General features: G+C 51.4%; 48 protein-coding genes, 1 tRNA gene and 2 pseudogenes (2 of these 51 only partly in view). 18 read left to right on the top strand and 33 right to left on the bottom strand.

What is annotated here, in order from left to right; genetic code table 11:
* The 3 genes from QEN31_RS20605 to QEN31_RS20595 form a co-directional block, all read left to right on the top strand.
* Positions 1-124 carry the end of a BglG family transcription antiterminator gene (locus QEN31_RS20605; RefSeq protein ID WP_001212137.1) on the top strand. Its footprint begins 1,790 nt before the window's first position, so 124 of the gene's 1,914 nt are visible here — the last part of the coding sequence; its start codon lies off the left edge, out of view; the stop codon is at positions 122-124.
* 77 nt (positions 125-201) lie between these two features.
* Entirely contained in the window at positions 202-444 is a 243-nt protein-coding gene (locus QEN31_RS20600) for a type II toxin-antitoxin system RelB/DinJ family antitoxin (RefSeq protein WP_000212724.1), read from the top strand.
* Positions 434-718, top strand: a complete 285-nt coding sequence (locus QEN31_RS20595) for a type II toxin-antitoxin system RelE family toxin (RefSeq protein ID WP_000220578.1) — start codon at positions 434-436, stop codon at positions 716-718. Before QEN31_RS20600 ends, QEN31_RS20595 begins: the two co-directional genes overlap by 11 nt.
* Positions 719-721: 3 nt before the next feature.
* Here QEN31_RS20595 and nrdG read toward each other — a convergent pair whose 3' ends face one another.
* The 5 genes and pseudogenes from nrdG to treR all read right to left on the bottom strand — a co-directional run bounded on the left by nrdG (position 722) and on the right by treR (position 8,058).
* On the bottom strand, positions 722-1,186 hold the full coding sequence (nrdG, locus tag QEN31_RS20590) for an anaerobic ribonucleoside-triphosphate reductase-activating protein (protein ID WP_001268859.1): 465 nt from the start codon (positions 1,184-1,186) through the stop codon (positions 722-724).
* 120 nt (positions 1,187-1,306) lie between these two features.
* The gene (nrdD, locus tag QEN31_RS20585) at positions 1,307-3,445 is read right to left on the bottom strand and encodes an anaerobic ribonucleoside-triphosphate reductase (RefSeq protein WP_000187818.1); all 2,139 of its coding nucleotides are present in this window, start codon (positions 3,443-3,445) and stop codon (positions 1,307-1,309) included.
* 408 nt (positions 3,446-3,853) lie between these two features.
* Positions 3,854-5,506, bottom strand: a complete 1,653-nt coding sequence (gene treC / locus QEN31_RS20580; protein WP_000155057.1) for an alpha,alpha-phosphotrehalase — start codon at positions 5,504-5,506, stop codon at positions 3,854-3,856.
* Positions 5,507-5,555: 49 nt separating this feature from the next.
* Positions 5,556-6,973: pseudogene (gene treB / locus QEN31_RS20575) on the bottom strand (PTS trehalose transporter subunit IIBC).
* A gap of 137 nt (positions 6,974-7,110) precedes the next feature.
* A complete protein-coding gene (gene treR / locus QEN31_RS20570) occupies positions 7,111-8,058 on the bottom strand; it encodes a trehalose operon repressor TreR (RefSeq protein WP_001181297.1) in 948 nt (315 codons plus the stop codon).
* Positions 8,059-8,202: 144 nt separating this feature from the next.
* On the opposite strand from treR, the gene mgtL reads away from it, so the two are divergent.
* Together mgtL and mgtA are read left to right on the top strand one after the other, a co-directional pair.
* Positions 8,203-8,301, top strand: a complete 99-nt coding sequence (gene mgtL / locus QEN31_RS25485) for a mgtA regulatory leader peptide MgtL (protein ID WP_105789234.1) — start codon at positions 8,203-8,205, stop codon at positions 8,299-8,301.
* Positions 8,302-8,441: 140 nt separating this feature from the next.
* Positions 8,442-11,150: a magnesium-translocating P-type ATPase gene (gene mgtA / locus QEN31_RS20565; RefSeq protein ID WP_001738655.1), complete on the top strand. Its 2,709-nt coding sequence runs from the start codon at positions 8,442-8,444 to the stop codon at positions 11,148-11,150.
* A 115-nt stretch (positions 11,151-11,265) separates the two neighbouring features.
* Here the strand turns inward: mgtA and QEN31_RS20560 are convergent, their stop codons facing one another.
* The 5 genes from QEN31_RS20560 to pyrL form a co-directional block, all read right to left on the bottom strand.
* Positions 11,266-11,712, bottom strand: a complete 447-nt coding sequence (locus QEN31_RS20560; RefSeq protein WP_000252550.1) for a transposase — start codon at positions 11,710-11,712, stop codon at positions 11,266-11,268.
* Between the two features lie 74 nt (positions 11,713-11,786).
* Positions 11,787-12,173 carry a 2-iminobutanoate/2-iminopropanoate deaminase gene (gene ridA / locus QEN31_RS20555; RefSeq protein ID WP_000047544.1) on the bottom strand — a complete coding sequence of 129 codons (387 nt, stop codon included), beginning with the start codon at positions 12,171-12,173 and terminating at the stop codon, positions 11,787-11,789.
* A gap of 76 nt (positions 12,174-12,249) precedes the next feature.
* The gene (gene pyrI / locus QEN31_RS20550) at positions 12,250-12,711 is read right to left on the bottom strand and encodes an aspartate carbamoyltransferase regulatory subunit (RefSeq protein WP_000148570.1); all 462 of its coding nucleotides are present in this window, start codon (positions 12,709-12,711) and stop codon (positions 12,250-12,252) included.
* A gap of 12 nt (positions 12,712-12,723) precedes the next feature.
* Entirely contained in the window at positions 12,724-13,659 is a 936-nt protein-coding gene (gene pyrB, locus QEN31_RS20545) for an aspartate carbamoyltransferase (RefSeq protein ID WP_000013055.1), read from the bottom strand.
* A 35-nt stretch (positions 13,660-13,694) separates the two neighbouring features.
* Positions 13,695-13,796 carry a pyr operon leader peptide gene (pyrL, locus tag QEN31_RS20540; RefSeq protein ID WP_000249504.1) on the bottom strand — a complete coding sequence of 34 codons (102 nt, stop codon included), beginning with the start codon at positions 13,794-13,796 and terminating at the stop codon, positions 13,695-13,697.
* Here pyrL and QEN31_RS20535 point away from each other — a divergent pair.
* Complete coding sequence (locus QEN31_RS20535; protein ID WP_001541415.1) at positions 13,776-13,916, top strand: hypothetical protein; 141 nt, start codon at positions 13,776-13,778, stop codon at positions 13,914-13,916. The two genes, pyrL and QEN31_RS20535, sit on opposite strands and share 21 nt — an antisense overlap.
* Here the strand turns inward: QEN31_RS20535 and QEN31_RS20530 are convergent.
* The 5 genes and pseudogenes from QEN31_RS20530 to arcA form a co-directional block, all read right to left on the bottom strand.
* The gene (locus QEN31_RS20530; protein WP_000666051.1) at positions 13,886-14,374 is read right to left on the bottom strand and encodes an arginine repressor; all 489 of its coding nucleotides are present in this window, start codon (positions 14,372-14,374) and stop codon (positions 13,886-13,888) included. The genes QEN31_RS20535 and QEN31_RS20530 overlap by 31 nt on opposite strands.
* 186 nt (positions 14,375-14,560) lie before the next feature.
* Positions 14,561-15,964 carry a YfcC family protein gene (locus tag QEN31_RS20525; RefSeq protein ID WP_000514425.1) on the bottom strand — a complete coding sequence of 468 codons (1,404 nt, stop codon included), beginning with the start codon at positions 15,962-15,964 and terminating at the stop codon, positions 14,561-14,563.
* A gap of 55 nt (positions 15,965-16,019) precedes the next feature.
* Positions 16,020-17,024: an ornithine carbamoyltransferase gene (gene argF / locus QEN31_RS20520; RefSeq protein WP_000237031.1), complete on the bottom strand. Its 1,005-nt coding sequence runs from the start codon at positions 17,022-17,024 to the stop codon at positions 16,020-16,022.
* A 111-nt stretch (positions 17,025-17,135) separates the two neighbouring features.
* Positions 17,136-18,068 carry a carbamate kinase gene (gene arcC / locus QEN31_RS20515; RefSeq protein WP_000428751.1) on the bottom strand — a complete coding sequence of 311 codons (933 nt, stop codon included), beginning with the start codon at positions 18,066-18,068 and terminating at the stop codon, positions 17,136-17,138.
* Between the two features lie 10 nt (positions 18,069-18,078).
* Positions 18,079-19,299, bottom strand: a pseudogene (gene arcA / locus QEN31_RS20510) (arginine deiminase).
* A gap of 675 nt (positions 19,300-19,974) precedes the next feature.
* Here arcA and QEN31_RS20505 point away from each other — a divergent pair.
* Positions 19,975-20,427, top strand: a complete 453-nt coding sequence (locus tag QEN31_RS20505; protein ID WP_000583461.1) for a YhcH/YjgK/YiaL family protein — start codon at positions 19,975-19,977, stop codon at positions 20,425-20,427.
* A 73-nt stretch (positions 20,428-20,500) separates the two neighbouring features.
* Here the strand turns inward: QEN31_RS20505 and argF (QEN31_RS20500) are convergent, their stop codons facing one another.
* On the bottom strand, positions 20,501-21,505 hold the full coding sequence (gene argF / locus QEN31_RS20500; protein WP_000103041.1) for an ornithine carbamoyltransferase: 1,005 nt from the start codon (positions 21,503-21,505) through the stop codon (positions 20,501-20,503).
* A complete protein-coding gene (argL, locus tag QEN31_RS25480) occupies positions 21,475-21,570 on the bottom strand; it encodes a putative translational regulatory protein ArgL (RefSeq protein ID WP_223148976.1) in 96 nt (31 codons plus the stop codon). Before argL ends, argF (QEN31_RS20500) begins: the two co-directional genes overlap by 31 nt.
* A 100-nt stretch (positions 21,571-21,670) precedes the next feature.
* On the opposite strand from argL, the gene rraB reads away from it, so the two are divergent.
* The gene (gene rraB / locus QEN31_RS20495) at positions 21,671-22,087 is read left to right on the top strand and encodes a ribonuclease E inhibitor RraB (protein ID WP_000002940.1); all 417 of its coding nucleotides are present in this window, start codon (positions 21,671-21,673) and stop codon (positions 22,085-22,087) included.
* An 11-nt stretch (positions 22,088-22,098) separates the two neighbouring features.
* Complete coding sequence (gene miaE, locus QEN31_RS20490; RefSeq protein WP_000218459.1) at positions 22,099-22,911, top strand: tRNA isopentenyl-2-thiomethyl-A-37 hydroxylase MiaE; 813 nt, start codon at positions 22,099-22,101, stop codon at positions 22,909-22,911.
* Positions 22,912-23,144: 233 nt separating this feature from the next.
* On the opposite strand, the gene QEN31_RS20485 is transcribed toward miaE, so the two are convergent.
* Together QEN31_RS20485 and QEN31_RS20480 are read right to left on the bottom strand one after the other, a co-directional pair.
* Complete coding sequence (locus tag QEN31_RS20485; protein WP_000826193.1) at positions 23,145-23,633, bottom strand: DUF3617 domain-containing protein; 489 nt, start codon at positions 23,631-23,633, stop codon at positions 23,145-23,147.
* Positions 23,634-23,739: 106 nt separating this feature from the next.
* A complete protein-coding gene (locus tag QEN31_RS20480) occupies positions 23,740-24,243 on the bottom strand; it encodes a GNAT family N-acetyltransferase (RefSeq protein WP_001519079.1) in 504 nt (167 codons plus the stop codon).
* A gap of 194 nt (positions 24,244-24,437) precedes the next feature.
* On the opposite strand from QEN31_RS20480, the gene QEN31_RS20475 reads away from it, so the two are divergent.
* Entirely contained in the window at positions 24,438-25,625 is a 1,188-nt protein-coding gene (locus QEN31_RS20475; protein ID WP_001066984.1) for a YjgN family protein, read from the top strand.
* 141 nt (positions 25,626-25,766) lie between these two features.
* On the opposite strand, the gene QEN31_RS20470 is transcribed toward QEN31_RS20475, so the two are convergent.
* From QEN31_RS20470 to pepA, 3 genes are all read right to left on the bottom strand, one after another.
* Entirely contained in the window at positions 25,767-28,622 is a 2,856-nt protein-coding gene (locus tag QEN31_RS20470; protein ID WP_000416329.1) for a valine--tRNA ligase, read from the bottom strand.
* On the bottom strand, positions 28,622-29,065 hold the full coding sequence (gene holC, locus QEN31_RS20465) for a DNA polymerase III subunit chi (protein WP_001523689.1): 444 nt from the start codon (positions 29,063-29,065) through the stop codon (positions 28,622-28,624). Before holC ends, QEN31_RS20470 begins: the two co-directional genes overlap by 1 nt.
* Before the next feature lie 136 nt (positions 29,066-29,201).
* A complete protein-coding gene (gene pepA / locus QEN31_RS20460; protein WP_000397158.1) occupies positions 29,202-30,713 on the bottom strand; it encodes a leucyl aminopeptidase in 1,512 nt (503 codons plus the stop codon).
* A 280-nt stretch (positions 30,714-30,993) separates the two neighbouring features.
* Between pepA and QEN31_RS20455 the strand changes: the two genes are divergently transcribed.
* The 3 genes from QEN31_RS20455 (at position 30,994) to lptG (ending at position 33,290) form a co-directional block, all read left to right on the top strand.
* Complete coding sequence (locus QEN31_RS20455; RefSeq protein WP_212724070.1) at positions 30,994-31,044, top strand: hypothetical protein; 51 nt, start codon at positions 30,994-30,996, stop codon at positions 31,042-31,044.
* A 63-nt stretch (positions 31,045-31,107) separates the two neighbouring features.
* A complete protein-coding gene (gene lptF, locus QEN31_RS20450) occupies positions 31,108-32,208 on the top strand; it encodes an LPS export ABC transporter permease LptF (RefSeq protein WP_000584130.1) in 1,101 nt (366 codons plus the stop codon).
* The gene (lptG, locus tag QEN31_RS20445) at positions 32,208-33,290 is read left to right on the top strand and encodes an LPS export ABC transporter permease LptG (RefSeq protein ID WP_001182242.1); all 1,083 of its coding nucleotides are present in this window, start codon (positions 32,208-32,210) and stop codon (positions 33,288-33,290) included. Before lptF ends, lptG begins: the two co-directional genes overlap by 1 nt.
* A gap of 194 nt (positions 33,291-33,484) precedes the next feature.
* Here the strand turns inward: lptG and idnR are convergent, their stop codons facing one another.
* The 4 genes from idnR to idnD all read right to left on the bottom strand — a co-directional run bounded on the left by idnR (position 33,485) and on the right by idnD (position 37,748).
* Positions 33,485-34,483, bottom strand: a complete 999-nt coding sequence (gene idnR, locus QEN31_RS20440) for a DNA-binding transcriptional regulator IdnR (protein WP_001244065.1) — start codon at positions 34,481-34,483, stop codon at positions 33,485-33,487.
* A gap of 63 nt (positions 34,484-34,546) precedes the next feature.
* Entirely contained in the window at positions 34,547-35,866 is a 1,320-nt protein-coding gene (gene idnT, locus QEN31_RS20435) for a gnt-II system L-idonate transporter (RefSeq protein WP_001128356.1), read from the bottom strand.
* Positions 35,867-35,927: 61 nt separating this feature from the next.
* A complete protein-coding gene (gene idnO, locus QEN31_RS20430) occupies positions 35,928-36,692 on the bottom strand; it encodes a gluconate 5-dehydrogenase (RefSeq protein ID WP_000998688.1) in 765 nt (254 codons plus the stop codon).
* Positions 36,693-36,716: 24 nt separating this feature from the next.
* Positions 36,717-37,748: an L-idonate 5-dehydrogenase gene (gene idnD, locus QEN31_RS20425; RefSeq protein ID WP_000453340.1), complete on the bottom strand. Its 1,032-nt coding sequence runs from the start codon at positions 37,746-37,748 to the stop codon at positions 36,717-36,719.
* A 216-nt stretch (positions 37,749-37,964) separates the two neighbouring features.
* Here idnD and idnK point away from each other — a divergent pair, with 216 nt between their 5' ends.
* A complete protein-coding gene (gene idnK / locus QEN31_RS20420; RefSeq protein WP_000896756.1) occupies positions 37,965-38,495 on the top strand; it encodes a gluconokinase in 531 nt (176 codons plus the stop codon).
* 27 nt (positions 38,496-38,522) lie between these two features.
* On the opposite strand, the gene ahr is transcribed toward idnK, so the two are convergent.
* Entirely contained in the window at positions 38,523-39,542 is a 1,020-nt protein-coding gene (gene ahr / locus QEN31_RS20415; RefSeq protein ID WP_000152563.1) for an NADPH-dependent aldehyde reductase Ahr, read from the bottom strand.
* Between the two features lie 222 nt (positions 39,543-39,764).
* Between ahr and QEN31_RS20410 the strand changes: the two genes are divergently transcribed.
* The 4 genes from QEN31_RS20410 to QEN31_RS20395 all read left to right on the top strand — a co-directional run bounded on the left by QEN31_RS20410 (position 39,765) and on the right by QEN31_RS20395 (position 45,318).
* Positions 39,765-39,849: transfer RNA gene (locus tag QEN31_RS20410), tRNA-Leu, on the top strand.
* 218 nt (positions 39,850-40,067) lie between these two features.
* On the top strand, positions 40,068-40,355 hold the full coding sequence (locus QEN31_RS20405) for an Arm DNA-binding domain-containing protein (RefSeq protein ID WP_001687450.1): 288 nt from the start codon (positions 40,068-40,070) through the stop codon (positions 40,353-40,355).
* 361 nt (positions 40,356-40,716) lie between these two features.
* Positions 40,717-44,232 (top strand): AAA domain-containing protein, encoded by a 3,516-nt coding sequence (locus QEN31_RS20400; protein ID WP_000342544.1) that lies wholly within the window; start codon positions 40,717-40,719, stop codon positions 44,230-44,232.
* 96 nt (positions 44,233-44,328) lie between these two features.
* Entirely contained in the window at positions 44,329-45,318 is a 990-nt protein-coding gene (locus QEN31_RS20395; RefSeq protein WP_010989099.1) for a restriction endonuclease, read from the top strand.
* 112 nt (positions 45,319-45,430) lie between these two features.
* Here the strand turns inward: QEN31_RS20395 and brxL are convergent, their stop codons facing one another.
* The 6 genes in view from brxL to brxC are tightly spaced (at most 45 nt apart) and all read right to left on the bottom strand, a layout consistent with a single transcriptional unit that may run on beyond the window.
* A complete protein-coding gene (brxL, locus tag QEN31_RS20390) occupies positions 45,431-47,515 on the bottom strand; it encodes a protease Lon-related BREX system protein BrxL (RefSeq protein ID WP_001193068.1) in 2,085 nt (694 codons plus the stop codon).
* 10 nt (positions 47,516-47,525) lie between these two features.
* Positions 47,526-50,123, bottom strand: a complete 2,598-nt coding sequence (pglZ, locus tag QEN31_RS20385; protein WP_001738657.1) for a BREX-1 system phosphatase PglZ type A — start codon at positions 50,121-50,123, stop codon at positions 47,526-47,528.
* 2 nt (positions 50,124-50,125) lie between these two features.
* Positions 50,126-50,947 carry a DUF4435 domain-containing protein gene (locus QEN31_RS20380; RefSeq protein WP_010989100.1) on the bottom strand — a complete coding sequence of 274 codons (822 nt, stop codon included), beginning with the start codon at positions 50,945-50,947 and terminating at the stop codon, positions 50,126-50,128.
* Positions 50,925-52,016 (bottom strand): ATP-binding protein, encoded by a 1,092-nt coding sequence (locus QEN31_RS20375; RefSeq protein ID WP_001526178.1) that lies wholly within the window; start codon positions 52,014-52,016, stop codon positions 50,925-50,927. Before QEN31_RS20375 ends, QEN31_RS20380 begins: the two co-directional genes overlap by 23 nt.
* Positions 52,016-55,693, bottom strand: a complete 3,678-nt coding sequence (gene pglX, locus QEN31_RS20370; protein ID WP_001095591.1) for a BREX-1 system adenine-specific DNA-methyltransferase PglX — start codon at positions 55,691-55,693, stop codon at positions 52,016-52,018. Before pglX ends, QEN31_RS20375 begins: the two co-directional genes overlap by 1 nt.
* A 45-nt stretch (positions 55,694-55,738) precedes the next feature.
* Positions 55,739-57,671 carry the 3' portion of a BREX system P-loop protein BrxC gene (brxC, locus tag QEN31_RS20365; RefSeq protein ID WP_001019652.1) on the bottom strand. It continues 1,709 nt past the right edge of the window, so only the last 1,933 of its 3,642 coding nucleotides appear in the window; the start codon falls outside the window, past its right edge; it ends in the stop codon at positions 55,739-55,741.

The raw sequence follows: 57,671 nt of genomic DNA, 5'->3' as shown, positions 1-57,671 counted from the left end.
GGCGATGGCCATCTACGATATTTTCGTCACTTTCCTGCGCGAACGCGCCATGACGCGCCTATGCGCATGTCAGAATTTTACGCAATTTAAAACGGTCGCGATGGAGTGCGTGAGTCGTTTTTGAGAGGCGTTATCCAGAATTCGATGTAATGCGAATGTAATGCTAAACTGCATTACACATTCGATTCTACTGGAGGCATAATGGCCACGCTGAACGTCCGTCTGGATGACAAACTCAAAAATGAGGCTTATGCCGTGCTGGAAAAACTGAACATTACTCCAACGGAAGCCGTGCGATTACTGTTCCAGTACGTCGCGGAAACGGGGCGCATGCCAGTGAAAACCGTCACTCTTAGCGACAGTGAAGATGCATTGATTCAGACAGTTCGGGAGAGGCTGTCTAGTCCGCAAAAGGGAATCAAGGTTAGTCTGGATGACTTATGAACTGGAATTCGACCCGAGGGCCTTAAAAGAGTGGCATAAGCTGGGCGATACGGTGAAGGCTCAGCTTAAGAAAAAGTTGGCTGATGTGCTATTGAACCCCAGAATCGACTCTGCCCGTTTAAACGGTCTTCCTGACTGCTATAAAATTAAGCTTAAATCGTCCGGTTATCGTCTGGTGTACCAGGTTCGGGATGACGTTGTGATTGTGTTTGTTGTTGCGGTCGGCAAGCGAGAACATTCAGCCGTCTATCACGATGCAAACAAACGGCTTTAGCGATCAACGCAAATGATGCACTACCTGGTTGCTGCTACCGCGCCAGATAAGCGCCGGGTCTTTCAGATCCTGCACAAATTTGCCATCGACCAGCACGTTGATGAGATCGACTACCTGCATCTGTGCGGCGTTGAGTTCATCGAGCTTGTAGCCGGTCCACACCCAGATATCTTTCCCCGGGCACTCCGCGTGGATGCGTTGTACCAGTGCCAGGATATCCGGTACGTTTTGCGGATGCAGCGGATCGCCGCCCGACAGCGAGATCCCCTGACGGTGAATGCGCGTGTCGTTCAGATCGGCAATGATCTTATCTTCCATCTCTTTGGTAAACGGCTGGCCGGAGTTCAGCCGCCAGGTGCTTTTGTTATAGCAGCCAGGGCATTCATGCACGCACCCTGACACAAACAGGGTGCAGCGGGTGCCGGGGCCGTTAACGATGTCTACGGGGTAGTATTGGTGGTAGCGCATAGCGGGTGTCCAGAAAGCATGTAGGCCGGATAAGGTGCTTGCACCGCATCCGGCAACATTGTGATGCCTGATGACGACGCGATTGCGTCTTATCAGGCCTACGGTCTTTGCAAACGGAAATTAACCTATCTGCCCATTGCCTAAATGCTTCACGCGGCGCTTCACTTCTTCCTGCTTACCGGCGTTAAACGGACGCGCGTCCGGGCTGCCTAAATAACCGCACACGCGGCGGGTGACCGAGACGCGCGCGGCGTCGTGGTTGCCGCATTTCGGGCAGGTGAAACCTTTACTGGTACATTCGAACTCCCCGGTAAAGCCGCACTCGTAGCATTCATCGATCGGCGTGTTGGTGCCGTAATACGGTACATGCTGATAGCTGTAATCCCAGACATCTTCCAGCGCTTTCAGGTTGTGCTGAATGTTCGGGTATTCGCCGTAGCAAATGAAACCCCCGTTCGCCAGCGGCGGATACGGCGCTTCGAAATCGATTTTGTCGTACGGGTTGACCTTCTTCTCCACGTCGAGGTGGAAGCTGTTGGTGTAGTAACCTTTATCGGTTACGCCCGGCACCACGCCGAACTCGGCGGTATCCAGACGGCAGAAGCGGTCACAGAGGTTTTCACTTGGCGTGCTGTACAGGCTAAAGCCGTAGCCGGTCTCGTCTTTCCACTGATCCACGGCCTGGCGCAGACGCTCCACAATCGCGATGCCTTTAGCGCGAAGTTGCTCGCTGTCGTACAGGTGTTCGCCGCCGAACAGCGCGTTAATGGTTTCATGGATACCAATGTAGCCCAGAGAGATGGACGCACGACCATTTTTAAAGATTTCAGACACGTCGTCGTCCGCTTTCAGCCGCACGCCGCAGGCGCCTTCCATATACAGGATAGGCGCGACGCGGGCTTTCACGCCTTCAAGGCGGGCGATACGGGTCATCAGCGCCTTCCGCGCCAGCGCCAGACGTTCATCCAGCAGTTTCCAGAATGCGGTTTCGTCGCCTTTTGCTTCCAGCGCGATGCGCGGCAGGTTAAGGCTAATCACGCCCAGGTTGTTACGCCCGTCGTGGATCTGCTCGCCGTTTTCGTTCTCCCACACGCCGAGGAAGCTGCGGCAGCCCATTGGCGTTTTGAACGAACCGGTGACTTTGACCACCTGATCGTAGTTGAGGATGTCCGGATACATGCGCTTGCTCGCGCACTCCAGCGCCAGTTGTTTAATGTCGTAGTTCGGATCGCCAAACTTGTGGTTCAAACCATCGCGGATAGCGAAGACCAGTTTCGGGAACACGGCGGTTTTGCGATTTTTACCCAGACCGGCGATACGGTTACGCAAAATAGACGCCTGGATCAGACGCGACTCCCAACTGGTGCCGAGGCCAAAACCAAAGGTAACGAAAGGCGTCTGGCCGTTAGCGGTGTGCAGCGTGTTAACTTCGTATTCCAGCGACTGGAAGGCGTCGTAGCACTCTTTTTCGGTGCGAGAACGCGCATACCCTTCGGCATCCGGGATCTGCCACTCATCGGCGGTTTTGCGGTGCTTGTTGTAGCTTTCGGTGACAAACGGCGCCAGCACTTCGTCGATACGGTTAATGGTGGTGCCGCCATAAATATGGCTGGCGACCTGCGCGATAATCTGCGCGGTAACGGCAGTGGCGGTAGAGATTGATTTCGGCGGTTCGATCTCGGCGTTACCCATCTTAAAGCCCTGGGTCAACATGCCTTTCAGGTCGATCAACATACAGTTGAACATCGGGAAGAACGGCGAATAGTCGAGATCGTGATAGTGGATATCGCCGCGCTCATGCGCTTGTACTACGTCACGCGGCAACAGGTGCTGGCGGGCATAGTGTTTGGCGACAATCCCGGCCAGCAAATCGCGCTGGGTGGGAATGACTTTACTGTCTTTGTTGGCGTTTTCATTGAGCAACGCGGAGTTAGTTTGCTCTACCAGGCCGCGAATTTCCTGGTTCAGACGACCACGCTTTTCACGCTGAATGTCGCGATCGTGACGGTATTCGATGTAGGCGCGGGCAAGCTGTTTGTACGGGCCGGACATCAGTTGGTTTTCAACCGCAGTTTGGATCTCGTTAATATCCACCTGACTGCGCGCGTTCATTTGGCTGCTAACGACTTCTGCGACGGTGGCACAGTAATCTGCGTCATCGACTCCCGCTGCTTTAGCTGCACGTAGAATGGCTTCCTTAATGCGCTCTGATTTGAATGGCACTTTACAGCCATCTCGTTTCATCACATGCGGTGTCATGATCACTCCATATTTGTAAGAACAGGTTATCCACAGAGGCCGGGGAAGCCATAACAGGTTTATTCATCTCTTTTCCAACGACTTCCCGCAATCCTGACCCAGGTTATCCACAATTCACCTTGTGTCGAGTGAACAGGTGTTGTAGCAATTGTAGTCAATTAATACAACATATTGGGTCGGTGTGCATTTTAAAGTCTATATGTAGTGATTTGCATCAAGGATGTTTGCAATTTTATTGATGTAGAACAAGGTAAAAATCAGAGCGTACAGATGGCGGGCGCTGTAGCGTTTGTAAAAGATAGCAAGAAAAATCTGATTAATTATTCAACAAAAACAGTCAGTAACCTGGAGCAACGCCACAGCCCGTGTCAATAGGTTTGTGGCGTTTATCCGTATAAGGATGTCGCGTTAGCGTTGTAACCACCAGATGGCTTCAAATGGGCGGAGCGTCATCGCGGCTGGCTGGCTGGCGACCTCGCCATAATTATGCAGTAGCGCCTGCCACTGTCCTTTGATATGCGGCGGATGCCACTCCTGGCACTGGTTACTCAGATTGGCGACAACCAGCAGGATTTGCCCCTGCCACTGGCGGCGATAACACCATACTGATGGGCTATCCGGGAGGAGATCCTGATAATCGCCCCAGATCAGTACAGGCTGGGTTTTACGTAGCGCAATCAGCTTTTGATAGGTGTAAAACACCGAGTTTTCATCGCGTAATGCCGCCTCGACGTTAACCTCCGTATAGTTATCGCACAGGCTTATCCACGGCTCGCCTTGGGTGAAACCGGCGTTTTTACCGTTGTCCCATTGCATCGGCGTGCGGCTGTTGTCGCGGGATTTACTGGCCAGAATAGCCAGCAGTTCGTCGGGGTCGCGCCCGGCGGCGCGTAGCGCGGCAAACATGTTATGGCTTTCCACGTCGCGATAATCGGTGATGCGGGTAAAGTGTGGGTTGGTCATGCCGATTTCTTCGCCCTGATAGATATAAGGCGTCCCTTGCATACCGTGCAGCGCCATCGCCAACATTTTCGCGGCTGGAACCCGGTATTCACCCTCGTCGCCAAAGCGGGAAACGATGCGCGGCTGATCGTGATTACACCAGAATAACGCGTTCCAGGCGACGTTATGCATCCCCTGTTGCCAGTGGCGGAACAACGCTTTCAGCGCCACATAATCAGGTTTTGCCAGCGTCCACTTTTCGCCATTGGGGTAATCCACCTTCAGATGATGAAAATTGAAGGTCATCGAGAGTTCGTCGCCGCTAAGCGCGGCATATTGCTGGCAGTTTTCCAGCGTGGTAGAGGACATTTCGCCTACCGTCATCAGATTACGCGGCGTAAAAACGTCACGGTTCATTTCGCGTAAAAACGTATGCGCGCGCGGCCCGTCGGTATAAAAGCGGCGTCCGTCGCCCGTCGGATCGTCAGGAAAATTCTGATCTTTGGCGATCAGGTTCACCACGTCCAGACGCAGGCCATCCACGCCGCGATCGGCCCAGAATTCGCAGACCTTTTTCAGCTCGGCGCGTACGGCGGGGTTTTCCCAGTTCAGGTCGGCCTGTTCAGGCGCGAAAAGGTGTAAATAATATTGTTCGCTCTGGCTATGCCAGCGCCAGGCGCTGCCGCCAAATTTGGATTGCCAGTTATTCGGGCAGACATCCGGCGTGCCATCGCGCCAGATATAAAACTGACGGTATGGACTCTCTTTGTTCAGCGCTTCGCGAAACCAGGCGTGCTGGGTAGAAGTATGGTTAAACACCATATCCAGGATGATACGAATACCGCGTGCTTTCGCCTGCGCGACCAGCTCGTCAAAATCATCCAGCGTGCCGTAGGTCGGGTCGATAGCCGTATAATTTGCGACGTCATAACCGTTATCCACCTGCGGCGAGATATAAAACGGCGTGAGCCAGATGGCGTCCACGCCGAGTCGCTGTAGATAGTCAAGGCGCTGCGTGACGCCGCGTAAATCGCCGGTGCCGCTGCCGGTCGTGTCCTGAAAACTTTTTGGGTAGATCTGATAAATAACGCCGTTTTGCCACCAGAGGGGAATAGTCATTGTTGTTTCCTGCAAGTGCGTTGGGACGCAACTGCGCCCCGAAGAAATATTAGACAATTTGTAATGTGCCCTGACGATGCTTACGCTGATAGATAAAGGTGGTCAGAATCACCGGGATCACGATCGCGATAACCATCGCCATGCCGTACACCTGCCAGTAGCGCGGCGGTATAGACAGGATGCCCGGCAGGCCGCCCACGCCGATACCGTTGGCGATGACGCCGTTCAGACCGCAGAGCAGTCCCGCCAGACCAGATCCGATCATCGCGCACAGCATCGGAAAACGATACTTCAGGTTGATACCGTACATCGCCGGTTCAGTTACCCCAAGGTAAGCGGAAATGGCGGCAGGAACGGAGATCTCGCGTTCATTGTGTTTACGGCTGGAGATGATGATGCCCACCACGGCGGAGGCCTGCGCGATATTCGACAGCGCAATCAGCGGCCAGACTGGCGTACCGCCCATGCTCTGGATCATCTGCATATCGATAGCGAGCGTTGTCTGGTGGACACCGGTAATGACCAGCGGGGCATACAGGAAGCCGAACAGCGCCGCGCCTATCGGGGCGAAACTGCCGGTCATCAGATAACGTACCGCAAAGGCCACGCCGTCGCCGATCATACGACCAAAGGGGCCGATAAAGGTGTGGGCGAGAAAGACGGCCAGTATTAACGAACACACCGGGACGACGACCAGGTAGAGATAATCCGGCACGATGCGTTTCAACCGCGTTTCAATAAATCCAAGCGCCAGCCCTGCCAGTAGCGCCGGGATAACCTGCGCCTGGTAGCCCACTTTCTCAATGCTAAATAAGCCGAAGTTCCAGACGTCCGGCGTTTGCTGGCCCAGCAGATACGCATTCATCAACTGCGGCGACACCAGCGTCACGCCGAGCACGATACCAAGAATCGGCGTGCCGCCCATTTTTTCACCGCCGACCAGCAGATTCCCACCGGCAGATAGAAAAAGATCGCTTCGCCGATCAACCATAAAAAATCATAAAGCGTTTTTAGCGCCGGATGCATCTGCGCCAGCGTTTGGCCGTTGCTCATCGGCACATCGCCGATCACGTTACGAAAGCCTAAGATCAAACCGCCGCTGATCAACGCCGGTAGTAGCGGAAAGAAGATCTCCGCAAAGTGGGAAATTAACTGCTCATGCCATTTCATGTTCTGGCGAGCGGCTTTTTTGGCCTGCTCTTTATCAGCATACGCTTTGCCGGTGGTCTCCAGCAGCGCGTTATAGTAATCGCCAACGTCGGTGCCAATCACCACCTGAAACTGACCAGCGTTGGTGAAACAACCTTTAACCATCGGTAATTGTTCGATCTCTTTTGGCCTGGCGTTCGCGGGCTGGTGGAGCACAAAGCGCAGGCGAGTAATGCAGTGGCTCACCGTGGCGATGTTGTCGCGCCCGCCGACCAGGTCAATCAGCCGGTCGATATCGGCTTGTTTTACTTTGCTCATCGTAAAGCCTCATGGCAGAGGAGATATGTTATGGGTTGGCGCAAGAGTAGCTCTTCAACGTTGGTTTAAAAATGGGAACGTTCCCGAAACGCAGCGACGATCACAAATTACTCGTGGTATTCCGTTTAATTAGTCACTCAGGCGAGGGTAGAAGGAATGACGATCCGGCGCGGATCGCAGCGGCCATTGATCTGTTCGATCAGCTGCGAAGCCGCCTGTCGTCCGGCTTCAGCATAGCCAGGATCGACAGTGACGATCTCCGGGTGCAGGAATTTTATCAGCGGCGTGTTCCCGACGCTTGCCAGTTGCAGCGTCTCAATACGTTGCTCCTGTAAATACTTACTGGCGCCCAACGCCAGCGTATCGGTGGCGCAGACTAACGCGGTGGTATCCGGCATGATGACGCTTGCCGTATGCTCATAGCCCTGCTTCATGGCAAGACCGGGCAGGGCGGCGACGGGGTGAAGTTTATGTTTTTTGCAAAACGCCAGGTATGCGTCATGCCGACGTTTGCCGGTGGTAATATCGCTATGGGGAACGCCCAGAAAGCTAATGTTGCGGTGTCCCTGCTCATACAGCCGCTGCATAAGGATATGAATCGCGCCCTCGTCGTCGTAACAGACGGAGGCAAAACCTTGCGCATCTCTTGCCAGCAGCACCAGCGAGGCTTTCCAGGGGGCGATCAACTCTTCTGTGATGCCGGTAAAGCCAAACAGCACCACGCCATCAATGTTACGTCGTCTGAGCATGCCCAGATGTTCCATTACCAGCGTCGGCGAGAACTGACTTTCCATCATAATAGGGTCGTAGCCCTGTTCGTAAAACGCAGGCAGCATGGTCTGAACCGCGAGGTTTTCAGACAACGAATCAAGGCGAGTGACGATAATAGCGACCACTTTATCGCTTTGTCCCCGCATCGCGCGGGCGGAGCGGGACGGGGAGAAACCGTGTTGATTCATCACCGCTTCGACACGCTCGCGGGTACGTTCGCTTACGCCGCTTTCATTGTTAAGCACGCGGGAAACGGTTGATTTCCCTACGCCGCTCAGGCGGGCGATGTCTTTGATAGTGAGCCGGTTTTGCATCCTGTTTTCCCGTGGCGTGACGCTGATGGTGATAAAAAGAGTAACTTTACTCAAGCGAAGGGCAATGGGCAAAGTCTGGTTTATCGTTGGTTTAATTACGTAACGGTATGATACCGCCATAATTGCCACAAAACTTATGGATTTATGCGTATAATCCGCGGCGCAAATTATTTACTTACCGGAGGCGACATGGACCCTGAACCCACCCCTCTCCCGCGATGGAGAATTTTCCTTTTCCGGTAAGCCTGCCTCTGCTGTCTTACCGGTGTGTAAGACAGTGACACAATAACGTCCCTGTTTTTATTTAAACATTGCTCATCGGGCAAGGCTTTGCCGTGCCTGAAGAATTTTCTGCGCCTGACTTCGGCGCGGAGGGATTACCTATGCTAAAAATCATTACCCGCCAGCTTTTTGCCCGGCTTAATCGTCATTTGCCTTATCGTCTGGTTCACCGCGATCCGCTGCCCGGCGCGCAGACCGCGGTAAATGCGACTATCCCGCCTTCGCTGAGCGAGCGCTGTCTGAAAGTCGCGGCAATGGAGCAGGAGACTCTCTGGCGCGTTTTTGATACGCACCCGGAGGGATTAAACGCTGCCGAGGTGACGCGCGCGCGTGAAAAGCATGGCGAAAACCGCCTTCCGGCACAGAAACCCTCGCCGTGGTGGGTGCATCTGTGGGTATGTTATCGCAATCCTTTCAACATCTTACTCACGATTCTTGGCGGCATTTCTTATGCCACGGAGGATCTGTTTGCCGCAGGCGTTATCGCCCTGATGGTCGGTATCTCAACGCTGCTGAATTTTGTGCAGGAAGCGCGCTCGACAAAAGCGGCGGACGCGCTAAAAGCGATGGTGAGCAATACCGCTACCGTACTGCGGGTTATTAATGAAAATGGCGAAAATGCCTGGCTGGAATTACCCATCGATCAACTGGTGCCCGGCGATATTATTAAGCTGGCGGCGGGGGATATGATCCCGGCGGATTTACGGATTATCCAGGCGCGCGATCTGTTTGTCGCCCAGGCGTCGCTGACCGGCGAATCTCTGCCAGTCGAGAAAGTCGCCGCGACGCGTGAGCCCCGGCAAAATAACCCGCTTGAGTGCGACACGCTGTGCTTTATGGGGACGAACGTCGTGAGCGGAACGGCGCAGGCCGTGGTGATGGCGACCGGCGCCGGCACCTGGTTTGGTCAATTGGCGGGGCGCGTGTCGGAACAAGATAACGAGCAGAACGCTTTCCAGAAAGGAATTAGCCGCGTCAGTATGTTGCTGATCCGCTTTATGCTGGTCATGGCGCCGGTAGTACTGATTATTAATGGTTACACGAAAGGTGACTGGTGGGAAGCGGCGCTATTTGCGCTCTCGGTCGCGGTAGGGCTCACCCCGGAAATGTTGCCGATGATCGTCACCTCCACCCTCGCGCGCGGGGCGGTGAAGCTCTCGAAACAGAAAGTTATCGTGAAGCACCTTGATGCGATTCAGAACTTCGGCGCGATGGATATTCTGTGCACTGATAAAACCGGCACTCTGACGCAGGATAAAATTGTGCTGGAGAATCACACGGATATTTCTGGTAAGCCCAGCGAGCATGTACTGCATTGCGCCTGGCTGAACAGCCATTATCAGACCGGTCTAAAAAATTTACTGGATACGGCGGTCCTGGAGGGAGTAGACGAAACCGCCGCGCGTCAGCTCTCCGGACGCTGGCAGAAAATCGATGAGATCCCGTTTGATTTTGAGCGTCGCCGGATGTCGGTAGTGGTCGCCGAAGATTCGAACGTGCATCAACTGGTCTGCAAAGGCGCGTTACAGGAGATCCTGAACGTGTGTACTCAGGTGCGCCACAACGGCGATATTGTGCCGCTGGACGACAATATGCTGCGCCGGGTGAAACGCGTTACCGACACGCTGAACCGTCAGGGGCTACGCGTGGTCGCCGTCGCGACCAAATACCTGCCTGCGCGTGAGGGCGATTACCAACGTATCGATGAGTCTGACCTCATTCTGGAAGGGTATATCGCTTTTCTCGATCCGCCGAAAGAGACCACCGCGCCGGCGCTGAAAGCGCTGAAGGCGAGCGGAATTACGGTGAAAATTCTCACCGGCGACAGCGAGCTGGTAGCGGCGAAAGTTTGCCATGAGGTTGGGCTGGATGCGGGCGATGTCATTATTGGCAGTGATATTGAAGGGTTAAGCGACGACGCGCTGGCGGCGCTGGCCGCCCGTACGACGTTGTTTGCGCGTCTGACGCCGATGCATAAAGAGCGCATCGTCACTTTACTCAAACGCGAGGGGCATGTGGTCGGTTTTATGGGCGACGGGATTAACGATGCTCCGGCGTTGCGGGCGGCGGATATTGGTATCTCGGTAGATGGCGCGGTGGACATCGCCCGTGAAGCGGCCGATATTATCCTGCTGGAAAAGAGCCTGATGGTGCTGGAAGAAGGCGTCATTGAAGGTCGTCGTACTTTTTCTAATATGTTGAAATATATCAAGATGACGGCCAGCTCAAATTTCGGTAACGTGTTTAGCGTACTGGTGGCGAGCGCCTTTTTGCCGTTCCTGCCAATGCTGCCGCTGCACTTGCTGATTCAAAACCTACTGTACGATGTATCCCAGGTGGCGATTCCGTTTGATAATGTCGATGAAGAACAAATTCAAAAGCCGCAGCGCTGGAATCCGGCGGATTTGGGGCGCTTTATGGTCTTTTTCGGTCCGATCAGCTCGATTTTCGACATTTTGACCTTTTGTCTGATGTGGTGGGTATTTCATGCGAATACGCCAGAAACGCAAACTTTGTTCCAGTCCGGCTGGTTTGTGGTGGGATTACTGTCGCAAACGCTGATTGTGCATATGATCCGTACCCGCCGTCTGCCGTTTATTCAAAGTCGCGCCGCTTGGCCGCTGATGGCGATGACATTGTTGGTGATGGTGGTGGGAGTCTCGTTGCCGTTTTCGCCGCTGGCGTCTTACCTGCAGTTGCAGGCGCTGCCGTTAAGCTATTTCCCGTGGCTGATTGCCATTCTGGTGGGATATATGACGTTAACCCAGTTGGTGAAAGGGTTTTACAGCAGACGTTATGGCTGGCAGTAAACACTTTCGTCGGGGATTCGCCAGCGTGCTTAATCCCCGATATCGCTAACCAGGCCAGATGCCCGTAAAGCTCGACAAGTTTAACGCGATCGGCTTTATCTTTAAATTTCAGGGCTTATTCAAGCAACTGTAGAATGCTATATGCAGGCATAAAAAAGAGGAATGTCCAGCTAAGTTTGTAAAATACATTCTCTGCCCCCGAGCCAGAACGAGAGGAGGAGATGTCCCACCGCCGGATATGTTTTGCGGATATGCGACGAAAGCGGCGAATATAGCTAATGCAATAAACTAAGTAAGGAGGAATCGCTAAGGCGGCAGTGGGTTTAGGAAACATAAGGGTAAGCAATATGGCTGCGACAATGAAGCATAAAAAGACTATCTTCGCGGTAGATTCTATCTGTTTTAATTCCTGGCGTATGCTTTCAGCATGTTTCTCCTGCCAGCGACGGAGCGTGCTGTTGCTAAATCCATATTCTTCGCACAACGCCTTATTCGGTACGCCGTTTTTCGACTGTTGCAGAAAATCGGCGATTTGTTCCTCGGTAAAACGCGATCTTACCATTGCCGCCTCTCCATGGCTGTTGGTGCCCCGAACCGGGCAAACTTGCGCCGCCCGGCGGGGATGACGTCCGGCGCTTAGCGACGAACAGCGATCGCTTCAATCTCAATTTTCACGTCTTTCGGCAGACGGGCAACTTCCACGCAGGAACGCGCCGGGAAGGTGGCGTTGTGCTCGGTGAAGAAGGCTTCGTAGGTGGCGTTGACGGTCGCGAAATCGTTCAGGTCTTTCACGAATACGGTCGTTTTCACAATGTCGCCTACTTTCAGGCCAGCGGCTTCCACGATAGCTTTAACGTTTTCCAGCGACTGACGTGCCTGAGCGGATACGTCTTCCGCTACGGCACCGGTTTTCGGATCGACCGGGATCTGACCGGAAGTGATTACCATGCTACCCAGGTCAACGCCCTGTACGTATGGGCCGATTGCTGCTGGTGCATTTTCCGTCGCAATAGTTTTGCTCATGATTTCTCCTGAATTACAGCGGTAATAGAATGTCCCCGCTCATTATAGGGAGCCGGGATCTCATAACCAACCCAAATTAGTTGGCCAGCACCACATAATGCGAAAACTCTTTTTCACAGTATTTGCATTTGAGGGCGATATCATTGGCGCGTTTTTTCACTGCAAAGCTGGAGGATACTGGTTCCGCGTGGCTGATGCAGTTGCTGTTCGGGCAAACCAGCACATTATTAATACGCTCTGGCAGGCTGGGGCGTGATTTCCCGACTACGTCGTAGTTGTCGATGCGGTTAACGGTGGCCTGCGGCGCGTACAGAGCAAGTTGGTTAACCTGCTCTTCGGTGAGAAAGGTGTTTTCTATTTTGATTAAGTCTTTACGCCCCATCTCGCCAGACGGGAGATTCAGACCGATAGTGATTCGCTGATCGGTCTCGGTCAATTTAAACAGACTCAGCAGTTTAAAGCCTACCTGCGCAGGGATATGGTCAATCACGGTGCCGCATTTAATGGCTTCAACCTGCAGTTTGTTATCGTGTGTCATCGTTTTTCTCCCTTACAGACTCAGTTCGCTATTCAGTACTAACGCCAGTAACGCCTGGCGAGCGAAAATACCGTTGCCCGCCTGTTGGAAGTACCAGGCGTGTGGCGTTTTATCCACATCCGTGGTGATTTCATCAATCCGCGGCAGCGGGTGCAGCACTTTCATATTTTCACGCGCGCCGTTCAGGTCGCTGGCGCGCAGAACAAACTGCGCCTTCACATTGGCGTACTCCGACGGGTCGAGACGCTCTTTCTGTACGCGAGTCATATAGAGGATGTCGACGTCGGCCATGACCTCTTCAATAGAACCATGCAGGCTCCAGGCCATCCCTTTTTCATCCAGCATATCCAGAATGTACTGCGGCATCGCCAGCGCGTCCGGCGCGATAAAATAAAAACGGTTGCCGCTAAATTTCGCCAGCGCCTGGGTTAGCGAATGCACGGTGCGGCCATATTTCAGATCGCCGACCATCGCGATATGCAAGTTATCCAGACGGCCCTGCGTTTCCTGGATGGTGAACAGATCCAACAGGGTCTGTGTCGGATGCTGGTTCGAACCGTCGCCCGCATTGAGCACCGGCACCTGACCGGAAAACTCCGTCGCCAGACGTGCCGCGCCTTCTTGCGGATGGCGCATCACAATCGCGTCCACGTAAGTGCTAATCACTGAGATCGTGTCGGCTAACGTTTCTCCTTTTTTCCCCAGCGACGTGTTGGCGCTGTCGGAGAAGCCCACTACGCTGGCGCCCAGGCGATGCATTGAAGTTTCAAACGACAGGCGGGTACGCGTGGAGGCTTCGAAAAAGCAGCTGGCGATCACTTTATGTTTCAAAAGCTCCGGCTGCGGGTTGGCTTTTAATTTCGCCGCCGTCGCCAGTACCAGATTAAGATCGTCGCGGCTGAGGTCGTTTATGGAAATGATATGTTTTTGATATAGCGGGTTAGCCATGTTTATCTCCTGACGCCTGGGCAAAAAAAAACCCCTCAATTGAGGGGCTTGGTATTGGTTTTCAACGGAAAGAAAAACGGCAGGCCTGCGTCTTTTTTCAGACGCGGTAAGACAGAATGTCGTACACACTGAACCATGCTTCCTCCCGGCAAATTGTCCGCGATTATACTCAGCTCTGTTTTGGGATCAAGCGATTAATGCATGATTTACTCATCGCAAACGGTTCTTATGAATTTAAATTCATTTTAAGCAAATAATTAATTTGTTTGTGTACCAGCGCCGTGCGCTGAACGACCCGTGGTGCGACCCAGACAATACTGCTACCGGCAACGACGCCGAGAATTTCCGGCAATGCGTGGTAATCCAGAATTCTCGCGACGGCGCGACCATAACCTGCCGCCGTATGGATAAGGATAAATTCGCTATTATGTTCAACGCTAACGACCATTTCGGCTATTGAACGTCCGGCATCCGGCGAAGGTCGCCGCTGGGGATTTACGGAATAAATCTTTTGTCCCTTCGTATTTCTGATTTTTATTGCGCCCAGCAGCTTGAGCAGGCGCGAAACCGTAGACTGGCTGATACCTTCAAATCCCTCATTTTGTAAATCGCGGCGAATCTCCTCCTGGGACAGGTAACTTTTTTCACTAATCAGGCGCTGACAAACCGCCAGTTGCTGTTGTTCTTTGGCGGAGTAATCATCGTATTCCTTCATAAATGCACCTTATCTTTATTATTGATATCAACGGACTGGCGAAATTCATCACATTTGTCACATCGATTGCGGATCAATCGGGCGGTTTTGCAGGAAAATGAGAAGCCGATCAAAAAAGGTGACGGCGTGCCTGATGGCGCTGTGCTTATCAGTCCTGTCAGATAAGACGCGTCGCCATCTGGCTCGTTACATCATCGCTCCGATGCTCAGTACCGCCATATTCAGCAATGTCAGGATCAGCAACAGCGGGGCGACCCATTTCAGATAGCGGACATAGGGAACCCGCGCGATCGCCAGACCGCCCATGACCACGGCGGAGGTGGGCGTAACCAGGTTCACAATCCCGGAGGCCGACTGGTAGGCGGTTACGACCAAATCCCGCTGTACGTGGGCAAAATCCGCTAACGGCGCCATAATGGGCATTGTCAATACGGCAAGACCGGAAGAGGAGGGCACCAGGAAGGAGAGCAATACTTCCAGCCAGTAGGTTACGTTTATGAAAATAGTGGTAGAGAGGCCGGAAACCAGACTTTCCGCGCTGTGCAAAATGGTGTGGGTAATCATACCGTTATCCATGACCACCACAATGCCGCGCGCGATACCAATAATTAGCGCCACGCCGAGTAAATCCCGCGCGCCGTCAATAAAGGTACTGGTGAACGCTTCCTCACCCATCCGCGTTATCACGCCAACGATAATCGCCGCCGCCAGAAAGACGCCGGAGATTTCCGCCATCCACCAGCCGAGAACCGCCACGCCGTAAATCATCACCGCGAAAGAGGCGGCGAAGATCATCAGCACCCATTTCCGGGTAGCCGTAAACTCCAGCAGAGTATTGGCTCGATTGCCGAGGAAATGGGCGCGGTTTTCCTCCATTTTATCTGCCACGATAGAAAGCTCAGGATGGGCGCGGACTTTGCGCGCATAGCGCATTACCCAAAACACGCACAGTACGTAGCCGACAATTAACAGCAGTACTCGCATCAGCATTCCCTGAGTAAAAGGGATGCCGGCGGCGTTGGCGGCAATGACCGTGGCGAAAGGGTTAATGGTCGAACCGAGCGTGCCTATCCCCGCGCCGAGCAGTACGGTTGCCGCGGCCACTAACGGATCGAAGCGGGCCGCCATCATAACCGGCACCAGCAGCGTGTAGAAGGGCAACGACTCCTCCGCCATGCCATAGATAGTGCCGCCTGCGGCGAACAGCGCCATCAGAATGGGGATCATCCACTCATCTTTGCCGTTGAGTTTGATAGTTACCCGTTCAATACCGGCATCAATCGCCCCCGTTTTATTCACCACCCCCAGAAAGCCGCCGATAATCAAGACAAACAGCGCGACGTCAATGGCGCCGGCGGTGTAGGTTTCGTGGTTATAGAGGCCGTCAATCGGCGCCAGTAAAACAGCGGTAATCCCTTGCGGATGCGCGTCCACGGGGGCATACGTTCCCGCCACCGGCACCTCTTTTCCCAGCGTGGCGTTCATCGCCATTTGGTATTTTCCCGCCGGCACAATCCAGGTCATCACTGCGACCAGGGCAATAAGAATAAACAGGATGGTATAAGCGGTGGGAAATTTAAATTTACCCATGATGTTCTCTCCTGATATCACGGATATGCGCCGCGAGGGCGCATATCCTGTGGGATTAGTCGCCGAGCGTCGCCACCATGACTGCTTTGATGGTGTGCATCCGGTTTTCCGCTTCATCGAAGACTATCGAGCCTGCGGACTCGAACACCTCTTCCGTGACCTCCAGTCCTTTCAGGCCGTAAGCCATTTCGATTTCGCGTCCCACTTTGGTGTGCTCGTTATGGAAGGCGGGCAGGCAGTGCATAAACTTCACATCAGGATTACCGGTAGCGTTTACCACCTGCTGGTTGACCTGATATGGCGTCATCAGACTGACGCGCTCCGCCCAGGCTTCTTTGGGTTCTCCCATCGAGACCCAGACGTCGGTATAGAGGAAATCCACACCGTGAACGCCGTCTTCAACGCTCTCCGTTAAGGTGATACGAGCGCCGGTAACGCTGGCGATTTCTCGGCACTGCGCGACCAGCGCGGCATCAGGCCAGAAGGACTTTGGCGCTATCAGACGGATATCCATGCCCATCTTCGCCGCGCCCACCATCAGCGAATTGCCCATGTTGTTGCGCGCGTCGCCCAGGTAGGCGAAGCTCAGTTCCGGCAGCGTTTTGCCCGGCGCATGTTCCAGCATGGTCATCAGATCGGCCAGGATCTGTGTGGGGTGAAATTCATCGGTCAGGCCGTTCCAGACGGGAACGCCCGCGTATTCCCCCAGCTCTTCCACAATGTGTTGACCAAATCCGCGATATTCGATGCCGTCATACATCCGCCCCAGGACGCGAGCAGTATCTTTCATGGACTCTTTATGGCCGATCTGCGAGCCGCTTGGGCCGAGATAAGTCACCTGCGCGCCCTGGTCGAACGCGGCGACTTCAAACGCGCATCGGGTGCGAGTAGAGGTTTTTTCAAAAATCAGCGCGATGTTTTTGCCGATCAGTGTTTGCTTTTCGCATCCGGCTTTTTTTGCGGCTTTCAGCTCAATAGCCAGATCGATGAGGTGTTGGATTTCCGCCGGGGTGTAGTCAAGCAGCTTCAAAAAGTTACGATTTTTCAGTGAAATAACCATTACAATATCCTTGTTAAAATGAATTGCCTGATGGCGCTGCGCTTATCCGGCCCACGGTTATGCGCGCTCTGTAGGCCGAATAAGGCGGAAGCCGCCATCCGGTAAAAAGCCTTATGCGTCAACGTCGGCGGTTTCACACCGAATCAAAGTACCTTTCTCGCCCGCGAGAATGGCTTGCCCATCCGCCAGCGAGCCGATTCCGGCAATGCCGCGGCAATGGCTGACAAACTCAGCGCAGGCGGTCACTTTCGGGCCCATCGAACCGGCGTCGAACTGCATTTCACGAAGCAGCTCCGGCGTAACCTGCGCCAGCGGGCGTTGGGTGGGCTTGCCCCAGTCGAGATACACCGCGTCGGCATCGGTCAGAATGAGCAGCGCGTCGGCGTGAATTTGGCTGGCAAGCAGGGCGGCGGACAGATCTTTGTCGATCACCGCCTCGATACCGTGGTAGCCATCGGCTTTTTCCACGACCGGCACGCCGCCGCCGCCGTTACAGATAACCAGGTGATCGCGGCTAATCAGCGCGCGGATGGCATCGTTTTCCACAATGCGTTTCGGCTGCGGGGAGGGCACAACGCGGCGGAAGGCGTTACCGTCGGCTTTGAATACCCAGCCCTTTTCTGCCTGTAACGCACGGGCCTGCGCTTCGTCGTAAATCGGTCCGATATATTTGGTTGGATTGAGGAATGCCGGGTCGTTGGCATCGACTTCGACCTGGGTGAGCAGGACGCTGATTTCACGCTCCGGCAGATGATTCTTCAGCGCCTGTTGCAGCATGTAGCCAATCATGCCCTGGCTTTCCGCACCGAGAATATCGAGCGGGTAGGGTGTAACGTTAGCGTAGGCGCTATTTTGTAGCGCCAGCAGTCCTACCTGTGGGCCGTTGCCGTGCACTAACACCACGCGCCATTGCCGCGTAAGCTGGGCGATGGTTCTGGCCGCCAGTTCGATATTTTTACGCTGAATATCAGCCTCCAGCGGTTCGCCGCGTTTGAGCAGCGCATTGCCGCCCAGCGCGACGACCAGTGTGCGTTTGTTTTCCATAACGTCTCCTTTAAATACCATCGCGTTCCAGTGGACAGCTCATGCAGCGTGCGCCCCCGCGCCCGCGACCCAGTTCATCGCCGGGAATGGGAAGGACGGTAATGCCGGCTTTGTCGTATTTTTCGTTGGTCCAGATGTTGCGCTCATAGCCCACCACCACGCCTGGACGCAGGGTGAGCACGTTATTGGCGTCATTCCACTGTTCGCGCTCAGCTTCAAATGCGTCGCCGCCAGTGGTGATTAAGCGCACCTGATCGATGCCAAGCGCTGTTTCAAGAGCATGAACCAGCGTGCTCTCCTAGGTTCGTTTCAGACCGCCGCGTCCGTCTGGCGTCAGCGTCCAGCACTGAACGTCCGGGCGAACGACTTCCGGATAGACGGAGAAGGTGTCGATATCAATGTGGGTCATGACGGTGTCAAGGTGCATACAGGAGCGATGTTTTGGCAGTTCAACGGCAATGACGCGTTCCGCCTGACGATGTTTAAACAATGCCTGCGCCAGGAACTCGACGCCCTGCGGCGTAGTACGTTCAGACATACCGATCAACACCGCGCCGCGGCCAATCACCAGCACATCGCCGCCCTCTAAAGTGGCGTGGTCGTAATTAATGTCCTCGTCGCCGAAATATTTAATGAAATCACCGCCTGCGAATTGAGGATGCCAGCGATAAATGGCACGTAAATTATTCGTTTCACGTTGGCGTGCAGGTTTCGCCATGGGGTTAATTGAGACGCCGTTATATATCCAGCAGGACGTGTCACGGGTAAATAGGTGATTCGGTAATGGCTTCATAATAAAGTCATTAATATCGTGAGTATCGACCACCATATTTTTTATGGAGGCGGGAATTTCGCCGTAAGTTAAACCGCCGCTTAAATGGCGAGCCAGTTCACGGTGCGGCATATCCGCCAGCCAGGCGCGAATATCTGCGGCAAAGGTGGGCCCAAGGCGATAATCGGAAATTTGCGTATCCAGTAGCCAGGCTTTAGCGTCAGCCACATCCAGCGTTTGGGTGAGCAGGTCGGTTAACAGCAACACTTCTATCCCTTGCTGGCGCAGCGTGTTGGCAAAAATGTCATGCTCTTCGCCAGCGCGCTCTACGGATAATACATCGTCAAAAAGTAATTCCTGACAATTTGAAGGGGTAAGTCTTTTTAGGCTGAGATTGGGCCGATGCAACATTACGCTGCGTAATTGACCGATTTCAGAACCGACAAAATGCTTTTCCATCATTATACCTTTTACATAATTACAAGAATAAAGAAGGAGTGGCTGCAAATATTTAGCGTGCTTGCAGTCGCGGCGTTTCAGTTAAATTCGGGAGCAATGATTGAATTTTATTTGGGTTGTTAATGTGATGAGATTCACATCAATCAAGGAGTGCTATTTTTCTTACTTAATATATGAACCGGGTCAGAGAAATTCAAAAAACAATAAGGCATTAAATGAATTACTACGCAGCTATATGGTTTGTTATTTTTCTATTGTTAATTATTTGTTTGCTGTATTGAATGATATTTAAATCTTAACTCATTGAAAATAAAGTGATTATTTTTAATGGTTGCATAACTATGCGTGAGGGGGATTTTATTATCGGGGATATTTAAATAATTTAAAAATAACTATGGATAGAGAAGTCATTTATGCAGGGAGAGCGAATTGTGATCGCTAAAACGTTTTTATGTTAACGCCTTTAATATCAAAGCATTGTTAGTGATGGCAATTTGGCGCCGCTGGGGTTTATGCATAGGCACTGCATAAAGTTGGGCGAACTATTAACAATATAGAAACACCGCTGGCGATAAACATGCGCTGGCGCAAAATCGATGAGAGTAAGGGTAGTATGGCAGCCATTTTTCTCGTATAAAGAGAAAAATAAAACGCTGTTTTAACTAAGGGGATGCGATGATTATTGGCAATATTGAACATCTGGAGGTCTGGCTGCCGACGGCGTTACGGCAGGCGATTGAGCACGTCAATGCGCATGTCACGACAACGACCGCGCCAGGTAAGTATGACATTGACGGCGACAGGCTGTTTTATATGATTTCTGAAAATATGACGGAGCCGGGCGAATCGCGCAGCGCAGAGTATCACGCTCGTTATCTTGATATTCAGATTGTGCTACAAGGTCAGGAAGGGATGGCATTCAGTACCCGGCCTGCGGGAACGCCGCACACGGACTGGCTGGCGGATAAAGACATTGCATTTTTACCGACGAGCGTCGACGAGAAAACCGTCGTCCTGAACGAAGGCGACTTTGTGGTGTTTTATCCCGGCGAAGTGCATAAGCCCCTGTGCGCGGTGGGAGAACCGGCGCGGGTACGTAAAGCGGTTGTGAAAATGCTGATGGCGTAATATTTTGTGCCGGATGGCGGCGCCTGCACGTTGCGATCTTGTAGGCCAACCGCCATCCGGCATCATCACGACATTATTTAGACAGCGTCGCTACCATTACTGCTTTGATGGTATGCATTCGGTTTTCCGCTTCATCAAAGACAATGCTGGCCGCAGACTCAAAAACCTCGTCGGTCACTTCCATCCCGCCATGTAAACCGTACTCTTCGGCCATTTTTTTGCCGAGCGTGGTTTCGTCATCATGGAACGCAGGCAGACAATGCAGGAACTTAACCTGCGGATTGCCGGTTAAGGCCATCATCTGGCTGTTGACCTGATAATCACGCAGCAGGGCAATACGCTCCGCCCATTTCTCTTTGGGTTCGCCCATAGAGACCCAAACATCGGTATAGATAAAATCCGCGCCTTTTACGCCCGAGGCGATATCTTCGGTCAGGGTTATGGCGCCGCCGTTCTTTTTCGCCATGGCGCTGCACTCCGCCACTAACGCGGCTTGCGGCCAGCAGGCTTTTGGCGCGACCAGACGGAGATCCAATCCTGTTAACGCGGCGGCTTCCAGCATGGAGTTACCCATGTTATTACGCGCGTCGCCGGCATAGACCAACGTCATCTCGTTAAAGGCTTTACCCGGCAGATGTTCCTGCATGGTAAGCAGATCCGCCAGTAATTGCGTTGGGTGATACTCATCGGTTAAACCGTTCCATACCGGCACACCGGAATATTCAGCCAGCGTTTCGACGATCTCCTGGCCATATCCTCGATACTGAATACCGTCAAACATCCGGCCCAGGACGCGGGCAGTATCTTTGATGGACTCTTTATGGCCGATCTGGCTCCCGCTGGAACCCAGGTACGTCACGCGCGCCCCCTGATCGTATGCGGCAACTTCGAAAGAGCATCGTGTCCGGGTCGAGTCTTTTTCGAAGATGAGCGCAATATTCTTACCCACCAGCTTTTGTTCTTCTTTACCGTTTTTCTTATCGGCTTTCAGTTTGGCGGCAAGCTGCAACAGAGCAGTGAGCTCGCTGGCGGTGAAATCAAGTAACTTTAAAAAAGGTTTTTGGTAAAACGTAGACATACTTCCCTCACATGGCTTAGGCCTCTCATTGAATTAAAATTCACTTTATATGGATGATTATTCATTTGCAACTCTGTTTGATAAAACTTTTCTCGATAAGGTGGAGGCAACGTCGGCGGTATGTGACAATAAGAGTATCGGCAGGACATCTATGAGGAACGAGCTATGGCAAACCCGGAATTACTGGAAGAGCAGCGTGAAGAAACGCGCTTAATTATTGAAGAGTTACTTGAGGACGGCAGCGATCCGGATGCGCTGTACACTATCGAGCATCACCTTTCCGCTGACGATTTCGAAACGTTGGAAAAAGCCGCGGTAGAAGCCTTTAAACTCGGCTATGAAGTGACGGAGCCGGAAGAGCTGGAAGTGGAAGAGGGCGATACGGTTATTTGTTGCGACATCCTCAGCGAGTGCGCGTTGAACGCCGAACTCATCGACGCTCAGGTTGAGCAACTGATGAACCTGGCGGAAAAATATGATGTTGAATACGACGGCTGGGGAACCTATTTCGAAGACCCTAATGGCGAAGAGGGTGATGACGACGATTATGTCGATGAAGATGACGACGGCGTGCGTCACTAAAGCTGCATAGTATGACGGTACGGCAGCGTCTGCTGTCGTATTTTTTTAACAGGTTACGTATGAATTACCCGCAAATACTCTCTCCGGTGCTTAATTTCCTGCATTGCCCGACGCCGCAGGCGTGGATTGTCCAGGCCCGCGATCCGCAAAATCTTCCTCTTCTGCTTACCGATCACCTGATCTGCGAACTGAAGGCTGCGCAAACCGCGTTGCTGTTGGTGCGTAAATATGTCGCCGATAAATCGGGCGCCGACGCGCTGCTCTCCTGGCTGCAACCTTACGAGGCGTTCGCGTTTCGTCAGGGGCCGGAGCCGGATTTTGTTGCCCTGCATAAACAGATTAGCAAAAGCGCCATGCCGCAAACTGATGACCCCTGGGGACGTCAGCTTATCGACCGTATGGTGTTATTGATTAAAGAGGAGTTGCACCATTTTTGGCAGGTACGCGAGGTCATGCAGGCCAGAAACATTCCTTATGTGAAAATCACCGCCAGCCGCTACGCGAAAGGAATGTTGAAAGCGGTACGCACGCACGAACCGCTCACCTTAATTGATAAGCTGATTTGCGGGGCGTATATCGAAGCCCGCTCCTGCGAACGTTTTGCCGCTCTGGCGCCCTGGCTGGATGAGGATTTACAGACGTTTTATCTCTCGCTTCTGCGCTCCGAAGCACGGCATTATCAGGATTACCTGGCGCTGGCGCAGCAGATTTCCGCCGAGGACATTTCTGCGCGCGTGCGCTATTTTGGCGAGGTAGAAGCTGACCTTATCTTGTCGCCAGACCGCGAGTTTCGTTTTCATAGCGGCGTGCCAGCCGCCGGATAAAGGGTAAAATTAAAGATTAGCGTTTTTATCTTTTACGCTGTCGCCACCTGCGTGGTCATCCGCCCGACATCAAACTGCTGGCGAGCAGAAAAAGTCATTTTCATGATATTCTGTCCTGAGTAAAGCCTGCCCTGCGGCAGGCAAAAAGAACTCACTCAGTGTTATATTCCCGAAAGGTGACCGTGAACAATGCCATTTTTGCATCATCACTACGGGTTCTTGTGTTGAAATACTTACTGTTTCACGCCTTTTGACGCTTCAGAGCAGGTCTTGCCAACAAAGGTTTGTTTAATTTTGTTGATGGAGGTTGTTTTATTACCTCCTGCATCGACATCCGATTTCATGGTCATCGCAAATTCTGTATCGCTTATTTTCGTCGTTTCTACAATAGAGTGCGATTTGACATCAGGATTATTACAGACAGTCTCATTGATCAGTTTGGTATCCGTACTTTCTACAAATGTTGTCGTGCAACCGCCTGCACTGGTAGAAAAACCCTTCACCATTTTTTTAGAATCTTCAGACATTTTAGGGGTATAACACATAAGCGTCGCTATGCCCGAATTTTTTTCATCCATTAATACTTCTTTTGTATCTGGATTGATGGTGCGCATTTCTATATTTTCCATTTTCCATTCGCCGGGCTGTATATCTAATGCATATACATTAGAGATACTAATAAACATAGCGGGGAAAACAATTGCTGATAATAGGCGTTTCATTTATAACTTCCTTGAATAATAAGTGATTCCCGGATAACAGGATGTTTCCGGGATTATTTATATCAGCAAAAATAATACCTGGCGAGGATAAATAAACGCCTGGTTTTCAGAGATCCTTTAACATCCTCACTTCGCAATCGACATGTCCGGTGCAGCCGAGCGGTTCGCTAATATGTTCAAATCCTAAACGTTCGTATAGCGCAATCGCCTCGCGTAAAAAAGCCGTTGTTTCCAGATAGCAGCGTTTAAAACCCTGTTCACGGGCATGATCCAGCGCCATCAGCGCCAGCTTTTTCGCCAGCCCCTGGCCACGAATCACCGGTAAAAAATACATTTTTTGCAGTTCACAAATGTCTGGTTCGCTACAGGATAACGGCGCCACGCCGCCGCCGCCCACCACACAACCGTTTTGCTCTACCACCCAGTAGGCCGCGCCCGGTTGGCTATAAACCTGATACAGTTCATCCAGATTGGGGTCGGCAACGGTATAACCTTTATCGGCGGTAAGTCCGTATTCCGCTGAAACCTGACGGATGACACGGGCAATAGCGGCATTGTCGGCGGTAGTGATTCGGCGCACCGTGAGCGTTGGCGAGGCGACATTATTCATAATATGGCTCAATTTTTAAAATTTATTTATAGATTACTTTAATACCACCGTCTTGAGTTACGCGCAAGGAGATCCTGAATCAGACAAAATAAAAGGCGGAAAAATTAAACAAAAATAGTATCGTAGTCAAATCAGTAACAGTTTACTGGTTTTTATTATTAATTCTAATAGATTGTAATTCAGGGATATGATTCATGAATAACGTTATCAGTAGTAAAGATAACCATAATCACACGTTGGTGTTTACAGGCAAGGGCGGAAAGTATTTTGTTATTTGCCTTGTGAATTTCTTGTTGACGTGTATCACGTTGGGAATCTATGCGCCGTGGGCGATGGTGAAATGTCGACGTTATATTTATACTAACATGACGCTAAACAATCAGCCTTTTGCTTACAAAGCCACGGGCGGCGCATTATTTATTAGTGTGTTGTTAGTTTTTATTATTTATATTGTTAGCCTCTCTCTTATTGAACACGGTCATCCCGGTCTCGGTTTTACGCTATTCGGCTTATTAATTGCGATTATTCCTTTTATGGCGGTGAAAGGATTACAGTATCAGGCGATGATGACTTCGCTTAATGGCGTACATTTTGGATTCCAGTGTTCCATGCGGCGCGCCTGGTGGTACATGTTCGCTCTTCCTGTACTCCTGATGGTGGCGCTTTATATTGTTCTTTATATTATCTCACTGGTAACCATCGCCGTCGGCGGTTTAGTGTTCAGTATCGTTTTTCTCGGTTTGCTGGCTATTATTGGGATAGGGGTCATTAACGGTATTACCTACAGCAAATGGATGACCTTGTTTGGTAATGGCGCAAACTTTGGCATTCATCGTTTCTCGATTCAGGTTAATGTTAAAACGTGCATCAGAGGGTGCGTGTTGGCAATGTTGACCCTTTTCCCTTTTGCTGTCGTGATTGGTTATCTAATCGCGCCGGTGTTCACCGACATGATTCTTTTGAGTATGATGGGGAATGCGCAGGCAGGAGGGGCGCTTATTCTGCAATATTATGGCCAGATAATGGCATGTTATTTCCTCTATTTTCTCGCGATTATTGTGGTAACCAGTTACTTATATGTGGCGTTACGCAACCTGTTTTTAAACAATTTGTCACTGGCGAACGATTCGATTCGTTTTCATTCCTCTGTCACTGCACACGGTATGCTGTGGCGGTTACTGGTGGTGTTTGTGATTTCCGGCGTGACCTTAGGGCTGGCTTATCCGTGGTTGAAAATTTGGCTGGTGAGCTGGCTGGCGCAGAATACACAGGTCCAGGGCGATCTGGATTCGCTTGAGTTAACCAATGATGAGAAGCCGCTGGAAAACAGCCCGCTAATGTGGATTTCTCGTGGCATTATGCCTTACTTCCCGTTTATCTGATGTAAAAAGGCCGACGTTTACGTCGGCCCATAATTCATGTTGTCGGATGGCGGCGTGAATGCCTTATCCGGCCTACCGATCGCGCCATGTCAATAAGCGAACGTGTAGGCCTGGTAAGCGAAGCGCCATCAGGCTTTCAGATTACAGCGCGCTAATAACCGCCTGCTGCTCAATCAGTTTCGCTTTGGCTTCTGCGTAACCGTCCAGCTTCTCACGCTCTTTGGCAATCACCGCTTCCGGCGCACGGGCGACGAAACCTTCGTTGGACAGTTTGCCTTCGATACGGGCAATCTCGCCTTCGATTTTCGCCACTTCTTTCGCCAGACGCGCCAGCTCATCGTCTTTGTTGATGAGGCCTGCCATCGGGATCAGCAGTTCGGCGCCGTCGATGATTTTGGTCACGGAAACCGGACCTTTGTCATCGGCTGGCAGCACGGTGATGCTTTCCAGACGCGCCAGGGTTTGCAGGAAGCTACGGTTGTCGTTAACACGACGAACGGCTTCTTCACTACAGCCGCGCAGCAGCAGTTCCAGCGGTTTGCCCGGGGCGATGTTCATTTCCGCACGAATGTTACGTACCGCGACGATCGCCTGCTTCAGCCACTCGGTATCGGCCAGCGCGGCTTCATCCACCTGTGCGGCGTTATATTCCGGGAACGGCTGCAGCATAATGGTATCGGCGGTAATGCCACAGATAACCTTCACGCGCTGCCAGATGGTTTCGGTGATGAACGGAATGATCGGATGCGCCAGGCGCAGCAGACCTTCCAGTACGGTGACCAGCGTATGGCGGGTGCCACGCAGTTCAGACTCGGAACCCCCGGTCATTACCGGCTTGGTCAGCTCCAGATACCAGTCGCAGAACTGGTTCCAGGTGAACTCGTACAGGATGCCCGCGGCGATATCGAAGCGGAAGCTGTCCAGCGCGTCGCGGTACGCTTTAACGGTCTGGTTGAATTCCGCCAGGATCCAACGGTCAGCCAGCGACAGCGTCATTTCGCCGCCGTTGAAGCCGCAATCCTGCTCTTCGGTGTTCATCAGCACAAAGCGGCTGGCGTTCCACAGCTTGTTACAGAAGTTACGGTAACCTTCCAGACGCTTCATATCCCAGTTGATGTCGCGGCCGGTCGAGGCCAGCGCCGCCAGGGTAAAGCGCAGGGCGTCGGTGCCGTGCGGCTCAATGCCGTTCGGGAACTGCTTCTCGGTACGCTTGCGAATTTTCTCCGCCATCTGCGGCTGCATCATGTTGCCGGTGCGTTTTTCCAGCAGTTCCGGCAGGGAGATGCCGTCCACCATATCCAGCGGGTCGATAACGTTACCCTTGGATTTGGACATCTTCTGGCCTTCGTCGTCGCGAATCAGACCGGTCATGTAGACGGTATGGAACGGCACCTGCGGCTTGCCGTTTTCATCTTTGATGAAGTGCATGGTCATCATGATCATGCGGGCAATCCAGAAGAAGATGATATCGAAGCCGGACACCATCACGCTGGTGGGGTGGAACTGACGCAGGGCGTCGGTGTTTTCCGGCCAGCCGAGGGTGGAGAAAGTCCACAGCGCGGAGGAGAACCAGGTATCGAGAACGTCTTCGTCCTGACGAAGCGCAACGTCGGCGCCGAGGTTATTTTCCTGACGCACTTCGTCTTCGGTACGGCCAACGTAGACGTTGCCGTCGTTGTCATACCATGCCGGGATACGGTGACCCCACCACAGCTGACGAGAGATACACCAGTCCTGAATATCGCGCATCCAGGAGAAGTACATGTTTTCGTACTGCTTCGGCACGAACTGAATGTCGCCGTTCTCAACCGCTTCCACCGCCGGTTTCGCCAGCACGTCAGCACGGACGTACCACTGGTCGGTCAGCATCGGTTCGATAACCACGCCGCCACGGTCGCCGTAAGGGACAGTCAGATCGTGCGGTTTAATTTCTTCCAGCAGGCCCAGCGCGTCAACGGCAGCAACGACTGCTTTACGGGCAGCAAAGCGTTCCAGCTTCTGGAACTCAGCCGGAATCTCGCTGGAATAAACGTCAGACTCTTCACCTTTGGTATCGAACACTTCCGCGCTTTCGCGGATGTCGCCGTCAAAGGTCAGGATGTTGATCATCGGCAGGGCATGACGTTTCCCGACCTCATAGTCGTTAAAGTCGTGCGCCGGGGTGATCTTCACGCAGCCGGTGCCTTTTTCCATATCGGCGTGTTCGTCGCCAACAATCGGAATGCGGCGGTTAACCAGCGGCAGAATAACGAATTTACCGATAAGACTCTGGTAGCGCGGATCTTCCGGGTTCACGGCCACGCCGGTATCGCCGAGAATAGTTTCCGGGCGGGTGGTGGCGACAACCAGATAATCTTTACCGTCTGCGGTTTTCGCGCCGTCGGCCAGCGGATAGCGGATGTGCCACATCGAGCCTTTGGACTCGCGGTTTTCCACTTCCAGGTCAGAGATGGCGGTGCGCAGTTTCGGGTCCCAGTTCACCAGGCGTTTGCCACGGTAAATCAGGTCTTCTTTGTACAGGCGAACAAAGACTTCTTTCACGGCATTGGAAAGGCCTTCGTCCATGGTGAAGCGCTCGCGCTCCCAGTCAACGGAGTTGCCGAGACGGCGCATTTGGCGGGTAATGGTGCCGCCGGATTCCGCTTTCCACTGCCAGATTTTGTCGATAAACGCATCGCGGCCGTAGTCGTGACGGGTTTTACCTTCTTCAGCGGCAATCTTGCGCTCAACCACCATCTGGGTGGCGATCCCGGCGTGGTCGGTGCCGACCTGCCACAGGGTGTTTTTACCCTGCATACGCTGGTAACGGATCATGGTATCCATGATGGTTTGCTGGAAAGCATGTCCCATATGCAAACTGCCGGTGACGTTCGGCGGCGGGATCATGATGCAGAAGGACTCTTTGCTTTCGTCGCCGTTAGGCTTGAAATAGCCCTGCTTTTCCCAGTGCTCGTAAAGCGGCTGTTCGATATCTTGGGGGTTATATGTCTTTTCCATTATTTCCAGGTTGCCGTATTCAGGTTAAAACCAGCCACGCGGTAGGCTTTGTAGCGTTCGCGCGCCAGTTGTTTCAAAGTTTCTTCGTAAGGGACGAAGTCTACCACTTCTGTGAAAGCGGTGGCAAAATCTGCAAAGCTTGTACGCAGGCTGATTAAAATATCGCGCGGGCTGCTGTTGCGTTTTTGCGGCCAGGCGATTTCAACCGGCGCGCCGCCGCGTGGGCCTTCGCCTGCCAGATTGTGCGGGACAAAACTTTCCGCCGGTCTTGCCCACAGCGCTTCATCCAGCCGAATGGCCTGCTTCTCATCTTCGCAGGCGATCAGCACGCGCTTGCCCGCGCGCCAACGTTCTGCGGCAATTTCACACACCAGTTGTTCAACGGCGCTTAAACCGTTGACGGTGGTGTCATTATCCAGAAGATAGAACGTCGCATTTTTCATATATGGGGCTTCTTGTGGTGGATTTAAATGCGTTGTCATGATGCCTCCCGTAGGCCGGATAAGCGCAGCGCCATCCGGCAAAACGCCTGATGGCGGCGCTAATGCGCCTTATCAGGCCTACGGGGTAATCTCAAACTTACTCTTCGCCGTTAAAGCCCGCACGATTGAGCAGGAACTGCGACAGCAGCGCTACCGGACGACCCGTCGCGCCTTTCGCTTTGCCGGAACGCCAGGCGGTACCGGCGATATCCAGGTGCGCCCAGTTGTACTTACGGGTAAAGCGCGACAGGAAGCAGCCCGCGGTGATAGCGCCGCCAGGACGACCACCAATGTTCGCCATATCCGCAAAGTTGGACTCCAGTTGTTCCTGGAACTCATCGCCCAGCGGCAGACGCCACGCGCGGTCGCCCGCTTGCTCGGACGCGCCGATCAGTTCATGCGCCAGCGGGTTATGGTTCGACATCAGACCGGTAATGTGATGGCCCAGCGCAATCACGCAGGCGCCGGTTAGCGTCGCGACGTCAATGACCGCTTCCGGTTCGAAGCGCTCAACGTAGGTCAGCACGTCGCACAAAACCAGACGGCCTTCGGCATCGGTATTCAGCACTTCAACCGTCTGACCGGACATGGTGGTCAGCACGTCGCCCGGACGATACGCGCGTCCGCCCGGCATGTTTTCACAGCCCGCCAGTACGCCGATAACGTTAATCGGAAGCTGAAGCTCGGCGACCATACGCATCACGCCGTAAACCGCCGCCGCGCCGCACATGTCGTACTTCATCTCGTCCATCCCTTCAGATGGCTTGATGGAGATGCCGCCGGAGTCGAAGGTCAGGCCCTTACCCACCAGCACGATCGGGCGCGCGTCTTCGGACGGATTGCCCTTGTACTCAATCACCGACATCAGCGATTCATTCTGCGAACCGTGGCCGACCGCCAGATAAGCGTTCATACCCAGTTCGCGCATTTGCTGTTCGCCGATCACGCGGGTAATGACATTTTTGCTGTAGCTGTCGGCCAACTGGCGCGCCTGTGACGCCAGGTAGGCGGCGTTACAGATATTGGGCGGCATGTTGCCGAGATCTTTCGCAGCCTTAATCCCGGCGGCGATGGCCAGACCGTGCTGAATGGCGCGTTCGCCGCTGGTGAGCTCACGGCGGGTCGGCACATTAAAGACCATCTTACGTAGCGGGCGGCGCGGCTCGCTCTTGTTGGTCTTGAGTTGATCAAAGCTATAAAGCGTCTCTTTGGCCGTTTCGACGGCCTGACGCACTTTCCAGTAGTTGTTGCGGCCTTTGACGTGCAGTTCGGTCAGGAAACAGACGGCTTCCATCGAACCGGTATCATTCAGAGTATTTATCGTTTTCTGAATAACCTGCTTATACTGACGTTCATCAAGCTCGCGCTCTTTGCCGCAACCAATGAGGAGGATTCGCTCGGAAAGAACGTTAGGAACATGGTGCAGCAACAGAGTCTGCCCCGGTTTTCCTTCCAGTTCGCCGCGACGCAGCAATGCGCTGATGTATCCGTCGCTAATTTTGTCGAGCTGTTCTGCAATCGGAGAAAGGCGACGCGGTTCAAAGACGCCCACGACAATGCAGGCACTCCGCTGTTTCTCCGGGCTACCGCTTTTTACACTGAACTCCATGCACTATGCTCCTGAATCTTAAAGACAACAGTGGTGGCTACAGCTATACTCGTCGTCTTTCAAGTTGCAGATGCGTTGGCTGCGCCTGCTCACCCCTGTCGCTTACCTGATGTAAGCTCCGGGGCTTCACAGTCTTGCCGCCTGCCTGCAACTCGAAATCCATTAGAGTATAGAAATTGAAAGCTTTCGTAACTCATATCCGCTGTTGCGGTGACTTCGTGTTAATCTTAACGTTATTACGGCATTGGCACGTCAGAACAAGTTCTGAGAGGTGAATCCGCTGAGTATAATGATCTTAGCGATGATTTCGACGACTCAAGAGAATAAATGACGTTTAAGCCATGAAACAAGCTAAATTCCAGCAAAAAAATGGGTTTTTACGGGCGTATTTAAAGTGATAATCATAAGATATCTGGTGCGGGAGACGCTCAAAAGCCAGCTGGCGATACTCTTCATCTTACTTTTGATCTTCTTTTGTCAAAAGTTAGTGAGGATTCTCGGCGCGGCGGTTGACGGCGATATTCCCGCAAATCTGGTGCTCTCGCTTCTGGGGCTGGGCGTACCGGAAATGGCGCAGCTCATCCTGCCTTTAAGCCTGTTCCTGGGGCTGCTGATGACGCTGGGCAAACTGTATACCGAAAGTGAAATTACGGTCATGCACGCCTGTGGGTTGAGCAAAGCCGTGCTGGTAAAGGCCGCCATGGTACTGGCGTTATTTACCGGTATCCTTGCGGCGGTTAACGTGATGTGGGCCGGCCCCTGGTCGTCAAAACACCAGGATGAAGTACTGGCGGAGGCGAAAGCGAACCCCGGTATGGCGGCGTTGGCGCAGGGACAATTCCAGCAGGCGACCAACGGCAACTCGGTGCTGTTCATCGAAAGCGTTGACGGCAGCGACTTCCACGATGTTTTCCTGGCGCAAATTCGCCCTAAGGGCAATGCTCGTCCTTCTGTAGTCGTGGCCGATTCCGGACACCTTACTCAGTTGCGCGATGGTTCCCAGGTTGTCACCTTAAACAAAGGGACGCGTTTTGAAGGGACGGCGTTGCTACGCGATTTTCGCATCACCGACTTCCAGAACTATCAGGCAATTATTGGCCATCAGGCCGTGGCGCTGGACCCGAACGATACTGACCAGATGGACATGCGCACGCTGTGGAATACCGACAACGATCGCGCTCGCGCCGAGCTGCACTGGCGTATCACGTTAGTCTTTACCGTATTTATGATGGCGCTGATGGTCGTGCCGCTCAGCGTGGTGAATCCACGTCAGGGGCGTGTCTTGTCTATGTTGCCCGCCATGCTGCTTTATCTGCTGTTCTTCCTGATCCAGACCTCCATTAAATCGAATGGCGGTAAAGGCAAACTGGACCCGGTTATCTGGATGTGGGCGGTCAACCTGATCTATCTGGCGTTGGCGATTGGTTTAAACCTGTGGGATACGGTGCCGGTCCGCCGCCTGCGTGCCCGTTTTCTGCGTAAAGGAGCGGTATAATGCAGCCATTTGGTGTACTTGACCGCTATATCGGTAAAACCATTTTTACCACCATCATGATGACGTTGTTCATGCTGGTGTCGCTCTCCGGGATCATCAAGTTTGTCGATCAGCTGAAAAAAGCGGGGCAGGGTAACTACGACGCGCTGGGCGCGGGTATGTACACCCTGCTCAGCGTACCTAAGGATATCCAGATCTTCTTTCCTATGGCGGCGCTGCTTGGCGCGCTGCTGGGACTGGGGATGCTGGCGCAGCGTAGCGAACTGGTGGTGATGCAGGCATCGGGTTTCACCCGTATGCAGGTGGCGCTGTCGGTGATGAAAACGGCTATCCCCCTGGTGCTGTTAACCATGGCGATCGGCGAATGGGTCGCCCCGCAGGGCGAGCAGATGGCGCGTAACTATCGTGCGCAGGCGATGTATGGCGGTTCGCTGCTTTCCACCCAGCAAGGTCTGTGGGCGAAAGACGGGAATAACTTTGTCTATATTGAACGGGTGAAGGGCGACGAGGAGCTGGCCGGCATTAGTATTTACGCTTTCAACGATCAGCGTCGTTTGCAGTCAGTGCGTTACGCCGCTTCGGCAAAATTCGACCCGGAGCATAAGGTCTGGCGTTTGTCGCAGGTGGATGAGTCCGATCTGCAAAACCCGAAACAGATCACCGGTTCGCAGACGGTGAGCGGCACCTGGAAAACGAATCTGACGCCGGATAAGTTAGGCGTGGTGGCGCTGGACCCGGATGCGCTTTCCATCAGCGGTCTGCATAACTACGTTAAATATCTGAAGTCGAGCGGACAGGACGCCGGACGTTATCAGCTCAATATGTGGAGTAAAATCTTCCAGCCGCTCTCCGTGGCGGTGATGATGCTGATGGCGCTGTCGTTTATCTTTGGACCGCTGCGTAGTGTGCCGATGGGCGTGCGCGTGGTGACGGGGATTAGCTTCGGCTTCGTCTTTTACGTTCTCGACCAGATTTTTGGCCCGCTGACGCTGGTATACGGCATTCCGCCGATTGTCGGCGCGCTGCTGCCGAGCGCGTCTTTCTTCCTGATTAGCCTCTGGCTAATGCTGCGTAAGTCGTAATCACAGTAATCGTAGGCCTGATGGCGCTGCGCTTATCAGGCCTACCATGACCCGTAGGCCTGATAAGTCCTTTCCGCCGCCATCCGGCAGACCGCCTGGTATTCCTCGAATGATGTAGTGCGTAACCTGACGCGTGGCGCTTTTGGCTACGCGTTAAGCTCAGGCAAGCTGCGGGAAAAAGTAGAACAAAAAATTTATAACGTGCTGCCGTGATAAATCTGATAACCCAAATCAATCGTATTATGGTTGAGATCGTTATTTTTAATTTTGTTGAGCAACATCTGCGCGGCTCTGCGCCCGATCTCAAAACGAGGGGTAATTACGCTGGCGAGGCTCGGTATCATTTGCCTGCCCATCTCCAGACCGTGGAAGCCGGCGATGGAGATCTGCTCCGGTACGGCCAGTTGACGCTCGCGGCACCACAGTAGAGCGCCCATTGCGATATCGTCATTTGTACAAAAGACGCCATCCACGTCCGGGTGCGCAGTAAGCGCATCACGCATTAGCTGTATCCCCAGATGGATAGAGGAGATAGCGCGTGGATTGATGCGCAACGGCGCCAGCCCCCGGCGCGTCATCGCATCGCAGTAGCCGTGATAACGCTGCTCATCTCGGATATCGTCTTTTGAACCCAGATAGAGGATTTTTCGCCGCTGGCGTTTATCCAGCATGGTGCTGACCATATCAAAGGCGGCCTGACGGTTATCAAACCCCACCTCCATATCTAAGCGATCGCCCTGGATGTCCATGAGTTCTACAATCGGAAGGGTAGCTGAGCGCAGGAATTTGACGGTTCTGAGGGTATGATATTTTTCTGAAAGAATAATGCCGTCGATATTGTAAGACAGTAAATTGATAACGGACTCTTCTTCCGAATCGCGATTGTAATTGTAATTCGCAATGAGAGTTTGGTAGTTATGACCCGACGTTACGGATTCAATCCCGGCAAGAATGTCGGCAAACAACTGGTTCTGGAAAGAGGGGATCAGCACGCCCAGAGTGTAACTTTGCGCGTTTAACAGCATAGCTGGCGCGCGATTTGGTATGTAGTTAATTTCCTCCATGATCTGCGCAATACGCTCGCCGGTTTCCCTGGCGACTTTTTTCGGCGAGCGGATGTAACGGCTCACCGTCATTTTTGTCACGCCAGCAAGCGTAGCGATATCCTGCAAAGAAATTCTGTGATTCCTCATGTTTTCTCCAGTACCGGAGGCGGGAACGTCGCCCCCATGGTTAATTGGGCTGCGGATGATGAATTAATGCAGAACCGCATTCAGCGCCAGTACGCCCAGCAACCCCATGACAGAAATCAATGTTTCCATAACGGTCCAGGTGCGTAGGGTTTCCCCGACGCTAAGATTAAAATACCCTTTAAACAGCCAAAAACCGGGATCGTTAACATGTGATGCAATAACGCTTCCCGCGCCTGTCGCCAGTACCATTAACGCCGGATCGGCGTGGGTTACGTTAATAATCGGCAATACGACGCCCGCTGTGGTTATCGCAGCCACGGTCGCGGAACCTAACGCAATACGCAGCACGGCGGCTACCGTCCAGCACATTAATAACGGAGATAGCGAGGTGCCGGTCATTAATTGCGAGATATATTGACCCACGCCGCTATCCACCAGCACTTGCTTAAACGCGCCGCCGCCCGCGATGATAAAAACAATCATCGCAATAGCGCCAATGGACTCGCCGACGATATCCATCACCTGCTCAACCGTACGTCCGTTGCGTCGGCCCAGCGTAAAAATGGCGATGATAATGGCAATAAACAACGCCACTGCTGGATTACCGATAAATTCGAAGAAAACCCGCACGGCATTCGTTTTTGGCAGCGTGATTTCACATACCGCTGCGATGGCCATCAGAATGACCGGGATCACGGCGGCAAAAATACTGTTCCAGAATGACGGCATCTCCTCTTCACTGAATAGGTGAGGATTAAATAATCCTTCAGGCGGCGCTTTCTCAAAGCGCGCCAGCAATTTTGAAAACAGAGGGCCGGCAACAATCACGGTCGGTATGGTAATGATTAACCCATACAGCAGGGTCGTACCGAGATTTGCCTCAAAAATTGTCGCAATAGCAGTAGGGCCGGGATGCGGCGGCAGGAAGCAGTGCGTAACGGATAAGGCGGCGACCATTGGAACCCCGACATACAGCAAGGGCAGTCCCGATGAGGCCACAATCGTAAAAACGAGCGGCAACAGCAGTACGAATCCGACTTCAAAAAACATTGCCAGGCCGACGATAAGCCCGGTGATCACCAGCGCCCATTGCACGCGTTTTTTGCCGAACGTATTAATGAGCGTCGTCGCAATGCGCTGCGCGGCGCCGGTATCGGAAATTAATCTTCCCAGCATCGCGCCAAAACCGAGGATCATGGCGAGTCCGCCCAGAGTACCGCCAATTCCGTTTTGTATGGAGTGCAGGACGTCTTGCGCGCCCATCCCTTCGGCAAATCCCACCACGGCGGCAACCAGAACAAGGGCGATAAAGCCGTTAACTTTAAAGCCAATCATTAAAACCAACAGCAGCGCAACGCCTGCCGCAATAATTATTAATGGCATATTCGTCTCTCTTATTAGCGCCAAAATAGCAGCGCTTACGCGCTGCGTCGTATTTCCCTGGTCAGACGGCAACCAGCATACCGCCATCGACAAACAGCAGATGTCCGTTAACAAAGTCGGAGGCTTTTGACGAGAGAAACACCGCTGCGCCAATAAGCTCCTGGGGATCGCCCCAGCGTGCGGCAGGCGTACGTTTGCATAGCCAGGAGGTGAAGGCTTCATCTTCAACCAGCGCTTTGGTCATCTCCGTTTTGAAGTACCCCGGCGCAATACCGTTGACCTGGATATTATGACGCGCCAGCTCCACGCACATGCCGCGAGTCAGCATCTTCACGGCACCCTTCGACGCGGCGTATGGCGTAATCGTGTCGCGGCCCAGCTCGCTTTGCATCGAACAGATGTTGATCACTTTTCCTGCCTGCCGCGCCACCATACGGCGCGTAACGGCCTGAGAGACGAGAAAAACCGCGGTCTGATTTACGGCGATGACGTCATTCCACTCCTGTTCGGGAAACTCAGTAAACGGATGACGGCGCTGGATACCGGCGTTATTTATCAGGACGTCAATGACGCCGATATCTTTTTCGATATGTTCAACCGCAGCTTCAATATCCTGTTTATGGGTGACATTAAAAGGAGCGGCAATAGCCTTTATCCCTTCCTGCTGAAGTTTCGTCACGGCTGTTTCGGCGCGCTCCGGGGTGATATCGTTAACAATAATGCGCGCGCCATAGCGACCAAGACCGGTCGCCAGCAAATAACCAATTCCCTGAGCGGCTCCGGTGATAAGGATATTTTTACCTGCCAGTGAAAAAAGATCGTTCATGATAGTGTCCCTTATTTTACTTTCTCAGAAAACGAGCTGAACTTTTGCCGCCTGTGTTTTGTCTCCGGCAAAGATCAGCGCCGCTTCCAGGTCGGTAAATGGATATTCCGCGCTCAGTAACGGCAGCGGATTGATAACGCGGTTGGCAAGCCAGGAAACCGCAGTATTAAATTCGGTAGTAAAGCGGAAAGAGCCTTTCAGGGAGATCTCTTTGCTTATTACCATCATCATCGGGAAGTTGGGAACTGCGCCGCCCATGCCAACCTGCACCATCACGCCTTTGGCCCGTGTGACTTCCAGACACGTTGAGATAGAGGAAGGATGCCCAGAGACTTCAAAACTGATATCGAAATACCCTTTTTCTGCTTTCCAGTCATCGAGAGAATCATGCTGTGGGTTCACCAGCGTATCCGCGCCCATCTGCCGGGCCAGCGAGAGAGAACGGGTACTGATATCGGCACATACCACTTCCGCCGCGCCCAGCGTTTTTACCGCGCTAACAATCAGGCAGCCGATAGGGCCAACGCCGGAGATAAAGATGCGTTTGCCCTGCAGATCGCCCGCCTCATGAGCTGCATGAATGGCAACCGCCAGCGGCTCGGCAAAGGCCATGGCTTTTTCGTCCGCCTGTTCCGGCCAGGGAATGCACTGAGCGGTATCGACAGCTTTAAATCGGGTAAAACCGCCATCGACATGCGGAAAATACATGGCGCTGCCAAAGAAACGCATTTCAGTACAGTGGTTTTCTTCATGCTGCAGACAGTATTTGCAATGACCGCAAGGCTCCGATGGATTAATTGCTACCGGTTGTCCTTCACGTAATAAATCTGAGTCGCTATGAACGATTTTGCCAATCACTTCATGACCTAAAATCATTGGCGCTTTTACTGTAAAATTGCCGACTTTGCCTTCCTGATAATAATGTAAGTCAGACCCACAAATGCCGCCACGGGTAATTTGTACGAGAGTTCCTTTATTATTCCATTCAATATTTTGTTCCGTAACGGCAACAGCACGCTTACCCGCAACAACGCAGGATTGAGTTTTTACTTCCATAAATTCCTCACTGGTCAGGTAGTTACCCTGAACGCATTTAAGCGGTTTTATTTGTCACTATTTGTGACTTATGTCACGCTGGAAAATTGTTACACTACAATGTTACGCATAACGTGATGTGCCTTAGAGTTCTTCTCTATGGAAATTAAAAAACGTGAAATTGTCGAACGTAGAGGCGTAATATTGTGTTGTGGAATATGACTCAGAGGTATTTAAATGGCCGGGGAAAGCTATATTTTAATGGGTGTTTCAGGTAGTGGTAAGTCTTTAATAGGCAGCAAAATTGCAACATTATTTTCTGCGAAGTTTATTGACGGCGATGATCTCCATCCGGCGAAAAACATTGATAAAATGTCTCAGGGAATACCGTTAACTGATGAAGACCGCTTACCCTGGCTGGAACGATTAAATGACGCTTCATACAGTCTTTATAAAAAAAATGAGACGGGATTTATTGTTTGCTCGTCATTAAAAAAACAGTACCGCGATATTTTACGTAAGAGTAGCCCTAACGTACATTTCCTGTGGCTGGATGGCGATTACGCTACTATTCTGCAGCGAATGCAGCGTCGTGCCGGGCATTTTATGCCGCCAGACCTGCTGCAAAGTCAGTTTGATGCGCTGGAGCGACCCTGTGCCGATGAACATGATATTGCGCGTATCGATGTTAATCATGACATCGAGCACGTGACGGAGCAGTGCCGACTGGCTGTACAGGCTTTTCGTCAGGCACTCAGCGCTTCCTGATCATTGTCAAAGCGCTGAGTCAGGCGGTCAGAAGTCAGCTTTTAGCACTACACGATAGCGGGCTTTGCCGTCGCGAACGTGCTGGATAGCCTCGTTGATTTGTGACATTGCGAACAGTTCCGTGGTGGGCGCGACTTTACTGCGTCCGGCGAATTTCATCAGTTTGCGAAGTTCATATGGCGTTCCGGTTGCCGAGCCTGAGATACTGCGATCGCCGGCAATTAATGTAAACGCCGGTACGGGCAGCGGCTTCAATACCGCCCCAACGGTATGGAAGTTGCCGCCATAGGTCAGCGCTTCGAAGTAGGGTTGCCAGTCGAGATCGACGTTAACCGTGTTAATAATGAGATCGAACTGACCCGCCAGTGCTTTTAACGCTTCCGGATCGCGGCTGTTCACCACGTTATTGGCCCCCATCGCCAGCACTTCCTGCTCCTTCGATGGATTTGAGCTGAACGCGGTGACTTCGCAGCCCATCGCGTGTAACAGCTTTATGGCGATATGCCCCAGCCCGCCAATACCGATGACGCCAACGCGGCTGGTAGCAGTAATATGGTGCATCAATAGCGGTTTAAAGACCGTAATGCCGCCACATAACAGCGGGCCTGCGGACGCCATATCTATATTCTCCGGAAGAGGAATTACCCACTGCCAGCCTGCGCGAAGCTTCTCGGCAAAACCGCCACGATTGAGGATAGTGGGCACTGCGCCTTCCTGGCAGTTAATTTGATTGCCGCTGATACAGGCATCGCAGTGTCCGCAGCTGCGCGCCGTCCAGCCGATTCCAACGCGCTGGCCGACTTTTAGCCCCTTATCCTGTGCCGCGCTGCCGAGTGCGGCCACCCGACCGATGACCTCATGTCCGGCAACCAGAGGGTATTGAGAGAACCCCCATTCATTGTCGATCATTGACAGATCGGAATGGCAGATCCCGCAGTAGTCGACCCGTACCTCGACATCTTCCGGTTGGAGTTCTCCCGCGTCATATTCATAGAGTTCGAGCTCGCCGCCCGCCTCTTTGGCGGCATAGCTTTTTATTATCGTCATTGTGTTTCCCTTAATGTGGTGTTGAACTGAAAAGTGTAGAGCATGGAGGCAAGGGACGCCCGGCGTTAATCTGCTGGAGAAGGCGGGAAGTAGCCTGATTATTCTATTTAATACTCAACGCTGCTGAAATTTTCAGCACTTAGCGATACAGGTGTATGCTCGTGCTTGCATGGTGGCGTATGACAGGTATAATCCACAACGTTTTCCGCATACCTCTTCAGTGCCGAAGTGGCGAAATCGGTAGACGCAGTTGATTCAAAATCAACCGTAGAAATACGTGCCGGTTCGAGTCCGGCCTTCGGCACCAAGTGATGCAATAATTAGCTGCCTAATGGTGGCTTTTTTTGTGTCCATTTCCGTCCAAATTCGTCCATATCCATCTGTAATTCAAAGATAATTTATTTTTCTGTAATAGAAATATTTATTTTGTGGTCTTTCCGTGTTGGTCGTTTTTCATCCATTAACATCCACGCGATCTGGGGGCAAAAAGGGGCAAACCCGGTTCGATAGAGGAGTGCCCCCCAAATGGCGCTTACAGATCTCGCAATCCGGCATGCCAGGCTGCCTGGCAAGGCATACAGGCTCTTTGACTGCCACGGTTTTTACATTCAGGTGAACCCCAGCGGATCCAAGCTGTGGTATCTGAAATTTCGCTTTGGAAACAAAAAGAACCGTATGGCATTAGGCCCTTATCCGCTCATTTCTCTTGCACTGGCAAGGGAGAAGCAAGCGGATATAAGAAGGCTTATTTTAGAAGGTATTAATCCGGCGGAAAAACGCAGAGAGGACAAGCGGGGTGGCGAGCCTCTTTAATACGTTCGAGTCCGTAGTGCGCAAATGCGTCTCCAGCAACGTGAACTGGTCGACGGAACATTCGACAGCGTTATTTTCTGAGCTTACAGGTTTTCCAATATTGCACTGAACGCTATCCAGTCGGGTTCACGGGCTTCTGGAGCGAGCTGCGCAGCCGATAATCCTCTACTGCTTCAGTTATAACGCTATTATGTGACATGCAGCATGATATGGTCGTTTTCTGAACTCCGTATAACCTGAGTATTTGTATTGAAGCGTGAACAAAACATTGCAGCCAGCCTTTCAACGTGGACAATAGTTATTCATACGGTGATTTTATATTCGATAAATCAATGGGTTTCATTGAAACATAGGACTGGTAATGGATGACAATGCTTTAGGGTTTGCCTCATACTGGCGCAATTCGCTGGCAGATGCTGAGTCAGGAAAGGGCAGTTTTGAACGCAAAGACGCCAAAAATTTCACCCACTGGCATGGGATAGCGGCGGGACGTCTTGACGAAACGATCGTTGGTAAATTTTTTGAGGGAGAAAAAGACGACGTCGAAACAGTCGATGTCATCTTGCGGCCAAAGGTTTATTTCCGGTTACTGCAGCGTGGAAAGGACCATTCCGCTGGTGCGCCTGATATTGTTACCCCGATAGTGACGCCAGCCCTATTGAGCCGTGAAGGTTTTTTATATCCGACGCCAGCGACCTCCATTCCCAGAGACCTGCTTGAACCTTTGCCAAAAGGGGCATTTTCAATTGGTGAGATTGAGCAGTACGACAAATACAAAACGACACATACGTCATTCTCTATCAACTTTGATGACCGCGTTGATAAGACCGCCGAAACAGATGAAGAACGAGAAGCACGATATGCAGCCTGGCAGCAGGATTGGCGTCAATATCTGGATGATTCAGAAAGGCTGCTGAAGAACGTTGTCGGCGACTGGATTAAAAATCCTGAGCAATATGAACTCGCTGAGCACGGTTATATTGTTAAAACGGCGCAATCTGGCGGCGCCAGTTTCCATATCCTTTCACTTTATGATCACCTGCTTGTTTGCAAAAAGGATGTGCCGCTCTTCAATCGTTTCGCCTCGCGAGAGGTTCATGCTGCAGAGTCATTACTTCCTCCGGAAGCAAAATTCAGCGACAGGATTGGACACTCCGGGGATAAGTTTCCGCTGGCAAAGGCTCAGCGCGATGCCTTAAGCCATTTTCTGGATGCGAGGCATGGCGATATCCTTGCCGTTAATGGTCCCCCGGGAACCGGAAAAACCACGCTGGTGCTTTCTATCATCGCCACGCAGTGGGCCCGAGCGGCTCTCGAAAAAGCGGAACCTCCGGTTATTATCGCGACTTCAACGAATAACCAAGCTGTAACGAACATTATCGAGGCGTTCGGGAAAGATTTTTCCCAAGGCACTGGTGCAATGGCCGGACGATGGTTGCCGGAGCTGAAAAGCTTCGGCGCTTATTTTCCCTCAAGCACTCGTAAAGCCGAGGCCGCCAAAAAATATCAAACTGAAGATTTCTTCAACCAGGTTGAGTCAAAAGAGTATGTAGAGGATGCACTGCTGTTTTATCTGGAGAAAGCTAAGGCAGCCTTTCCTGAAAAAGAGTGTTCATCCCCTGAAAAGGTTATTGAACTCCTGCATGGTCAGTTGGCAGCAAAATCCGAGCAACTGGTAAGACTGAACGCAACATGGCAAACGTTAAGCCAGGTTCGGGCAACGCGAGAGCTTATTGATAACGACATTGAGCAATATCTCGATAATTTAAATAAATTACTCTCCGGGCAAGAACAAAAAGTTACTCAACTAAAAAGTGCTAAAGCGGAATGGAAAAAATATCGGGCCAGTGAATCACTGATCTATCCATTATTTTCATGGCTACCAGTGGTTCGCAGTAAGCGGCAGTACCAAATACAACTGTTTCTCGAAGATAAATTAGGTGCGCTGATTGCGGGAAATCAATGGTCGGATCCTGAAACCATCGAACGTAATATCGATAGGTTGCTTAATTCCGCCGAGCGCGAGCAAACAACCTACCGGCAGCAGATTGACTCCGCGCATGAAATCGTTCTTAAAGAACAGCAGGCGGCTCAGGAATGGCAGAGGCTGGCACTTGATTTAGGGCATGAGGGCGACGAGGAACTGAGCTTCTCACAGGCAGATGAGCTGGCTGATACGCAGATTCGCTTCCCTGCATTCTTACTGACGACCCACTACTGGGAAGGTCGTTGGTTGATGGATATGGCCGGCATTGATGATCTGCAGAAAGAAAAGGGCAAGAAAGGTGCTAAAGGGGTAACAGCTCGCTGGCAACGCCGAATGAAACTTACCCCATGCGTGGTCATGACCTGCTATATGCTGCCCGGCAATATGCAGATAAGTGAACATAAAGGGCAGCGTAAATTCGAGAAAAGCTATTTATATGACTTCGCCGATTTACTCATTGTCGATGAAGCTGGGCAGGTGCTTCCTGAAGTGGCTGCTGCCTCGTTTGCCTTAGCTAAAAAGGCATTAGTGATTGGTGATACGGAACAGATCCCGCCAATATGGAGTATTACTCCTGCTATTGATATAGGTAACATGCTGGCGGAAAAAATTCTGTCAGGCAGTACGCAAGAGGAGATTACTGAGAAATATACGGCAATCGCAGAGCTTGGTAAAAGCGCCGCATCTGGCAGCGTCATGAAAATAGCGCAGTGTGCCTCACGCTATCAATATGATCCCGAACTGGCTCGTGGAATGTACTTATATGAACACCGCCGGTGCTTCGATAATATTATTGGATACTGCAATACGCTCTGCTATCACGGTAAGTTGTTGCCTAAAAGAGGGTGTGAAGAGAGCAATTTAATGCCAGCAATGGGTTATCTCCATATTGATGGTAAAGGAGAGCTGGCAAGTAGCGGAAGTCGATATAATTTGCTGGAGGCTGAAACGATAGCGGCCTGGCTGACAGATAACCAGCAAAGTATTGAAGCGCATTATGGTAAATCGCTTCATGAAGTTGTCGGTATCGTGACGCCTTTTAGTGCGCAGGTACCGACCATCAAACAGGCGCTGGATAAACAAGGCATCAGCGCAGGCACCAATGAAACGTCGCTCACGGTGGGCACAGTCCATTCTCTTCAGGGCGCTGAAAGAGCGATTGTTATATTCTCGCCAGTCTATTCAAAGCATGAAGACGGCGCGTTTATTGATAGCGATAACAGCATGCTGAATGTTGCTGTCTCCCGAGCTAAGGACAGTTTCCTGGTCTTCGGCGATATGGACCTGTTTGAGATTCAGCCAGCCTCATCTCCGCGGGGATTACTGGCAAAATATCTCTTTGAGTCAGAGAAGAATGCGCTCACTTTTGATTATAAAGAGCGTAAGGATTTAAAAACTGCCGAGACCAAAATCTACACACTCCATGGTGTGGAGCAGCATGATAATTTCCTGAATCAGACGTTTGAAAATACCGATAAACACATCACGATAGTTTCTCCATGGCTAACCTGGCAAAAACTGGAGCAAACCGGTTTTCTTGATTCCATGATTACGGCGTGTTCACGTGGTATTAACGTCACGGTAGTCACTGACAGAAGCTACAACACTGAACATAATGATTTTGAGAAGCGAAAAGAGAAGCAGCAGAACCTTAAAGCGGCGCTGGAGAAACTGAACGCCCTTGGTATTGCGACAAAACTGGTCAATCGTGTTCATAGCAAAATTGTTATTGGTGATGATGGTTTGCTGTGCGTGGGATCGTTCAACTGGTTTAGCGCGACACGTGAAGCGCGATATGAACGATACGATACATCGATGGTTTATTGCGGTGATAACCTGAAGGGTGAGATTGAGGCTATTTATAATAGTCTTGATAGGCGTCAGGTTTAGGGCAGGAGTGTGATTAGCCATCTTATCAGTGTTTCCCCAGGGTAAGATGGCTGTGAGGCATTTTCAGAAGGAATCATTGTGGCGACTAAAATGTGGATGATCCGCGGTGATGGCGGAAAATTGTACGATGACTTCAGAGACAAGCAGGTTGTTGCTATCGGCTGGTCGCAGCTCGCTCCCTATGTGAAACCGGGATGCTCAAGAGAGCAGTTGTTTACCCGGTATCAGGAGCTTGAGCCACAGACTAAGTCAGGCACAGTTCGTTCCGGTGCTTCGCAGGTCTGGCGCTTTGTGAACGAGATGCAGAAAGGTGACTGGGCTATCACTTATTCACCTTCTAATCGGACTTATTTGATAGGGAAAATCGCCTCAGATTTTGAGTTTCATGCCGAGTGGCTTGAAGATGGCATGGGCATCGCCCGTAAAGTGAAGTGGAACGCGGAAGAGATTAAGCGTGATAGTCTGAGTGATGCAACCAGAAACACCCTTGGCTCAACGCTGACGGTTTTTCAGGTGCCTGATTTTGCCGTGAATGAATTAGTGCAGGGCAAAAAGCCTGTCTCAGATGTCGTGCCGGAAGTACCTGTTTCAGGTGAAGAGGATGAGGTTGTTTCTAATCCTCTGCGTGACATGGAAATGATTGCCTTTGAAGGCATCAAAGATCGTATCAACCGTCTCGACTGGGATGAGATGCAAAATCTGGTCGCAGGCGTGTTACGCAGCATGGGATATAAAACCCAGGTATCGCCTGCGGGTGCTGACCGCGAAAAAGACATCATTGCTTCGCCTGACGGTTTTGGCTTCGAAAATCCGCGCATCATTGTTGAGGTGAAGCACCGACGGGAACAGATGAGCAGCCAGCAAATCCGTAGCTTTATCGGTGGCCGTCATAAAGACGATCGCGGGTTGTATGTCAGCACAGGCGGATTCAGCAAGGATGCGCGCTATGAGGCCGATCGCTCTACAATCCCGTTGACGCTATGGACGCTGGACGATTTAGTACGTGCGTTAGTGGAAAACTATGAGCAGGTGGATATTGAAACTAAGCTGTTGGTTCCACTTAAGAAAACGTACTTGCCTGCATGAAGGGAAACCAGGGGTTACAGTAATCGTAGTGATATTTAGACTAATATGAATTTTAACTAAAATAACGACGATATTGATTTTATCGAGGAGTTTGACCCACTCCTCGATATATTTAGTTTACTCCCAACGCCTTATAAACCGCATCTACAGGTTCAGAGTAAAAACTGACCTGGAATTTGGTAAACAACTCGGCTGGCACAGTCGGAATATCTACCGCGGAAGACATCGGCAAAAGGACCTTTTTCGCGCCACTATCGAAAGCAAGTTGTAAGCTAGCCGCCAGATCCTGAACCGGGTTGATCACACCACCGAGCGTCATGCTACCTAACACGACCATTTGTTCCTGAACGGGTTTCGCCAGTAAAACGGAACACAGCGCGATCAGCGCGGCAAGACTGGTCGCGGTACTTGGTCCAGTATTGTGCAATTCGACTACGTGCAGGTGGTACTCATGTTCAGAAAATTTCGCTGTTGCGCTAACGCGGCTGAGGTTGCCTTTGAAATAGTCAAATCCAACCCGGATGGCTTCCTTAGCCGAGGTGCTTGATCCCAGACCAGAAACGCTATGCTTACCATTGCCTGCGGTCATCTGAGTTTCGAAGCGATACAGACCCGTCATGCCACTTTCCGCTTGCGTAACCAAATGCACTACACCAGGTTTGGGCATGCCAGCAGGAATTAATTCGCTGCCACCCTGTTCCGGCACGCTGACGAAGAATTCTTCCAGCGTCTCGTTATCAATGTAGCTGAAATTTACATCGAAGAACTCCAGACCGCCCAGCTTTTTAAGCTGTTCTTTGACGCGACGGCGAGCTTCCATGGCGTAGGTCAGGCAAACACGGACATCTTCTTTGCTGTAAGAACCATTGGGGTGAAGAAGTTTCAGTAGACCAGAAACCGTGCGCCTTACCGCGATAACGTCGCGCTGGTTGAGGTTATTACCCAGCTTATAGAACTTATCAATCGCGTCGGAGAAGCTGCGCTTACGCATTTCCCGCATGTATTCGGCGAGATAATCTGTGATAAGGCCGTAGCGATTGGTAAAGAATTCCGGGCGCATTTTCGGAATTTCCCAGCCGGGGATATAGGCATGGAAGCGGTCGAAAAACGCCGTATCGATCATCGCGGCAGGGAAGGGGGCTAACAGATGGCTGGTTTTGACTAGCGTCTCAACGCTTTGGTTAATGTTGCCGACGAACACCATCGATGCTTTGCCTTCAATCGAATCTCTTCCGCGGGAAAACGAGCCAGACGCCATGTAATCCTTCATGATTTGCACGCCGTCTTTGTCTTTGAAAGTGATCCCCGCCACTTCATCAAACGCGACGACATCCCACATGCCAACCAGGCCAATCTGGCGGCTGGCCATGTTGTAAAACAGGTTGGCTACCGTGGTTTGCCCGCCGGAAACTAACAGTGAGTTTGGCGAACATTCTTTATAGACGTGGCTTTTACCGGTGCCGCGTGGACCCAGTTCGCAGACGTTATAGTTGTTTTCCACGAAAGGGATCATGCGGGTGATCAGGTGCCACTTGGTTCGCTGCTCAATGTTAGCGGGTTCCATACCCACGGAACGTAGCAGGACATCAATCCACTGGTCGCGGTTGAAGTGCGTACGTGCGGTAAATACCTCTTCCATGTCCATATTGGGCATCTGGATAGGTTTAAGCGTCATCAGAGAGAAGGGCGACGTTTTTTGTCCTTCCTCAAAGAAGTAGTTCACGGTGATCATGCACCAGATGCCGCCGGTCAACAGCTTCTCGTTGTCCTTGACCATCTGCGGCGGAACCAGTGCATCTTTAATGCCGAGGTTGGAGAGCTGGGCTTCGTAAACGTCTTTCTTCTGATTGAGCTTTACCGATACTTTATCAATGATCTTGTAGGATCCTCGCTCACGAATGAGCGATTTCACCTTCTCTGCTTCATCAGGGCGGACGTAGTTATCAGCCAGAATACGCTTAACGTTCTGCAACCCTTGCTCGACGATCTGGTCATCGTCGGAAGCGCAGTACATACCGAGCAGATACTCCAGCACATAGACCGGGACATTTGCCCCTTCTTTGAGCTGTTTAGTCAGGTCCTTACGTACTACCCGACCACGAAAATGCTGATTCAGCAAGGCGTCCAGATCGTAACCTTCTGCGACGAGTTCCCCTTCGGATACAGCTGGAACGGGTAAGTCATGATGGGTTTGCATAGCGCCTCACTTAAAAGAAATCATCCTGAAATGCCAGATCGATAATCACAGGGTACTTCTGGTAACCCGTTTCCGTTTGTGCATCTTCCAGTATCAGCCAGTATTCATTACGGCGATTGAAATTCGCGCCAATCAGCTTCAGCGTCACGTCACGCACGCGTTTTTCCATTGTGTTGTTATCGCTGTCAAAGCAGATTCGCTCTTTACCGGATACCACATTATTGGCGTTATCGACGATGAAGATGTTCAGAGTACGTGGTTCGTATAACTCACCTACCGGATGGGTTTGCAGCAGGCTGACTTTATCAATGTTATTGACGAGTTTGATCAGCGGATGATGCTTGACGATGTCTACCGGACGACGCTGAGGTTGCTTCTCGGCAGCCGTTTTCTGCAGTGCTTTCACCTGCAATACGGGAACGCAGACTTCCTGTAGCATGGCGCCACCATGGACAAACCGCGCGCCGCCCGAGAAATGGAAACGCTGGATCCCTTTCGGGATCAGGAACTCGCTGTTATCGCTGACGCCTGCGGTATCCGCCACTTTTCCTTTCCAGCAAAAATCATCGGCAGGAAGCTGATGACCGATAATAAAGCGTTTGTGGTTTTTAATCGTATTGTCTGGCTTGATCTGCAGCGTGGTTTTATCCTGGCCGGAAAGGGGCTGCTGCTGGAACAGGAAACCGTGGTCCGCCGTGACGATAATCCGTGTACCGTGGAGACGGTTTATTACACGAGTCACTAAATCCTTCAGTTCAACCACCGCGTTACGGCACGCTTCGAAGGTCTTCTCCTCCGTCGATGCGCTGTCACCCATGGCATCAATGGTGTTATGCCAGATATAAACGACTTCGTAATCGCGAATAAGATCTCGTCCTTGCTGATTTTTCCATTTCAGCAGATCGTCCGATTTTACTGCCATCCCTTTATATTTCTTCAGAATGGTATCGCGGTTAGGCGTACCTGAGGTGGATAACCCGTCCGCATAAACGATGTCACCACTACCCGGTTGGTAGCATATCTCGTCATGGGGCAGCAATGCCGCCATTCCCAGCTGGGTATAGCTGGGTAACACGCCCAACTGGGAACGCAGTTCGGCAGTAAAGCGTTTCTCGGTATTGATCTGGTTGCCCAGCTCTTCTGCCACTTCATAACGCAGCGCGTCGGAGATAATCACGAATACGCGCTTGATTTGTGGATTGTTAAACTGCGGCTTAACCACCTCATTGTAGAAGTTCTGCTGCCGTGGTACGCCCGCAATACGCCACTCCTGCATACGGTTTTCGGTTTCCAGAACCTTATTCCAGCTCCGGCTTAATTCTGCCAGGTACCAGTTGGAATACAGCGCTTCGATATAGTCATCCAGGCTTTTCAGGATCATTGCGCCTTTGCTGTGAACCAACAGCGCGTATTCGTTAAACAGGCGGTAGGCCTGGTCAAAGCGGAACAGCTCCTCGCAGTACGCTTTCCAGAACGTTGCGCTGTCCTGATAGTGGAAACCATCAATATGACGATTACGCAGATTCAGCAACCGTTCGGCCTGACGCAGTGCATCGTAAATAGCGCAGTATTCCTGACGCGTCTGGCACCAGTATTTGCTCTGACGTTCAGACAGAAGCTTCTTAAAGGCTTCACGGTCTAGCGTGGTGCTCTCTTCCAGAAGCTGCGTCACCAGCGCATGAATGATGGTCTGTTCAATGCTCAGCGTGGTTTCGCACTCGTGCAGATCATACGGCGAGCTGAGACGGTACTGGTCTTCTGGTCGCAGCGCATCCTGCATCTGCTGTGCGCAATAATCATAGGCTTCTTTGTAGCGACGGTCGGCGCGCCAGGTGACCATAAAGGCCAGCGCGGAGGCTCTGCCTGACGGCGTGGCCAGCACGTTTTTTTCCAGCCATTCGCGTTTCTGCGGATCAGCCTGCGCGGAAAGATCGGTACAGAACAGCTTGAGGATCAGGTTTTCCAGGGTCGGATGCTCGGCCTGATAGCCCATTTCCTGATTCAGAATGTCCCACAGAACGCCTTCCAGGTCGTGGCGTTTCAGCATCGCCAGCGTGTTTTCCAGGTCGCTGTCGTCATCTTTCTGCTGATTAACGTATTGGGTAATCAGGCTGAACAGAATCTCTTCCGTTTTTGCTGTTTTTACGCCAGCGATGACCGCAACCATCTTCTTATCAAGAGAAGCTTCGTTTTCTTGCTCAGTGACCAGGCCTTTCAAGGCAGAAAGACGTTTAGTGCTGAAAAATGCCTTCCGGCGTTGAATGTGCTCGCGTAGGCCAAGCTGTGGAATACCTAATGTATTCAGCGTAATGGCGGCGAAATCGGCGTGGAACTCCGTACTATAAAGACGAATATCCAATAGCCAGTCGAACTCTTTTGGGGGGGCATCGTGGGGGAACCACAGCAAAAACTGCTGTTCCGGCTCGTCGATTTCAATGCGCTTTTTAACCGCCAGCTGCGACTGGTCGGTCATATCAAGCAGCGTGACGTTTTCGAGTTCGAGGTTATCCAGCTCTTCGAGGAAACGCTTATCGGGATCGTGCCAGAAAACGATGCGATGTTCGGCGAATTTTGCTTTAAGGCCGGCAATAAATTCCTGATTTTGCAAGGTCACAATCCCATTTCATTCCAGATAAAAGTTAAATCGTCAGGTACGGGTAACGTGCGGAACAGATCTTTTTGACGTTGTTCACGAGCCCGCTGACCCAAAAGCTGGGTTAGCAAGGGGTCAATTGCCTGTTCGAAAAACATTTTACCATGAAAGCACTGTGTTAATTGCGTCGTTGGGGAGCGTGCGGCGATGTTAGTTTTTTGCGTTTGTATCTGGGCTAACAAGACATCGGGATCCAGATGCTGGCTCCACTGCCGTAAGCATTGTTCAACTTCAGCATCATTCTGTGCTGTATTAAGATCATGAAACGCAGTATTAAAACCGGCAGCGCGCAGCCGTTCCCAAAGAGGATGGATAACATTCCAAAGTGCGGCATGGTTCCGCCATTGAGGTAAAACATCATGAACGGCCTGGATAAATGCCTGTATGCCGCCATTGATCGCCTGCTGATGTTTTGGCTGAAACACCAGCCAAAGTTCTTCCGGCGCGATCAGATAACTTTCAATACAAAAACGCGGAAGAACCAGTAGATTAGCTAGATTTCGACGCTTTTCAGCGATCTGCACGTCAGTCCATGCGTCACGATCAACCACGCCCAGCCAGTTGGCTTCAAGGGCTAACGCCTCAAGCACATTTTTCTTAGAACCTGCTGGTGCAAGGATCCAATCTTGTTCCCATGCCGGAAATTTTCTGCTGAGGAAATTCTGGAAAGCCGTGACATCATCTGTACCTTCAACCAGCAGTACCCGTCTGCCGGTTGTGGCCACTTTTTGTTCTTTAATGTCCCGAATAATTTGCTTAACGCTGGCCATTTTCCGCATCCTTGCCATCGGTTAAATCAATCCGCAATCCCATGTTGTCATAACGTTGCCAGATATCCGTTGCGTGTGAAGTCATCACAAGCTGACCATTTTTCCTGGCAACGATGTTCTCAATGGATGCCAGCAACGGCGATATCAGGGACGGATGCAGATGCAGATCCGGCTCATCAATGAGTACAACACCGCCGGGCTGTAGCCAGCGTTGTACCGTAAACAGCATAATCAGCACCTGATGTTCGCCGGAGCTAAGCGCATCTAACGAATGATCATTCCCTGAATCCAGTAGGACACGTTGCCGCTGTCCTGGATGAATTTCAGCTTCGATACGTTTACCGCTGAAGAACTGGTTTAGCGTGGCGATCATTTCAGGATATTCACCGGGCATGGTTGCCTTCATATTGAAGAGCGACGATTCAAGCTGACCTTTCCAGTTATCGTTCACTTCATAGGTTGCCAGCCAGGCTTGAGTTGAATCATCCGGGGACAGGCTGCCGATATCTTTTTGCGGGCGAACCCAGCGGCGCGCTTCGGCATCCAGGTAAACCAGATTAGGCATATCAACACTTGGTCCCTTCAGTACAAGCCGTTGATACTGGCTACTCCAGTGACTCCACCAGTTCTTATAGGGAAGAAAAAAGTGTTCCGATGACGTAAAAACGGTCGTCTCTGGCGTTGTTCCCTTTGTTCTGCTTACCGTTTCCCCGAGCCAGTAGACCTGTGGGTATTTCTCTTTTAGTTGTACTAAAAATGCCTCTGAGCCAAGAAATAGCCCTATTTGGTCCTCCGATTTTGGCGAAAAGGAATCGAGAATCATCGCGCAGCTGGCATCCCAGCGATAGAACCAGGTATAAGATTCATCTTTGATATTCAGGCGCGTACCCGTGCCCAGCCAATGCCCAAAGGCGCGCCATAATAAGGAAATGGCTCGTAACAGCGTCGATTTACCGCAGCCGTTTGGCCCGGTAATCAGGACATTGGATTCTATCTCGCCTGACCAGTCGTTTTCAAAACGAATTTCACCGTCGGGCAGCGGTCCGACGGATTGCGTATAAATCGCCGCTATTTTCATTAAATAATCTCCGGTGCATTGCCGGTAATGGCTTTCACATCCGCCAGCAGATCGCCAAACTTACCGTAGTTAACCTTAACGCCGTCGTCGAGATCAATACTGATTCTCATATCAGCATAGTGGCGCAGGCGATCGTCGAAGCTGCGCAGTTCGTTGAATTTTTTGCTCAGGCTATCACGCTCACGTTTCAGACGGGTGGCTTCGCCGCCTGAGGCTCCATCGACCTGTTCGTTCAGGCGATCGATATTGGCCTGATAGCGCGCCAGCAGCGGCACTACATATTCGGTACGCATTCTCGCCAGCGTCGCATCGTTGTAGCGATGCAGATAGACCAGGCACTCAAACGCTTTCTCTTTACCGGAGCTGAACAGCCAGTATATCGGACGCTTTTTATACATCTTCATATGATCTTTCCAGAACTGAGTGGAAAGATAGCGGCGGATGGTATCCAGCGCAGATTCGCCTTTTTTTGGTTTTATCGCGTATAAACAGAGGCTTTCGGCGATAAATTCGAGATTTTCCTGCAAGTGTTCTTCGCCCCAAACGGTGCGAACAAACTCTTTGACGCGAGAGGTAACGTCATCGTCAAACCACTCGTCATCCATCAGCGGCAGGATACCGTCATTGTCAGCCGGGAAGGTTTTGTACGCGTCTTCAGCGACCAGTTCGGCAAAGCCTTTATTGCCTTCATGGGCATAGACCAGTCCTTCGCGATCGAGGGAGTAGCGGCCCATCATGCAGCCGATGATGTAGCTTAAGATATCTATAGTGATATCAGTGTAATACTTATTGGTTAGATCGGTATGATCTTGAATATTTTTATATCGATAGTTTGGATTACATAGTAGAGTTATTTCACTTTGCAATACAGCTTTAATTATAGTTTTGTCAAGTTGTAATTTATCTATAAAAATATTATTTATAGTATTTTCTATTAGGAGAAGTGTTTCGACTAACTTGATATTTGTATTGATTTTTTGTTTGTAGATATTCCGTAGCAATTGAGTTGAATTGTGTTCAAGCAATGGTGAACAAACATAATCCCATGATTGCTCTTGAGAGTCCCAGTCATTTTTAGCTATTTCAATAGCATTGGTGACTAATTCGATAATTTCATCTTCAATTTCTGGATATGGTACTGAGGCTAATTCACCACTAGTAAAGCTAAGTGTGGGGGCTAGTATTGATAAATAATGGTTTACAACCGGAGTGCACATTAATCCCGCAGCGTAAAGCAACTCATTTTTGTTATTTGAAAAGCCGCAACGGCCTGTATCATCAAAAACAAACCCTTTTGGACGATATCTCACGCAAAAATTACCTTGGCTTATTTTTGACCATGTTATGCCTTCTCTAAAGTAATACTCATCATTTCTTACGGCAGAGCGAGTTTTGCCATTCTCAAATTTAAAATTTCGTATTTCGTAACCATTATTTTCCCAATTTACAACTATTTCGTTATTACCATACCACTTTCGATATTCACCTCCACTACTACAAGGAAACCATTTGATATTATGAATGTCGATTTTTGTATTTGATTCTTTATTTGTGATAAGGGTTTTTTTTATTGAAACCTCGTACCAATATCTTTGAAATTTAATATTGTCACCGGTGGACATGCCTGCTTTTAATGCTATTTTTTCTCCAAGTTTTTTATGGTGGCGAAAAGATAATAGACTCGGTAAGTCTATCCAATATGCTATTGGCATTCCTGGTATGTTTTTAAAATCATGCTGTGTAAATTTATCAAATATATTTTTCCTTAGAAGTAGATCGCTTTTCTTTACTTCTTCCCTACCATCTATAAGTCTAAAAAATACAGGTTGGTAACGTTCGGAGTGTTGGTTTTTAATCACCCAGGCAGTTGTCTGTACAACCTCTCCAGAAATTTGCCCAAAAGCCCGAGCTCCCAAATGTGCCATCGTAATAAATGTTTTATTGTCCAATAACCAGTTACGTAGTGCTTCATAACTTGACAAAAACATCCATGATTGCATATTGACTTGAGCATTAAACCCATTTTCTTTAAGCAAAGAAAATGCATTCTGCATAAACATTGCAAACAAATCAGCTTTACTATCCGGGAAGTTATTTTTGGCAAACTCTTTCAGCTCACTATTCATTCCCTTGCCACCCATATACGGCGGATTCGCCACTACCGCATCATACCGCTGCGCCAGGATCCACGCCTGCTGAATATACGGAATAAACGCTTTCGCCGCTGCCTTCTGCTGGAAATCGCCTTCCTGCTCCATGCGATATAGCGCTTCGAGAAACGCCTTCAGTTCCGCCTCTTCTTCCTGTGGCACCTGGATCAGCGAGCCCAGCGTTTTGGCGTTCACAAAGCGCTTCAGCGTGCGCATCAGCAGCTGATATTCTGCGCTGTCGGTATGGGCTAATGCTGTATTTTCGGCAAACATATCCCCCATGCTACCAGTCTGGTTCTGCTGGTGGAAGTTCAGCTGCTGCCACAGCTTAGCAATATCCAGATGCAGGCTCTCCTGCAGGGAGACAATATTCAGACGCACGTCGCGGGTGAATATCCGGCGGTCATCCTGACGGGCCATCATTAATAAGGCAAAGCCGGAAAGCTGGGCAGCACGGTCGTCAATGTCGAGACCAAAAATATTATTTTCCAGAATTAGCTGTGGAATATCGCGGGCGCGATAGCCGCGCTCTTCATAGATATTTTTCAGCACATTATAGACTTCAATCAGAATATGCCCGGAGCCGCAGGCCGGGTCGAGTACTTTGATGCTTTCCGGTTCAATACTGGCAGGTGTAATGGCGGCCAGCTGCGCCTGCACTTCTGGCGTCTGTTCGGCTGGCTCAATGTAGTAGTCCATTTTGCCTTTCAGCGGCGAATCCGGGTAGGTCTGCAACCACTGGCGGCCGACGGAGTTCTGTACCAGATACTGCACAATCCAGTTTGGGGTAAACAGCTGGGTGGCGGCAGGAATATCTTCGCTCTTCACCACCTTACCGATAACCGCATCTTTTTTCTCAGAGATATAGAACTGATACAGCCAGCCGATAACCTCAACTTCTTGCCAGTCTTCTTCCGGAATACCGTCCACCAGACCGCGTAGAATGGAGTCGGTGCGGGTCAGGTTATCCGGCAGCAGTAGTTCAGCTTCATCGTCCACAGCTTCAAACAGGAACGGCATCGCGCGGTGCAGGGCGTGGCACTGGGCCAGCAGCAGTTCACGGTAGATGGCTTCGTCCTGGTTGCCGGAAAGCTTCATCTCGACCAGCTGCGCCTTTTTCTCTGGTAGTAATGCTTCCGCGACTTCCGGTACGTGGTCCAGCACTTCAAAGCCTGTCGGGTTATCCGGGTGCGAGAGCATGTGGAAGCCGTGGTCAAGATAACCGTGGATTTCCATATAACGAATGGCGCACAGGCGGTTGAACCAGGTGTAGGCACAGTGCTCAACCAGCACGTCAAAGCCCTGCTCGCGGGCGCGTTTTACCAGACGATCGCGGCGGGTGAGGGTGGATTTGGGGTAGTCGAACTGACCATAGCGCATGGTTTCGCCGACGAGCTCGGCATCCGCAATTTGCAGATTGCCTTTTTTATCAGCGGAAATCCCCAGCGTGGTTAGCTTTTGGATCACCGCATCGCGGAACTGGTTACGGGCCTGTGGAGCGTATTTTTTGATGTTATTGGTATTCATAGAAAATCCTGCAAAGGGCAGCAGAGCGCTGCCCTGAAATGGGGGTTACTGAAGACGAATCCGGTCACCTGCCTCAATAGCTGCCAGCAGCGAAGTACGAAGCGTATCCAGCGCTTTTTCCACCTGTTCGGCGGTTTCCAGCACTTCGCCACCGGTGGCTTTGCGCATCTCGCTGGCGACATTCACCAGATGCGTTTTTTTCGGTACCGGTTGGATAACGGGTTTCTCTACCACAACATAAGTCTGTTGTGACTCGGCCGCGCGTTTAGCTTCATTCGCTGCTCGTAACTGGGCTTCCTGCTTTTTACGCAGCTCGTCGATCCACTGGTTAATCTTCTTCTCGGCATCCGTTTGCAGTGCCATTGTTTCTTGCTGTTCCGCCAGAATTTCCGGAATTGACTGGCTGACCTCGGCACGTTTTCTGGCTTTTTGCATCGGCAGCAGAACGCTGTTTTGCAGCTCTGACGTGGCATGCGCTTCCTGCAAGCGTTGACGGCTTTCCTCAATGCGGGCGTCAATGCGTTCAAGGGCGTGCTGGCGGTGCTGTTCCACTAACTGATGATTGACGTTCTGGACCTGTTCAATCAGTGGTGTGATGCGATTGAGATGCTTATAAGGTTCCGGCATCTGCCAGATGTTTTCCAGCTCGCCCAGTGCTTTTACCGCCACGGCGTCTTTTTCCAGCGCGCTGCGGTTGGATTTAAAGCTGCCGTTCAGCGCCGCGCCTAGTTTTTGCCAGGTAGCAAACTGCTTGCGGTAGAAATCGACCAAATTTTCACGATCTTCACTGAAATCCAGAAGCTCATTGACCTGGCTGGTGACCTTCTCAATCAGGGCAAAATCTTCTTTTTCACTCAGAATGGAATTCAGCAGGCGCAGGCCTGACTCAATCTCATCTTTACCTGGATTGTTTCCACCTTCCGCTTTCGCTTTGAAGACATTCAGCTCTTGCTTCCAGTCATTGAAGACCTGGCGGATATGTTCAACCAGGGCCGGTTCTTCACGTTCGCTAAACGGCTGTTGGGCAATTTCCGCCATAGTTTGTGCGGCCTTACGAATTTGCGATTCGTCGTGACGGCGAATTTTGTGCAGACGCAGCTCGCTGTGGCGACGGCTGTTATTAAACAGCTCCCACACCTGCTTACGCTCGATATTGTTATTCTGCTGGCTGAAGCTGAATTTGCCTTTGCGCGCCAGACGGGCAACCAGCAGCTTCACTTCTTCTTCCGGCCATCCATAAGGACGGCGGGCAAAGTGGTTCAGAATATCGCGTAAATAAACCGGCTTATTGAACTCGATATTCATGCTGACCCAGGTTTCTACTTCGCGCATCGCGTCGGGGTTGGATTCCTCCAGTTCGCCCAGATCCAGCTCCGCATCATTCTCCACCGTGAGTAGTGCATGGATTTCACGTGCGATATCACCGTTGAACGGGCGCAGCATTTTCAGCTTGGCAAACGTGTTTTCAATCACATAGCGGCAAGCTTCATCCACGATGCTGGATGGCGTCGAAGATTTCTTCGGTAAGCGCTCGCCAATCGCCCAGACGTCAGCTTCGGCAATAAGCGACTCCAGCTGAACGCGGAGCATTTTCTCGCGAACGCTGTTCTCACGGGCTTTTTCTGAAAGCAGACTGGCTTGTTCCGGTCGCTGACCTGCGTTGTCCCTGAGGAATTTTTCCGTTTGGACGACCAAATCAATATCGGTCCAGGTCCGGGCATCGGCAGGTAAACGAATTAAAATGCAGCCGTCTCCCTCAGAGGTGTATGGGCGGCATGCCGCGTCGTTGTCATAGAAATCATAGGTCGGATCTTTTGGCGTGAGGATCTTTACCACCAGATCGTTAAGCATTGCGCCGTCTAACGGGTGCCCGTTCAGGAAGCGGCTGATATCAAAGTCCTGCTTATTTGCCGGATAGCGATACTTCCGGTTTTTCAGAATGTCATCAAAGATGATCGAGGCCAGTTTCTTGTTGATC

Origin of the sequence: Salmonella sp. SA15303 (assembly GCF_029962125.1) — a bacterium.
In the GTDB taxonomy this organism is placed as follows: Bacteria; Pseudomonadota; Gammaproteobacteria; order Enterobacterales; family Enterobacteriaceae; genus Salmonella; species Salmonella enterica.
This window is presented reverse-complemented; position numbering and strand designations above follow the sequence as displayed.

What these genes read in the sequence shown, in the direction of transcription:
- mgtL (WP_105789234.1), top strand. Translation starts at nt 8,203, where the DNA reads ATGCGTATAATCCGCGGCGCAAATTATTTACTTACCGGAGGCGACATG.
- QEN31_RS20505 (WP_000583461.1), top strand. Translation starts at nt 19,975, where the DNA reads ATGATTATTGGCAATATTGAACATCTGGAGGTCTGGCTGCCGACGGCG.
- QEN31_RS20470 (WP_000416329.1), bottom strand. Translation starts at nt 28,622, where the DNA reads ATGGAAAAGACATATAACCCCCAAGATATCGAACAGCCGCTTTACGAG.
- QEN31_RS20485 (WP_000826193.1), bottom strand. Translation starts at nt 23,633, where the DNA reads ATGAAACGCCTATTATCAGCAATTGTTTTCCCCGCTATGTTTATTAGT.
- QEN31_RS20375 (WP_001526178.1), bottom strand. Translation starts at nt 52,016, where the DNA reads ATGAAAATAGCGGCGATTTATACGCAATCCGTCGGACCGCTGCCCGAC.
- nrdG (WP_001268859.1), bottom strand. Translation starts at nt 1,186, where the DNA reads ATGCGCTACCACCAATACTACCCCGTAGACATCGTTAACGGCCCCGGC.
- QEN31_RS20560 (WP_000252550.1), bottom strand. Translation starts at nt 11,712, where the DNA reads ATGGTAAGATCGCGTTTTACCGAGGAACAAATCGCCGATTTTCTGCAA.
- QEN31_RS20595 (WP_000220578.1), top strand. Translation starts at nt 434, where the DNA reads ATGACTTATGAACTGGAATTCGACCCGAGGGCCTTAAAAGAGTGGCAT.
- pepA (WP_000397158.1), bottom strand. Translation starts at nt 30,713, where the DNA reads ATGGAGTTCAGTGTAAAAAGCGGTAGCCCGGAGAAACAGCGGAGTGCC.
- pyrB (WP_000013055.1), bottom strand. Translation starts at nt 13,659, where the DNA reads ATGGCTAACCCGCTATATCAAAAACATATCATTTCCATAAACGACCTC.
- arcC (WP_000428751.1), bottom strand. Translation starts at nt 18,068, where the DNA reads ATGGAAAACAAACGCACACTGGTCGTCGCGCTGGGCGGCAATGCGCTG.
- pyrL (WP_000249504.1), bottom strand. Translation starts at nt 13,796, where the DNA reads ATGGTTCAGTGTGTACGACATTCTGTCTTACCGCGTCTGAAAAAAGAC.
- idnD (WP_000453340.1), bottom strand. Translation starts at nt 37,748, where the DNA reads ATGGAAGTAAAAACTCAATCCTGCGTTGTTGCGGGTAAGCGTGCTGTT.
- QEN31_RS20405 (WP_001687450.1), top strand. Translation starts at nt 40,068, where the DNA reads ATGGCGCTTACAGATCTCGCAATCCGGCATGCCAGGCTGCCTGGCAAG.
- QEN31_RS20395 (WP_010989099.1), top strand. Translation starts at nt 44,329, where the DNA reads ATGATCCGCGGTGATGGCGGAAAATTGTACGATGACTTCAGAGACAAG.
- argF (WP_000237031.1), bottom strand. Translation starts at nt 17,024, where the DNA reads ATGGTTATTTCACTGAAAAATCGTAACTTTTTGAAGCTGCTTGACTAC.
- mgtA (WP_001738655.1), top strand. Translation starts at nt 8,442, where the DNA reads ATGCTAAAAATCATTACCCGCCAGCTTTTTGCCCGGCTTAATCGTCAT.
- nrdD (WP_000187818.1), bottom strand. Translation starts at nt 3,445, where the DNA reads ATGACACCGCATGTGATGAAACGAGATGGCTGTAAAGTGCCATTCAAA.
- treC (WP_000155057.1), bottom strand. Translation starts at nt 5,506, where the DNA reads ATGACTATTCCCCTCTGGTGGCAAAACGGCGTTATTTATCAGATCTAC.
- miaE (WP_000218459.1), top strand. Translation starts at nt 22,099, where the DNA reads ATGACGGTACGGCAGCGTCTGCTGTCGTATTTTTTTAACAGGTTACGT.
- holC (WP_001523689.1), bottom strand. Translation starts at nt 29,065, where the DNA reads ATGAAAAATGCGACGTTCTATCTTCTGGATAATGACACCACCGTCAAC.
- QEN31_RS20475 (WP_001066984.1), top strand. Translation starts at nt 24,438, where the DNA reads ATGAATAACGTTATCAGTAGTAAAGATAACCATAATCACACGTTGGTG.
- ridA (WP_000047544.1), bottom strand. Translation starts at nt 12,173, where the DNA reads ATGAGCAAAACTATTGCGACGGAAAATGCACCAGCAGCAATCGGCCCA.
- QEN31_RS20480 (WP_001519079.1), bottom strand. Translation starts at nt 24,243, where the DNA reads ATGAATAATGTCGCCTCGCCAACGCTCACGGTGCGCCGAATCACTACC.
- QEN31_RS20400 (WP_000342544.1), top strand. Translation starts at nt 40,717, where the DNA reads ATGGATGACAATGCTTTAGGGTTTGCCTCATACTGGCGCAATTCGCTG.
- brxL (WP_001193068.1), bottom strand. Translation starts at nt 47,515, where the DNA reads ATGCAAACCCATCATGACTTACCCGTTCCAGCTGTATCCGAAGGGGAA.
- QEN31_RS20535 (WP_001541415.1), top strand. Translation starts at nt 13,776, where the DNA reads ATGTCGTACACACTGAACCATGCTTCCTCCCGGCAAATTGTCCGCGAT.
- argL (WP_223148976.1), bottom strand. Translation starts at nt 21,570, where the DNA reads ATGAATAATCATCCATATAAAGTGAATTTTAATTCAATGAGAGGCCTA.
- pglX (WP_001095591.1), bottom strand. Translation starts at nt 55,693, where the DNA reads ATGAATACCAATAACATCAAAAAATACGCTCCACAGGCCCGTAACCAG.
- idnO (WP_000998688.1), bottom strand. Translation starts at nt 36,692, where the DNA reads ATGAACGATCTTTTTTCACTGGCAGGTAAAAATATCCTTATCACCGGA.
- idnT (WP_001128356.1), bottom strand. Translation starts at nt 35,866, where the DNA reads ATGCCATTAATAATTATTGCGGCAGGCGTTGCGCTGCTGTTGGTTTTA.
- argF (WP_000103041.1), bottom strand. Translation starts at nt 21,505, where the DNA reads ATGTCTACGTTTTACCAAAAACCTTTTTTAAAGTTACTTGATTTCACC.
- idnR (WP_001244065.1), bottom strand. Translation starts at nt 34,483, where the DNA reads ATGAGGAATCACAGAATTTCTTTGCAGGATATCGCTACGCTTGCTGGC.
- QEN31_RS20600 (WP_000212724.1), top strand. Translation starts at nt 202, where the DNA reads ATGGCCACGCTGAACGTCCGTCTGGATGACAAACTCAAAAATGAGGCT.
- pyrI (WP_000148570.1), bottom strand. Translation starts at nt 12,711, where the DNA reads ATGACACACGATAACAAACTGCAGGTTGAAGCCATTAAATGCGGCACC.
- QEN31_RS20530 (WP_000666051.1), bottom strand. Translation starts at nt 14,374, where the DNA reads ATGAAGGAATACGATGATTACTCCGCCAAAGAACAACAGCAACTGGCG.
- idnK (WP_000896756.1), top strand. Translation starts at nt 37,965, where the DNA reads ATGGCCGGGGAAAGCTATATTTTAATGGGTGTTTCAGGTAGTGGTAAG.
- ahr (WP_000152563.1), bottom strand. Translation starts at nt 39,542, where the DNA reads ATGACGATAATAAAAAGCTATGCCGCCAAAGAGGCGGGCGGCGAGCTC.
- QEN31_RS20380 (WP_010989100.1), bottom strand. Translation starts at nt 50,947, where the DNA reads ATGCGGAAAATGGCCAGCGTTAAGCAAATTATTCGGGACATTAAAGAA.
- rraB (WP_000002940.1), top strand. Translation starts at nt 21,671, where the DNA reads ATGGCAAACCCGGAATTACTGGAAGAGCAGCGTGAAGAAACGCGCTTA.
- treR (WP_001181297.1), bottom strand. Translation starts at nt 8,058, where the DNA reads ATGCAAAACCGGCTCACTATCAAAGACATCGCCCGCCTGAGCGGCGTA.
- QEN31_RS20525 (WP_000514425.1), bottom strand. Translation starts at nt 15,964, where the DNA reads ATGGGTAAATTTAAATTTCCCACCGCTTATACCATCCTGTTTATTCTT.
- lptG (WP_001182242.1), top strand. Translation starts at nt 32,208, where the DNA reads ATGCAGCCATTTGGTGTACTTGACCGCTATATCGGTAAAACCATTTTT.